Consider the following 47489-nt stretch of genomic DNA (forward strand, 5'->3'; position numbering starts at 1 on the left):
CCCGGGGGGGGCGCCGCCGCCACCCCGGGGCCCGGGCCGCCCCCGTCGCCCCCGGCGGGGCCGGGCCGAGCCCCACCCCCCCGCGGGGGGGCGCCGGGGGGGGCCCCCCCCACCGCCGCCCCACCCGCGACCTGAGCCAGGCCCCGCACAACCCCGGCCAGGCGCTCACCGCTCTGGAGTCGCTGCTGGCGATGACCGCCAACGCCGCCCGCGCCGCTGGTGAGGAGCAGCTGGCGGGCCGGATCGCCGTCGGCCACCGCGCCGACCTCACCGTGTTCGCCGCCGACCCGCTCACCACCCCGGCCACCGAACTGGCGGACCTCCCCGTCCTGCTGACCGTCCTGGACGGCCGTCCCACCCACCGGTCCGCCTCGCTCTGAACCGGCCGTAGCCAGCGAACGCCCGGCGGCCCCGCCGTGCACCCCCGGGCGGGGGGCACGCGGGGCCGCCCGGGCCCGCGTCCGGGCCCGCGTCCGTGTCCGTGTCCGTGTCTGTGTCCGTGTCCATTCGTGCTGAACCGCGCAGCCCCCGCACTCCGTTGTCTTCCGCTTCCGTTGTCCGTACGGTGGTCCCGCGCTCCGACCCGCCCCGCCGGGAGCGCCGGACCTCCCGGGGGTTGTCCCCCCGCCGGATCCGGTGGTGTTCCCCAGCGCGTCGCCGCCCCTCGGTGATCGACGATTCGTTGGCCGGCATTCGTCGGCGAACCGTTCGCACCCATCGAACCGGCTGCCCGAACCGTCGAATTGACGGATCGGCGTACCGGCGGATCGATGGTTCGAGGAACCGAGGAGCAGCCCGACATGACCGCACGCAGCGAGGAGCGCGACAAGCGCATCGACCGACGCGCCCTGCTGACCGCCACCGCGGCCGCCGTGACCGCCACCCTGCTCGCCCCCGCGGCCCGCGCGGACCAGTCGACGAGCGCCGACCAGCCGGAGACGGCGAACCGGACGGATCGTCAGACCTCCACCGTGGTCCGCGAACTGGCTGCTCTCGCCCACCCGTTGCGGTCCACCGAACCCGCCGGCCGGACCACCGACCTGCGGCCGCTGGGCACGATGATCGGTGACGCCACGGTGGTGGGGCTCGGCGAGGCCACGCACGGCGCGCACGAGTTCTTCACCTTGAAGCAGCGGGTGCTGCGCCACCTGGTCGAGGAGAAGGGGTTCACCACCTTCGCCCTGGAGACGAGCTGGTCCAGCGGCCTGCGGATCGACGACTACATCCAGGGCCGCACCGGCGGTGACGCCCGGCAGCTGGTGAAGGACACGATGGGCACCTCGCCCTGGGAGCGCCAGGAGTTCGCCGACCTGATCGACTGGATGCGCGACCACAACCGTGAAAACCCGCTGCGCCCGGTCCACTTCCTCGGCGACGACCTGAACTTCCCCGCGATCGGCGACCAGCTCTTCGACCGGGTGACCGCCTACGTGCGCGAGGCCGCCCCCGGGTCGCTGCCGCGGCTGGAGCAGCTGTACGCCGGCCTGCGCCCCTTCGACGACGCCATCGGCTACGTCACCACGCGGCCGCTCGCCGAGCGGCGGCAGAACGCCGTCGTGGCGCAGCGGACGCTGGAGTTGGTCACCGCCGCCGGGCGCGCGGCCGGGGCCGGGGGCAAGGAGGACGAGGCGTACGCGTGGGCGCTGCAGCACGCCCGGAGCATCGCCCTGACCTTCGCCTTCAGCGCGGTGAACCTGGAGGACACCGCCGACGTGGCCGCGATGCAGCAGCTCCGCGACCGGGCGATGACCGACAACACCCTCTGGTGGCAGCGCCGCACCGGCGGGAAGGTGCTACTGTCCGCGCACAACGGCCATGTCGGGTACCGGAGCAGCGACCCCGAGCTCTACCCCAGGACCCAGGGCGAGTACCTGCGCGACGCCCTCGGCACGGGCTACGTCGCCATCGGTCTCACCTTCGGCCGCGGCTCGTTCCTCACCAAGGACTCCCCGTTCGCCCCCGTCTGGAAGAAGGTCACCGTTCCCCCGGCCACCGCCGGAATGAACGAGTACGTCCTCGACCGGGTGCGCCCCCGCGACTACTACGTCGACCTGCGCTCCGCCCCGCCGGCCACCCGTTCCTGGCTGGACACCGCCCGCCCGACCTACGACGCCGGGACGGTGTTCCACAGCGACCCGCTGCCGCGGCTGGCGATCGGCCCGGCCTACGACGCGCTGGTCCACCTCCACGAGACCGGCGCGGCCCGCCTCCTCTGAGCGCCGGCTCCCGGTGTCGGTGGTCGCTGCTAGCGTGCCTCTCCGTCAGCACGGGTACGCGGGACGACGGACCGCACCATCGACGGGGAGGCACCAGCACGTGCGGGAAGTGACGCGTCACATTGTGGTCCAGCAGCGGATCCGCGACGCCCTGGGGGACGTCCGCGGCCGGGCGCTCGGCCACTGGTACGACCTTGAGGACAAGTTGACCATCGGGTCGGTCCGCGCGATGGGCGAGGAGCTGCTCGACCACGTCGCCGCCCTCTCCCTGGAGGACGGGGACCTCACCGGAGCCGACGCCCGCGCGGCCCTGTGGACGGCGGCCGAGTGCGCCCTCGGCGTGCTCCAGCTCGGCTGCTTCCCCCGGGGCGACTTCGACGTCCCCTTCCCGTACATCGGCAGGACGCTGGACAGCGAGGACGTCCGCTTCGGTCCGGTCGTGGACTTCGCGCCCACGGCCGCGACCTGGGTGGAGGCCTTCGCGATGTGCCTGATCGGCGGTCTGCTGCCGCACCGCGACCGCATGCTCGGCCCGCTGCTCGTCGAGGACTACGCGCCCGCGGTCCGGGACGGCCTGCCCCACTCGGACCTGACGTCCGTCTCCGAGCCCGCGGACCTGGCCGGGATGACGGCTCTCTGCTCGTACCTCTTCGTCGTGGAGACGGAGCGGCCGCCGTGGATCGCCCCCGGTCCCGTCCCGCTGCGCAAGCCGGACGCCGACGAGCGCGCGGCCGCCGCCCGGGGCCTGGACGCCGCGGCCGGGGCGGCGCCCGGCGGGCTGAGCCCGGACCAGCGGCTGCTGCGGGTCCTGCTGGACGACGACCGGGCCGCCTTCGAGGAGGCACTCGCCGCCCGCCTCGCCCTCCACCGCGACAGCACGCCCGCGACGGCCCGGCCCCGCACCCTGCTCCCGGTCGTCCCGATCGCCCTCGCCGCCCTCGCGGTCCAGGCGCACGGGTGGGAGCTGGGCATATCCTCCGGCTACCTCCCGGCGACGCTGGTCGGCGCGGGCTGACCGCTCCTCGGATCGACCGGCCCGGACCGGCCCGCACCGGCCCCGCCGACCCCGACAACCCGCACCGGCCCGGACCGGCCCCGGACCGGCCCCGCGGCGCCGCTCAGCCCGCGAACCGCCCGTCCCGCGCCACCACCCGGCCCGCGCGGACCACCAGTTCGGGCCTCGGCAGGTCGATCACCACCTGCGGCAGGCACTCGCCCGTCACCAGCATGAAGTCGGCGGGCGAGCCGGCCTCCAGGGTGGCGGCCGGCAGGTCCAGCAGTTCGGCGCCGCCGTCGGCCGCCAGCGCGAAGCAGTCGGCCAGCTGCTCGTCGGTGCGGGCGTCGGTGGTCCAGCCGAGCAGGTGGGCGCGGTGCAGCATGTCGGCGTTGCCGTACGGGCTCCACGAGTCGCGCACCCCGTCCGAGCCGAGCCCGACCCGCACCCCGTGCACCCGCAGCTCGCGGAACGGCAGCACCTGGTGGGCCGAGGGCGCCACGGTGGTGAGGCCGACGCCGGATTCGGCCAGCTCGGCGGCGAGGTCGGCGAGCGGGGCGCCGGTCAGTTCGGGGACGCAGAAGGCGTGGCTGACGACCACCCGTCCGGCCAGTCCGGCCGCCCTGGTCCGCGCGGCGATGTCGCGCAGCGGGCCGAGGCCGCGCTCGCCCCGGTCGTGCAGGTGGATGTCGAGGCGCAGTCCGTGCTGTTCGGCCAGGCCGAACAGCAGCTCCAGCTGGGCGGGCCCCTCACCGTCGCCGCCCCCGGCCGGGGTGGCGTCGAAGCCCGCCGGGTCGATGCCGCCGACGGCGTCGACCAGTCCGCTCGCCGCCGCCTCCGCGAGCAGCGCGCCCGCGCCGGGCGTCCGCCGGACGCCGTGCTGCGGGAAGGCCACCAGCTGGACGTCCAGCGCGCCGGCCAGCCGCTCGCGCACCTCGGCGAGCCCGGTCACCCCGGCCAGCCCGTACGCGGGCGCCACGTCCACGTGGGCCCGCACGGCGCGGGTGCCGCGCGCCACGGCGTGGCTCAGCAGCCGGTGGGCGCGGTCGGCGAGCGGGGTGCGCTGGTGCCGGTGGAGGTCGACGTCGCCCCGGACGTACTCGGGCAGCGAGCCCGCCGGGCGCCGGCTGTACCAGGGCTCGCCCCAGGCGGTCTTGTCGGGGTGGATGTGCGCGTCCACCAGGGTGGGCAGCGCGATCCGGCCACCGCCCTCGACCACCTCCGGCACCGCCCCGTCCGGGACCCGCTCGGCCAGCAGGCCGTCCACGGCGACCAGGTCGACGGCCCGGTCGGCGCCGTACGGGCGGACGTCCCGGAAGACGGTGACGGAAGGCGTGGTCATCGGCTGCTCGCTCTCGCTCTGGTTCCCGAGGTGGTCCGGCGCCGTGGACGGATCCTGTCCGACAGGCAAAACGTCCTACCTTTCATTCAACAGTCTGTTTATCATCTCCGGGTCCCTGTCCCCCGTCCGGAGTCGCTCACGCATGTCCACGCCACCGCCCGCCGCCACACCCAGGCCGCACCCGCTGCACGTCCTGCGGGCCACCGTCTTCGCCATCGGCGCCCTGCTCCTCCTGGTCGGGGTGGGCGTACTGCTCCACCAACCGCTGCTGATCCCGCCGTTGGCCGCCAGCGCCGCGCTGGTGCACGGAGCGCCCGCGCTGCCGATCTCGCAGCCGCGCAACCTGATCGGCGGCCAGCTGATGTCGGCCCTGATCGGCTTCGCCACCCTGGCCGTCACCGGCAGCACCACCTGGGGCGCGGCCGTGGCCGCCGGGCTCTCGCTGGGCGCGATGATGCTCACCCACCTCTCGCACTCCCCGGCCGCGGCCACCGCCGTGATCGTGGTCCTGCAGGCCCCGCACCCGGTGCCCTTCCTCCCGCTGCTCGTCCTGGCCACCGTGCTGCTGGTCGTCATCGGCCTGCTGCCCGGCAGGATCGGCAGGCACCCGGTCCGCTACCCGGTGTCCTGGTGACGGCCACGCCGAACCGACGGCCGCGACCGCGGCCACGGCCGCGGCGGGCCCTCACGACCCCAGGTACCTCAGCACCGCCAGCACCCGGCGGTGGTCGTCCGGTGCCTGCGGCAGGTCGAGCTTGGTGAAGATGCTCGCGATCCGCTTGGCCACCGTGGCCTCGGTGACCACCAGCCGGCGGGCGACGGCCGCGTTGGAACGGCCCTCCGCGATCAGCGCCAGCACCTCGCGCTCCTTGGGGCTCAGGCGCTGCAGCGGGTCGTGCCGGCGGGTCAGCAGCTGGCGGACCACCTCCGGGTCCACCACCGTCCCGCCCCCGGCCACGTCGGTGAGGGCGGCGACGAACTCCCGCACCTCGCCGATCCGGTCCTTGAGCAGGTAGCCGGTGCCCGCACCCCGGTCGCCGGCGGAGATCAGCTCGGCGGTGTACCCCTGCGAGACGTACTGGCTGAGCACCAGGACGGGCAGCCGCGGATCCTCCTCGCGCAGCCGGCGGGCCGCGCGCAGTCCGTCGTCGGTGTTGTCCGGGGGCATCCGGACGTCGACGACCACCACGTCCGGCCGGTGCTCCCGGACCGCCTCGACCAGTGCCGGGGCGTCGCCGACGGCGGCCGCCACGGTGTGCCCGAACCGCTCCAGCAGGGAGACCAGGCCCTCCCGCAGGAGCACCGAGTCCTCCGCGACGACTAACCGAAGTGCAGGCACGGGATCTCCACTCGCAGGACGGTCGGCCCACCGGCCGGGGAACGCAGGCACAGGGTGCCGTCGATGACGGCGAGCCGGTCGCTGATGCCCAGCAGGCCCGTGCCGGCGGCCGGGTCGGCGCCGCCGGCCCCGTCGTCCCGGATCTCCAGCACCAGCCCGTCCGCCGCCGCACGGCCGTGCACCGAGGCGCGCCGGGCGCCGCTGTGCCGGACCACGTTCGCCAGCGCCTCGCAGACCACGAAGTAGGCGGCGGCCTCGACCGGGGCGGGCGGCCGCCCGGGCAGTGCGACGTCGACGTCCACCGGCACCGCCGAGCGGCCCGCGAGGTCCCGCACCGCCGGTTCCAGTCCCCGGTCGGTGAGGACCTGCGGATGGATGCCGTGGATCAGTTCGCGCAGTTCCCGCAGCGCCGTCCGCACCTCCTCCCGGGCCTCCCGGACCTGCCGGGCAGCGGCCGAGTCCTCGGGCAGGTCGAGACCGGCCAGGCCGAGCCTGACGGAGAGCGAGACCAGCCGCTGCTGGGCGCCGTCGTGCAGGTCGCGCTCGATCCGGCGCCGTTCCACCTCGTACGCGTCCACCAGTCGGGCCCGCGAGGCCACCACCCGGGTCAGCTCGTTCTCGGCGGGCTCCAGCACGGCCCGGGCGGTCACCGCCCGTACCCCCGCCCAGGCCGCCAGCGGGTAGGCCGCCACCGGGAGCAGCACGAGTCCGGCGAGCGGTCCGAGCCAGGAGGCGGTGGGGTTCGCGGTGGGCTGGAACGGGGCGGCCAGCAGGAACAGCGGGGTGCCGAGGCCCACCGCGACCAGTCCGAGGTCGATCCACCAGAGCAGCAGCAGGGAGACCAGCCCGTAGCCGAGGTCGCGCCGGGCCGCCGGCCCCCGGAACAGTTCGCGGGCACGTCCGCGCCGCCCCTCCGCCCCGCCCCGCGGCCCCGGCCCCGGACCCGGACCCGACGGTACCGACCCTGACGGTACCGACCCCGGCACCACCCGCCCCGACCGCACCCGCCCCGACGGCCCCGCCCCGGGCAGCACCAGCCGCAGCCGCCACCGCTCGTACCCGGTCACCGCCCGCCCCGCCAGGGCCAGCGGCGGCAGCACGACCGCCACCGCCAGGGGTCCCAGCCCGCCCCACAGCAGCACCGGCAGCGCCGCCAGCCCGGCGGCCGTCGCCCCCACCGCGGCTCCCGCGAGCAGGAAGCCCAGCGCGCGCCACGGCCACACGGAGCCGAGGAACGCCGACGGCCGCTGGGCCAGCGCCTCCAGGGTGTTGCGGACAGCGATCACCCTGCCGACCCTAGCCGCCGCCCACCGCCCGCCGCAGGGGTGCTGGCACTACCTCTGCTCTCGCCCCAACACCCCTGCGCTCCGCCACCGTTGACGGGTTGCCTGGGACCATGACGAACTCGACCGACACGGTCCTCCTGCGGGCCGTGACCAAGCAGTACGGCACCGGCGACCGCGCCGTCACCGCACTGGACGATGTGACCGTCGCCTTCCCGCGCGGCAGCTTCACCGCGGTGATGGGCCCCTCCGGCTCCGGAAAGTCGACGCTGCTGCACTGCGCGGCCGGCCTGGACCGGGTCTCCGACGGCACCGTGGTGATCGACGGCACCGAACTCGGCGGCCTGGACGAGACCCGGCTGACCCTGCTGCGCCGCGAGCGCCTCGGCTTCGTCTTCCAGTCCTTCAACCTGGTCTCCGCGCTGACCGCCGAACAGAACGTGGCCCTGCCGCTGCGGCTGGCCGGACGCCGCCCGGACCGGGCCGAACTCGCCACGGCACTCGCCGAGGTGGGGCTCGGCCACCGCGGCGGGCACCGGCCGAGCGAGCTGTCCGGCGGCGAGCAGCAGCGCGTCGCGATCGCCCGGGCGCTGATCACCCGGCCCGCCGTGCTGTTCGCCGACGAGCCGACCGGCGCCCTGGACACCCGTACCTCGCGCGAGGTCCTCACCCTGCTGCGCGGCATCGTCGACCGCCACCGGCAGACCGTGATCATGGTGACCCACGACCCGACCGCCGCCGGCTACGCCGACCGCGTCCTGCTGCTCGCCGACGGACGGATCGTGGAAGAGCTGCACGGCCGCAGCGGGGCCGCGGTCATCGCCGGCCGGATGGCCGCCCTGGAGGCCCCGGCATGCTGAGCCTCGCCACCGTCCGCGCCCGCTGGACGTCCCTCCTCGGCACCTTCGTCGCGCTCGGCCTGGGCGTGACGGTCCTGGCCATGACCGCCCTGGTGCTCACCTCGGCCGAACCGGAGGTGCCCCGACGCTACGCGGGCACCCGGGTCGTGGTGCAGAGCCCCGCCGTCGACCAGTCCGACGGCACCTTCACCCCCGGCCGGCCCTGGTCGCGGGAACGCACGCGGGAGCTGCTGCGCGCCCTGGCCGCCGTTCCGGGCGTGGACCGGGCCGTGCCGGACCGCGCCTTCTACGCCCAACCCGTGATCGACGGAAGGCCGGTGGGCGCCCCGGGCCCGGAACCGCGCGGCCGCAACTGGTCCGGCACCGCGTTCGGGCCCGAGCGGCTCGTCGCGGGCGGCCCGCCGGCCGACGAGCACCAGGTGGTGCTGGACGCCTCGCTGGGCCTGGCGCCCGGCTCGCCGGTCACCCTGCTCACCGCCGCCGGGCCGGCCCGCTACACCGTGTCCGGCCTCGTCCCAGGAACTGCCCCCGGGACCGCCCCCGGGACCGTCGACCCGCCGTCCCTCTACCTGTCCGACCGCGCCGCCGAGGCGCTCGCCCCCGGGGTCCGGGTGATCGGCCTGGTCACCGCGCCGGGCGCCGACGTCCCGGCCGTCGCCGCGGCCGCGGCCTCCGCCGTGGGCGGCGACGGGACGGTGCTGCACGGCGCCGCGCTCACCGCCCTGGAGGACAGGAGCGCCGAGAAGACCCGCTGGATCGGCCTGCAGATCCTGACCGCGACGGCCGGGCTGACCGCCTTCGTCTCCGTCTTCGTGGTCGCCTCCACCTTCGCCTTCGCGATCGTCCAGCGGCGGCGCGAGTTCGGCCTGCTGCGCACCATCGGCGCCACCCCCCGTCAGATCGCGCGCACGGTGTACGCCGAGTCGCTCGGGGTGGGCGTCGCGGCCGGCGGCGCGGGCGTGCTGCTCGGCGCGCTGATGGCGCCCGCGCTGGGCGCGCTGATGGTCGAGGGCGGACTGGAGCCGGCCGGATTCACCGTACGGTTCGGGGCGCTGCCGCTGCTCGGCTCCTTCGCGCTGGGCCTGGTGGTCGCGCTGCTCGGGGTCTGGTCGGCCTCCCGCCGGGCGGCCCGGACGGCCCCGCTGGAGGCGCTGCGCGAGGCCGCCGTCGAACACCGGCCGATGACCCGCGGCCGGTGGATCGCCGGCGGGGTGTGCACCGCCCTCGGGCTCGGGCTGGTGGTGGTCGCGGCCGGCAGCGAGTCCGACAGCATGATCAACAACGCCCTTTACGCGGCCATGGCGCTGATCGTCGGGCTCATGCTGTTCGCACCCGCCGTCCTCCCGCCGATCGTCCGCGCGGTCTGCCGGCCGCTGTCCGGGCTGCGCGGCGCCACCGCCGCGGTGGCCCGGGAGAGTGCGGTGACCGCCGTCCGACGCACCGCCTCGACCGCCGCTCCAGTGCTGGTGACGGTGGGTTTCGCGGTGCTGATCGCCGGACTGTTCCAGCTGCGGGCCAGCGGCTACGCGCTGGAGGAGACCGTCCGGCAGCAGGCCACCTCGGTGGTCACCCCGCAGGGCACACCCGGGCTCTCCGACGCCGCCGTGGCCGCCGTACCGGGCGGTGCCTCGCTGCTGCCCACCCGGCTCTACGCCGGCGGCACCGACCACGTCGGCGCGGTGGGGATGAGCGAGGCCGCGTTCCGCGCGGCCCGCACCCGGATGACCGTCACCTCCGGCTCCCTGGACGGCCTGACCGGCGAGAACACCATGGTGGTCAAGGCCGGCACGGCCGCCTGGCTGGGCTGGACCACCGGCCACCGCGTCCCGGTCACCTTCGAGGACGGCAGTACCGTGGACGTCACGGTCGTCGCGGAGATCACCGACGGCTCCGCCACCGCGAGCGTGCTGCTGACCACCCGCACCGTCCGGGCGCACGACCCGTCGGCGCTCACCTCGGTCGTCCACACCGCCGGCGCCACCTCGTCGGCCGTCCTCGCCCCGCTCGGCGCCCGGGCGCTGAGCAGCGCCGAGTACGCCTCCCGCACCACCTCCGAGGACGACGCCCTGGTCCGGATCTTCCTGGTCGTCCTGATCGGCACGTCGCTCGGCTGCAGCAGCCTGGCCGTCGCCAACACCCTGCTGATGGCCACCGCCCAGCGGGCCGGGGACTTCACGGTGCTGCGGCTGTCCGGCGCGACCCGCCGTCAGGTGCTGCGGATCGTGGCCGCCGAGTCGACCCTGGTGGTCGGGATCGGTGCCGCGCTCGGCCTGCTGATCGCGGTGGTCACCCTGGCGGGCGTCCGCTCCGGCCTCTCCGCCCGGCTCGGCACCCGGGTCGACCTCGCCCTGCCCTGGTCGACCATGGCCCTCACCACCGGCCTCTGCCTGCTCCTGGCCCTGCTCGCCGGCGTGCTGCCGGCCCGGGCGGCACTGCGCCGGCCCGGCGCCCGACCGGCCGACTGACTGACTGACTGACTGACGACCGACTGACGGCCCACCACGCGGATCGGCTGCTCCCGGTCGTCCGTTCCGCCCGGCAGTTCGACCGGCAGCAGGCCCGGATCGTCCTGCACGGCGGCCCACCGGTCGCAGGCCGGATCCAGGAGGACCATCACCGGGACCGGCCACGACAGCCGTCAGCGGAACACGACCGGCGGACCGGACCGGCGGCCGGTCCGGTCGGCCCGTCCCGCACCGCGGGTTCGGGATCAGCGCTCGGACCGGGCCCGGTCCCGCCGTTCGGGCCGGGCCCGGTCCCCCAGCTCGGCCAGCGCCTTGATGCCTTCGAGGGTGGCCGTCATGCCGGTGCGCAGCTCGTTCAGCCGGAAGTCGACGATCTTCTCCTCCAGTTCCGGCTTGGCGTCGATGACCAGGCTGGCGCCACTGCGGCCGGGGCCGATCACCACCGACTGGCGCAGCCGGGTGCCGTCGCCCTCGGGGGTCAGCTCGAAGCGCCACCGGGCCAGTGCCCCGCCGAGGTCGGACACCGGCTCGCCGTAGCGGCCGTCCGCGTCCATCACCCCCCAGGCGAAGACCCGGCGGCCGTCGGGACCGGCCGGCCCCGTTCCGCCGGCCGGCCCGGTCAGCTCCGTCACCTCGGAGACCGTCCGCCAGTCGGGCATGCCCGCACGGGTGTTGTGCCCCTCGAAGCGGGCGCCCGGCGCGGGGCCGTCCGCTCCGTCCAGCCAGGCGACGCGGTGGAGTTCCGGACTGAGCCGGGCGGGCAGGCCGATGTCCGTCACCAGCTCCCACACCCGCTCCACCGGCGCCCCGACGAACACCTCGCACCGCGTACCCGGACCATCGGCGTACCGCATGCCCGTTCCCCCTCCCGTCGTACGTCACCGCGCACATCGTGAACGTGCGCACCGTGACCGTGCGCATCACCATGAACGGCAACCTGACCATCGATGTGCACACCGGCGCGCACATCGCCTTGCGCGGATGCGGGTCGACACCCGCCCGTGCCCCCGCCACGGCGTCCGGAACGCCGGCGAGGACAGCGGGCGGGTTGCCGCCCTGGGCCCTGGATCGATGATCGATCCCGCGGAACATCCAAGTCAATCCGCCGATTTACTGGGGTACCCCCAAGCGATACCTTGGGTCCCCGTGACCATCGACGACCTCCGCGTCTTCGCCGCGGTCTGCCGGGCCGGCTCGCTCAGCGCCGTCGCCCGCGACCTGAACCGCACCCAGTCCGCCGTCAGCCAGCACGTGAAGCGGCTCGAACGGGAGGTCGGCCTCGCCCTGATCGAGCGCCACCCGCGCGGGGTCGTCCCGACCAGGGCGGGGAGCCTGCTGCGCGCGGCGGTCGGCACCGGGCTCGGCAGCATCGACCAGGCGCTGCACCGGATCGCCGAACTCGCGCGCGGCGAGGGCGGATCCGTACGGATCACCACCGGGGCCACCAGCATCCGGCACTTCATGTCCGCGGCCGTGGTGGACTTCCGGCGGCGCTTTCCCCAGGTCAGTCTGGAGTTCCAGACGGAGGTCTCCAGTCGCAGCTGCCTGGAGTCGCTCAACGCCGGCCGGGCCGACCTCGCCTGGATCACCCTCGGCGTCCCTGCCCGGGGCATCGACCAGCGGCCGGTGGTCGACCTGCCCTGGGTGCTCGCGGTCGCGGCGGGCGACCCGCTCGCCGGCCGGGCCCGGATCTCGCCCGCCGACCTCCAGGACACCCGGCTGATCGGGCTGCCGCAGAACTCCGTCTCCCGCTCCCAGGTCGAGGCCTGGCTCGGCAAGTCGGGTGTCCGGCCGGTCTTCGACACCAGCGTCGCGGACTGGGACACCGCGATCCTGCTCGCCGAACTCGGCCTCGGCCACGCCGTCGTCCCCGCGCTCCCGCAGTGGCAGGGTCCCGGCCACCCCGGCCTGCGGCTGCTCCCGCTGCCCGACCTGCCCGCCCTCACCGCGGGCTGGGCCGTCCGGGACTGGGAGAACCTCGGCCCGCTCGCCCGCGCCTTCGCGGACACCGTCGCCGCCCACTGCGGCCGCGGAACCCCGCCGGCCGTCGGACCGGGGAGGGACTGACCCGGCGACCGGCCGCCGCTACCCCTCGTCCTGCCGGGCGGTCCAGTCCCCTGCCGACAGGACGCCTCCGTCCGGCATCCACACCCTGTCCCGGGAGGTCGCCGTCCGCAGCGGGGCGAAGTCTTCCGGCAGGACGTCCAGCAGGCTGCGCACGCGGTCCCCGCCCCGCACGGCGAGCGCCGCCTCGCAGCGCAACTGCCTCGGCAGCTCCGGCCGGTGGGTCAGCCCGTGCCACAGCGCCGGCCGCAGCCAGTGCCGTCCCTGCGGATCCGCATGGGCCCGCACCCACGCCCGGCCCAACCGCTGGGAGAGGCCGAGCCCTTCCGCCCGTTCCTGCAGCCTCAGGAGGGTGGGTGTGTCGATCACCTTGACCTCGCCGGGGAGGTCCTCGTACCGGTCCATGGCTCCATGATGCCCGGCGCCGCCGTACGGGGCGCCGGGCGAGTGCCGCACGAAACTCCGTGGCCGTAGAAGCTCCGTGGCCGCAGCGGCTCAGCGGCCGTAGAAGGAGTGGCCGCGCCCGATCTCCGCGAAACCCCGGCGGCCGTACCACGCGCGCGGCCAGTCCACCGCGTCCGCGAGCAGGAACAGCCGGGGGATGCCGGCTTCGGCCGCCAGCGCCAGGCCGGTCGCCAGCAGGGTGTCGCCGTGCCCCGCGCCGCGGTGCCGCGAGCCGGTCACCAGGTCCTCCAACTGGGCGAGCCCGGCGGACGGTTCAAGATAGAGGTCGCTCCAGGCCGCGACCTCGCCGGTCGGCGTCCGCGCGGCCAGGAAGTGCACCCGCCCGGCACCGCGCAGCCGGGCGGCGCGGCGGTCGGTGAGCTGCCGGGCGAGCTCCTCGTCCTCGATCCACTCCCGCTGCTGACGCAGCACCGCCTCCCGCACCTAGTCCAACTCCACGGGGTGCGCGGCCGGTTCGGGATGCGTACAGCCGTCCGTCGAGCGGGTGAGGATCACCTCGCCCTGCCGCTCCCACCCCGCTGCCGCCAGTACCGGGGCCGCTCGCCCGCCCGACTCCTGGTCCAGCACGGTGACGCGGTACCGGTCGCGCGGCCCCAGCCACCGGGCGGCCAGCCCGGGCAGCGCCGCCGGGTCGGTTCCCGGCCCCTCGACGATCAGTTGGTTGTGCTCCTCGGAGCGTCCGTACTCGGCGTTCCGGACGGCGAACACCCCGGGAAACTCCGGTAGTTCGATGACCTCCTGCGCCTGGCGGCGGGCGAAGGCGGCACGGAAGGCGGTCACGCGGGCGAGGAGATCCGACATTCCGTCATGATCGGCCCTCGACCGCCACCGGACAACGGATTTCCCGCACCCGCCTCAGGAGGCCGCGCCGGAGGACGAGCGGTCCAGGAAGCGCCGGATGCCGTCCCGGACGCCGTCGGTCGGCACGGTCGCCGCGAAGGCCGCCGCCTCCACCGCGAGCCCCTCGTCGATCGGCAGGTTGATGCCCCGGGTCACGGCCCGCAGGCAGGCGGCCACGGCGGTCGGCGCGTGCCGGACGATCCGCTCGGCCAAGTGCCGTGCGGTGTCCATCAGTTCACCGGCCGGGACGACCGAGTTGACCAGGCCGATCTCGGCGGCGCGGGCGGCCGGGATCGGGTCGCCGGTGAGGATCAGCTCCAGGCCGCGCTTGCGGCCGACGTGCCGCGGCAGCCGCTGCGATCCGCCGAAGGGCGGCGGGAAGCCGAGCGAGATCTCGGGCTTGGCGAAGCTCGCGTGCGCGGCCGCGACGGCCAGCGGGGCCGCCTCGGTGATCTCGCAACCACCGCCGTAGGCCAGGCCGTTGACGGCCACGACGACCGGCTTGGGGAACTCCTCGATCCGCCGGGTGAGGGTGTGCCCGCGCCGGACGAACTCGCGCAGCGCCCGCTCGGGCCCGCCGGCGACGCTGGCCGCCAGGGACGGGATGTCGGCCCCCGCGCTGAGCGCCCGCTCGCCGGCGCCGGTGAGGATCACGGCGCGGACGGTGTCGTCGGCGTCGATCCGGTCGAGTTCGGCGAGCAGCGCGTCGATCGTCGGGTAGTCGAGGGCGTTGAGCTTCTCCTCCCGGTCGATGGTGAGGGTGACGAGGTGCCGGTCCCGCTCGCTGCGGATGGTCATGGGCGCGTGCTCCGTTCCTGGCCTCGCTGCTGGATGTGACGAGGCTAGGAACTCCCGGCCAGGACAATCCACTTATTGTCCTGGATACACTCGGGCCCCACCCGTGCGCACCCGTGCACGCCCGTGCCTCCACTCCCGGGAACGGCAGGTGACCCGTGCGACCGCCCTCCTACAAGGCCATCGTCGACGAGTACGCGACCGCCATCCGCTCCGGCGCGCTCCCGGCCGGCGCACGGCTGCCGACCCACCGCACCCTCGCCCGCGAACGGCGGATCGCCCTCGCCACCGCCACCCGGGTCTACGCCGAACTGGCCGCCGCCGGACTGGTGGTGGGCGAGCAGGGCCGCGGCACCTTCGTCCGGCTGCGCGCCGGCTACGACGGCCTCGAACCCTCCCGCGCCCTCCCGGTGCCCCGGGTGGCCGACCTCTCCTTCAACCAGCCGCTCACCCCCGGGCAGGGCGACCGGCTGCGGCAGGCCCTGCGCGCGCTCGCCTCCTCCGGCGACGCCGAAGCCCTGCTGCGCCAGCATCCGCCGGGCGGCCACCGGCACGACCGGGCCGCGGTGGCCACCCATCTGCTGGACCGCGGGATCGACACCGCACCCGGGAACGTCCTGCTCACCAGCGGGGCGCAGCAGGCCCTGGACTGCGTCCTGCGGACGCTCACCCGCCCCGGCGACGTCCTCGCCGTGGACGCCCTCGGCTACCCGGGCATCAAGCTGCTCGCCACCGCCCACGGGCTGGACCTGGCGCCCGTCCCGGTCACCGCCGCGGGCCCGGACCTCGACGCGCTCGACCGGCTCTGCCGCGCCCGGCCGGTGCGGGCGGTGTACACCCAGCCGACCGTCCACAACCCGCTCGGCTGGGTGCTCGGCCCGGAACAGCGCGAGCGCCTCGTCCGGCTCGCCGCCGACCACGGCTTCACCCTGATCGAGGACGGCACCTACGCCTTCCTGGAGGCCGCGCCGCCGCCACCCCTGCACGCCCTCGCCCCCGAGCGCACCTGCTATCTGGCCGGTCTCTCCAAGAGCGTGGCACCGGGCCTGCGGTTCGGCTTCGCCGTCCTGCCCGGCCACCTGCTCCGGGCCGCCACCACCGCCCTGCGCACGGCGGCCTGGGGTGCCCCGGGCCTGATCACCGCCCTCGCCACCGGCTGGCTCGCCGACGGTACGGTCGCCCGCCTGGAACGGGAACGCCGCGCGGACGCCGCCGCCCGCCAGGCCGTCGCCCGCACCGCCCTGGCCGGCCTGACCACCACCGCCCACCCCACCTCCTACATCCTCTGGCTCACCCTCGAAGCCCATCAGCGCCCCGACCACGCGGCCGCCGCCCTGGCCGCCGAGGGCATCCTGGTCTCCACCGCCGACGCCTTCGCCACCACTCCCCACCACCCCAACGCCCTGCGCCTGGCCCTCGCCACACCTCCGCTCCCCGTCCTCCCCGCCGCCCTCACCCGCCTCCGCACCACCCTCGACGCCATCGCCCCCTGACCGACTCCCCCCGCCCCCACCACGCCGCACCACGAGCCGACGTGCCCGACGTCCCGCTCCCGCTTCTCCCTACTCCGCGCCCTCGACCGACCCGCGGGCGAAGCGGGCGCTCCACTCGGCGAGCAGGCTCCGCAGCGCGTCCGGGGCGAGCACCCGGAACTCGGCGCCGAGCGAGCCCAGGGCCATGGCGGGCCAGTCGAGCGAGTCGGCGGTCATCCGCAGCCGGCAGCGGTCCGGGGTGACGGGTTCCACGGTGGCCCAGCGGCCGACCCTGGCCCGGACGTGCTCCGCCGGCGACTCGATCAGGGCCTCCACCAGGTGCGGCCTGGGTATGCCGTTGAGGCCCGCGCGGACGAACTCGGCCGCGTCCGCGGCCGGGAGGGTGCGCGGGGCGAAGCGGGCGCCGCTGCCGGAGGGGGCGGTGAGCCGGTCGAGGCGGAAGGTGCGCCAGTCGGCCCGGTCGAGGTCGTACGCGACCAGGTACCAGCGGCGGTTCAGGCAGACCAGCCGGTGCGGTTCGACGTGCCGTTGCGTGCCGCGCCCGTCGGCGGCCGTGTACGAGAACCGCACCCGTTCGTCGTCCCGGCAGGCGAGCGCCACCACCGTCAGGATGTCCGGGTCGACGCCCGCGCCCGGCGGCGTCCCCCAGTCCACCGGGACGGTCACCGCGCGCAGCGCCTCCACCCGCCGTCGCAGCCGGGCGGGCATCACCTGGACGACCTTCGCCAGCACCCGCACCGAGGCCTCGGCGACCCCCTCCACCGGGCTCTCGGCCGCCGCCTGCAGCCCGACCGCGAGGGCCACCGCCTCCTCGTCGTCGATCACCAGCGGCGGCAGCGCCGCGCCCGCCGCCAGCTGGTAGCCGCCGTCGACGCCGCGCTGCGCCTCGACGGGGTAGCCGAGTTCGCGCAGCCGGTCGATGTCGCGGCGCAGGGTGCGGACGGAGACGCCGAGCCGGTCGGCCAGTTCGTCGCCCGGCCAGTACCGGTGGGTCTGGAGCAGGGAGAGCAGTCGAAGCGTCCGGGTGCTGGTGTTCGCCATGCGTCGATTCTCCCCGGGATTCAGGACAGGAAGTGGCCGCAATGGTCCGTAGCGTTGTTCTTGTCCGAGGGAGCAGGACCCGAACGAAAGGCCTTGACGATGACCACGACCTCCACCGCCCAGAACCTGACCGGCGAGCGCGCCGACCTCCTGGCGGCCCTGGAGCAGCAGCGGCACTTCCTGCGCTTCACCACCCGCGACCTCACCGACGAGCAGGCCGGCCTGCGGACCTGTGCGAGCGAGCTCTGTCTGGGCGGCCTGATCAAGCACGTGACCAGCGTCGAGCGGCTCTGGGCGGAGTTCATCGTGCAGGGCCCGTCCGCGATGCCCGACTTCACCAAGTGGACGGAGGAGGACCTCGCCCGCCGCGCGGACGAGTTCCGGATGCTGCCCGGCGAGACGCTGGCCGGCGTCCTCGCGGACTACGCCGAGGTGGCCGGCCGCACCGACGAGCTGGTGGCGGTCCTCCCCGACCTGGACGCCACCCAGCCGCTGCCGAAGGCCCCCTGGTTCGAGGGGGACGCCCGGTGGTCGGCCCGCCGGGTGCTGCTGCACGTCGCCAACGAGACCGCCCAGCACGCCGGTCACGCCGACATCATCCGGGAGTCGCTGGACGGTGCGAAGAGCATGGGCTGAGCCCGGCCCGCGGCACGGCGGCGGGGCCCTCGGCGACATCCGAACCCGACGGGCCCCGCCGCCGTCCTCAGGCCCGCCCGACGAAGGTGAACCCGGCCCCGTCGACCACGCCGCGGACCAGCGCCTCGTCCAGCGGCTGCGCGGAGGCCACGGTGACCCGGCCGCTCGGCGCGTCGGCACTGACGTCGGTGACGCCGGGCAGGACGGCGAGCCCGGCGCTGACCGTCTTCTCGCAGTGGCCGCAGCTCATGCCGTCGACGGCGAATACGGCGGTGGTGGACATGACGGCGCCTCCGATGGCGTTCCGGACGGGACGGGCTCGACCCGGGCGGATCGAACCCGACGCGTCGACTCCGACGAACCGACCCGGACGGGTCGACCCGCCCGCCCTACGACACCCGATTCCGACGCCGCCGCCCAGGGACACGCCGCCCGGGTGACACCATCGAGCGGTTCCGGGAACCGCCCGGGCCTCCCGTCCGACTGGGCCGTGCCGTGGCGCGCGCCACGTCCTGAACCGCCGCCGCGCCCCGTCCCGTTCCTCCAGGTACCACCCTTTCGCACGACCGGGCGACGGCCCGGCCGACGATCGGCGGCCGCGGCCCGCCGATCCCGTCCTGGAGCACCTCCGCCATGTCCACCCTGGCCCCGATCCACGACCGACCGGACACCACCGCCCTCCCGGTGACCCACGACGCCCTGCGCGGCGAGTCCGCCCGCCTCGCCGAGGCCTGTCGCGCGCACCCGGACGCGGCGGGAGCGGGCCGTTGAGGGCGCTCGCGCGGCTCCGCCGCCGCAAGCCCCGGCACGGCGCCCTCGCCCTCGCGCTGGCCGCGGCGCTGACCGCCGGGCTGCTCTGGTGGCAGCCGTGGAGCGACGGGGACGGGGACCGGCTGGCGTTCACGACCGCGTCCGGCGGCTCGGACCGCTTCGGCACCGGCGAGCGCCTGTACCGCTACAAGGTGCGGGTGGAGGACGGGATCGCGGAGAGCCCGGCGCAGTTCGCGGCCGAGGTGGACGCCGTCCTGGGCGATGTCCGGCGCGGTTGGGCGGCCGGCGGCACGGTCTCGTTCCAGCGGGTGCCCGCGGACCCGGTGGACTTCACCGTCTACCTGGCCACCCCGAGGTCCACCGACCGGATCTGCGGCCAGTACGGGCTGGACACCGGCGGCTGGGTGAACTGCGGCGTCACCCACCAGGTGGTCATCAACCTCAAGCGCTGGACCGAGCTGTCCGAGTTCTACCGGGGCCGGCCCGAGCTGTACCACGCGCTCGCCGTCAACCACGAGGTCGGCCACATCCTCGGCAACGGCCACGTCGACTGCCCCGGCCCGGGCGCCCCGGCGCCGGTGATGATGCAGCAGATCAAGGGGCTGCACGGCTGCGTCCCCAACGGCCTGCCGTACTCGGACTCCGGCACCCTGCTCACCGGCCCGCCCGTCCAGGCCCCCACGAACGCGCCGTGACCCGCCCGCGCCCGACCCCCGTACCGGGTCCGCGCCCGGAACACGGATAATCCTGGTCGGACCGGACGCCCCCGCACCGCGCGACCGCTCCCGCCCGTGTCCGCTGCCGGTCCCGGTGCTGTCCGCGGTCGGTGCCGGTGGAGGAGAAGCGTTGAACGGTGTGCCCGGCGGGGAGATCCTGGACTGGCCGGTGCTGCTGGAGGCCGCCGAGGCGGCCGCCCGGGCGACCGCGGGCCGGGGCCGGGTGGCGGACTACATCCCGGCCCTCGCCACCGCCGACCCGGAGGCCTTCGGCATGGCCGTCGCCACCGTCGACGGGGAGCTGCACGGCGTCGGTCAGTGGGAGCGGCCGTTCTCCGTCCAGAGCGTCTCCAAGCTGTTCTCGCTCGCCCTCGCGGTGGCGTACGGCGGCGACGCGCTCTGGCAGGGCGTCGGCCGCGAGCCGTCCGGCAACCCGTTCAACTCCCTGGTGCAGCTGGAGACCGAGCACGGCATCCCGCGCAACCCGTTCATCAACGCGGGCGCCCTGGTGGTCACCGACCGCCTCCAGACCATGACCGGCGACGCCTCGGGCGCGGTACGGGAGTTCCTGCGCCGCGAGTCCGGCAACCCGCTGCTCGACACCGACCCGGTGGTCGCCGCCTCGGAGGCCGAACACGGCCACCGCAACGCCGCGCTGGCCCACTTCATCGCCAGCCACGGCAACCTGCAGAACCCGGTCGAGACCGTGCTGGAGCACTACTACGCCCACTGCGCCGTGGCCACCAGCTGCCGCGACCTGGTGCTGGCCGGTTCCTTCCTCGCCCGCTACGGCGTGCGTGCCGACGGCACCCGGCTGATGTCCCGCAGCGAGACCAAGCGGATCAACGCCGTCCTGCTCACCTGCGGCACCTACGACGCGGCCGGCGAGTTCGCCTTCCGCGTGGGCCTGCCGGGCAAGAGCGGCGTCGGCGGCGGCATCCTCGCCATACTCCCCGGCCGCGCCGCCGTCTGCGCCTGGGGCCCGCGCCTGGACCAGGCCGGCAACTCCGTCGCCGCGGTCGCCGCCCTGGACACGCTGACCACCCTCTCCGGGTGCTCGGTGTTCTGAAAGCACGCAATCCGAAAGCACGCAGGGAGAGAACGCGGGCCCCGGCCGTCCGCACAGCGACCGGGACCCGCGGGTCCGGTGCGAGCGCCCCGCTCCCGGGGCGCTCGCCGCGAGGGGCCCTACTCCACCGTCACGCTCTTCGCCAGGTTGCGCGGCTTGTCCACGTCGCGGCCGAGGGCGACGGCGGCGTGGTAGGCCAGCAGCTGGAGCGGGATGTTGAGCAGCAGCGGGTCCAGTTCGGGCTCGCTCTTGGGCACCAGGATGCAGTGGTCCGCGAGCTTCTCCTCCGGCCGCCGGTGGGCGACGGCGATGATCCGCCCGGAGCGGGCCTTGATCTCGCCGAGCGTGGTCAGGTTCTTGTCCAGCAGCTCGTCGTCCGGAACCAGTGCCACGGTGGGCAGTTCGGGGCTGATCAGCGCCAGCGGGCCGTGCTTGAGCTCGCTCGCCGGGTAGGCCTCGGCGTGGACGTAGGAGATCTCCTTGAGCTTCTGCGCGCCCTCGCGGGCCACCGGGAAGCCGCGCACCCGGCCGATGAACATCATGCCGGTGGAGTCGGCGTACTCGGCGGCGAGCCGGGCGATGGCCTCGCTCTGCTCCAGCACCTCGCGGATCTGGTCCGGCAGCGCCTGGAGCGCCGAAACGATCCGGCGCCCGTCGGCGGGCGACAGGTCGTGGATGCGGCCGAAGTGCAGGGCGAGCAGCGCGAAGGCGACCACGGTGGAGGTGAACGCCTTGGTGGAGGCGACCGAGACCTCCGGACCGGCGTGCAGGTAGATACCGCCGTCACACTCTCGGGCGATAGCACTGCCCACGGTGTTGACGACGCCGAGCACCCGCCCGCCCTTGCGCTTGACCTCCTGGACGGCGGCCAGCGTGTCGTAGGTCTCGCCGGACTGACTGACCGCCACGTACAGGGTGTCCGCCTCGATCACCGGGTTCCGGTAGCGGAACTCCGAGGCCGGCTCGCTGTGCGCGGGGATCCGGGCCAGCTCCTCGATCAGCTGCGCGCCCATCTCGCCCGCGTAGTAGGCCGATCCGCAGCCGAGGATCTTCACCCGGCGGATCTCGCGCAGCTCCCGGGCGTCCAGGTTGAGGCCGCCGAGGTGCGCGGTGGCGAAGCGCTCGTCGAGCCGGCCGCTCAGGGTGCGCTCGACCGAGCCGGGCTGCTCGTGGATCTCCTTGAGCAGGAAGTGCTCGAAGCCGCCGGTGTCGTAGGAGTCGACCTCCCAGTCCACGGTGGACGGCTGGCGGTGCGTGGTGCGGGCGTCCGCGGTGAAGGTGCGGAAGCCGTCGGCCCGGACGGTGGCCAGCTCGCCGTCCTCCAGGTGGACGACCTGGCGGGTGTAGCGGACCAGCGCGGAGACGTCCGAGGCCGCGAACATCTCCTTCTCGCCGATGCCCAGCACGATCGGGCTGCCGTTGCGGGCGACCACGATCCGGTCCGGCCGCTCGCCGTCGAGCACCGCGATGCCGTAGGTGCCGACCACCCGGGCGAGCGCGGCCCGTACCGCGTCCTCCAGCTCGACGCCCTCGGCGACGTTCGCGGCGATCAGGTGGGCGAGCACCTCGGTGTCGGTCTCGGAGCGGAACACCGCGCCGTCGGCGGTGAGCTTGGCGCGCAGCTCGTCGGCGTTCTCGATGATGCCGTTGTGGACGACGGCGATCCGCTCGGCGTTGTCCAGGTGCGGGTGCGCGTTGGCGTCACTGGGGACGCCGTGGGTGGCCCAGCGGGTGTGGCCGATGCCGGTGGTGCCCTTGAACCGGGCCGGCACGGCGGCGGCCAGGTCGGCGACCCGCCCCTTCACCTTGCGGAGCTTGATCCCGCCGCTGCGCCCGGTGACGGCGACGCCGGCCGAGTCGTAGCCGCGGTACTCCAGCCGCGCCAGCCCCTCCAGCAGGAAGGGGGTCGCATCCTTGGGGCCGATGTAGGCCACGATTCCGCACATGCGTGGTCTCCTCTTCGAGGTCTTCAGAAGGTCGGGAACGACGGCTCAGCCGTAGACGATCCGCCGCAGCTGGCGGGCCGAGAGCTCCGGCGCCGAGACCCGGCGCTGCGGCAGTTCCTCGGCGAGCCGGGCGAAGATCCGCTCGTTGGTCAGTCCGCGCGCCTGGAGCTCGGTGTGGCGGCGGCGCACGTAGTCCTCGGTGCTCTCGGAGAAGTACGCCAGCACCTCCGCCACGACCCGCGCCGCCTCCCGGGGCCCGAGCGGGCTGGTCCGGGTGAGGTGGGCGAGGAGGTCTTCGTGGGGGTGGGGTGAGCTCGGCACGAGTGAGGAGCCTAGGTCGGCGGGCCCGTCGAAGCCAAAGTTTCTGCCCGAAATCGGGCAGACATTACGACTTTCAGACTGGATTCACTCCTTCTTCACATTCGACCGCCGAACGGCCACCCGATCACCCCCGTTCCCGAAAGCCCCTTGAAGCGGCACCAACTCCGCACGTAGCGTGACCCCCTGAACACGAAGCGGAAGACCGGAGGCTTGCTGATGTGCGGGATCACCGGATGGGTCGCGTTCGAGCGCGACCTCACCGCCGAACGGGGTGTCCTCGACGCGATGACGGCCACCCAGGTCCGCCGCGGCCCGGACGCCGGCGGCGTCCACCTGGAGCCGCACGCCGCGCTCGGCCACCGCCGGCTCGCGGTGATCGACATCGAGGGCGGCGTCCAGCCGATGACGGCCGAGCACGACGGCCGGACGCTGGCCGTGCTCACCTACAGCGGCGAGGTCTACAACCACCGCGAACTGCGCGCCGAACTGGAGGCGGCCGGGCACCGCTTCCGCACCCGCAGCGACACCGAGGTCGTGCTGCGCGCCTACCTGGAATGGGGCGAGCACCTGGCCGAGCGGCTCAACGGCATGTTCGCCTTCGCGGTCTGGGACGTCCGGCGCGAGGAACTGCTGCTGGTCCGCGACCGGATGGGCGTCAAACCCCTGTACTACCACCGCACCCCGGACGGCGTGATCTTCGGCTCCGAGGTCAAGGCCCTGCTCGCCCACCCCGCCGTGCGCCCGGTGGTGGACCTGGACGGGCTGCGCGAACTGCTCGGCTACACCCGCACCCCCGGCCTCACCCCGTACCGGGACATCCACGAGGTCCGGCCCGGGCACGTCGTCCGGGTGCGCCGCGAGGGCCTGTCGGTCCGCCGCTACTGGGCGCTGGAGGCACGCGAGCACCGTGACAGCCTGGAGGCCACCGTCGCCACCGTCCGGGCCCTGCTGGACGACATCGTGCACCGCCAGCTGGAGGCGGACGTCCCGCTCTGCTCGCTGCTCTCCGGCGGCCTGGACTCCAGTGCCGTCACCGCCCTCGCCGCCCGGACGCTGGGCGCCGCCGGGGCCGGCCCGGTGCGCTCCTTCTCCGTCGGCTTCGCCGGGCAGAGCGAGACCTTCCACGCCAACGACGTCCGGCAGACCCAGGACGGCCCGTTCGCCCGGCTGCTCGCCGCGCACGTCGGCGCCGACCACAGCGTCGTCGAGCTGAACGCCGCCGACCTGACCGACCCGTCCCGGCGCTCCGTCGTGCTGCGCGCCCGTGACCTGCCCAACGGCGTCGGCGACATGGACACCTCGCTGCTGCTGCTCTTCCGGGGCGTGCGCCGCCACTCCACGGTCGCGCTGTCCGGCGAGTCCGCGGACGAGCTCTTCGGCGGCTACCGCTGGTTCCACGACCCGAAGACCGTCGCCGTCGAGGACTTCCCCTGGGCCCTCGGCCTCACCGGCATCGCCGGCGGCGGTGCCACCCCGCGCGAACACCTCCTGGACGCCGAACTGCTCCGCAAGCTCGACCTGGACGGCTACCGCAGGGCCCGCTACCGCGACGCGATCGCCGAGGTCCCGCACCTCCCGGCGGCGGATCCGGTGGAACGCCGGATGCGCGAGATCTCGTACCTCAACCTGACCCGCTTCGTCTGCATCCTGCTCGACCGCAAGGACCGGATGAGCATGGCCAACGGGCTGGAGGTGCGGGTGCCGTTCTGCGACCACCGGCTGGTCCAGTACGTCTTCAACGCCCCGTGGGCGATGAAGTCCTTCGACGGACGGGAGAAGAGCCTGCTGCGCGCCGCCGTCCGGGACGTGCTGCCGGACGCGGTCGCCCAGCGGCCGAAGAGCCCGTACCCGGTCACCACCGACCCGCACTACCCGGCGAAACTGCGCGCCGAACTCGCCCGGCTCGCCGCCGAGCGCACCTCCCCGGCCCTGGACCTGCTCGACCGGCGGCGCCTCGCCGACGCGCTCGCCCCGGACACCGACCCGCAGTCCGTCCGGCTGGCCGTCGACCTCGCACTGGACTTCGACGCCTGGCTGACGGACTACCAGGTGACGCTGGAGCTGTGAACGGGCGCAGCGCGGCGCCCCGACCACCGGGGCCGTGAGCGCCGGAGCCCCGGAACGGCGGCGCGAGGAGGACGCCGGAGCCCCCGAACGGCGGCACGCGGGGCACCGGGGCGCGGGTACCACCACTCGGACGGCGCAGTGGCCCGCGCCCGCGCCCCCATACTCCGTCCGGGTGATTGTGAGGGGGAGCATCCCGCCGGTCCCGGCGGTCCGACCGTGCGATAGCGTCGCCGACACCTCCCGAATGGCGGGCGAATTCGCGGATTAACCGCTCATCTGCCGTCAGGATGGGAGCGAAACGTTCACCTCGATCCGCCGGGGGATCCCGTCATGCAGCCGCGAGTCTTCGCGATTCTCACCGCCCTGCTCCTGGGCGTCCTGGGCCTGGGATCGGTGGCCGTCACCGACTGGTCGCCCGCGGCGTCCGGCGCGGCCCCCGCCGCCGTCGCCCCCGGGGCCCCCGCCACCGGCGCCCGGCCGGCCGCGGCCGGGCCGGCGAGCGCCACCCCGACCGGCGACCCCGCGGTGTGGACCCGCTCCACGCTGCGCAACAAGCTGATGGCCGAGATGGACGCCACCGATCCCGGCGTCGCCCTGGCCGACCTCGACAGGATCACCAAGGAGAAGCCGTACACCGTGCGCTTCTGCCACCCGATCGCGCACGAGCTCGGCCACGCGGCGGTCAAGCGCTTCAACGCCGACTTCCAGAAGGTCATCTCCTTCCCGCACGAGACCTGCGCGGCCGGCTACCTGCACGGCGCGGTCGAGGAGATGCTCAACGCCTCCGCCCAGCCCGAGACCGACCTGCTCAAGCTCTGCGCGCCCAAGAACAGCGGCCCCTGCATCCACGGCGTCGGCCACGGCACGATGTTCGTGGTCAAGCAGGACGTCGCCAAGGCCCGCGACCTGTGCAACAAGTTCCCCTCCGACCAGAACCGGATCCGCTGCTCCGAGGGCCTGTTCATGCAGCTCTTCGGCCCGGACGAGGAGGACGAGCAGGCCAAGGCCAACCTGCCCGCCGACAAGCTCGCCCAGGACCCGCTCTACCCGTGCAAGGACCAGCCGGCGCTGTTCCAGTCCGCCTGCTTCTTCTACGCCCCGACCTTCTTCCTGTCCTCGCACGACTACCCGAACCACCCCGAGATCTACGCCGAGGCCCTCAAGTGGTGCCTCAACGGCAAGGCGAGCGGCGGGGCGGTGGACTGCAGCCGCGGTGTCGGCTCGCGCACCATGAAGTACAACCTGGACCGCGAGGACTGGGCGGCCGAGCAGTGCGCCACCGCCGCCGACGGCTGGCAGCGCAAGGCCTGCGCCGAGGGCCTGGTCAGCTACTACACGGTCAACTACACCGACGGGGGCGCGGCCGGACGGCTCTGCGCCAAGATCACCAACAAGGAGATGCAGGGGTACTGCCGTTCGGCGAGCGGCCTGTCCGGCTCGCTGGACTGACGCCCCGGTCTCCCGACCGACACCCGGTCCCGGCATGAGGGCCCGCGCCGCACGGCGCGGGCCCTCATGCGTAAGATCGCCCGATCATCGCCTGATCAGGGTGCGCCAAGGACGCCGCGCCTCGCCCAGCCCGTCCCCCCGGCCTCCCTGGAGCACGCCATGACCACCGAGGACTTCCCCGGCACCGACCTCCCCGGCACCGACTTCCGCCGCGCCGCCCACGCCACCGCCGACCTGGTCTCCGACTACCTCGCCGAACTGCCCGGCCGCCCGGTCTGGCAGCCCATGGACGAGACCGCCCGCCGGGCCCTGCTCGACGCCCCGCTGCCCACCGAGGGCCGCCCGCTCGACGAGCTGATCGGCGCCATCGGACGCGACGTCCTGCCGTACCCGATGGGCAACGGCAACCCGCGCTTCTTCGGCTGGGTCAACTCCGCCCCCGCCCCCGCCGGGGTGCTCGCCACCCTCGCCGCCTCCGCGATGAACCCCAGCTCGGCCGGCGGCGACCACGCCGACGTCCACCTGGAACGCGCCGTGGTCCGCTGGACGGCCGAGCTGGTCGGCTTCCCGCACCCCGCCGGCGGCGGCCTGCTCACCTCCGGCACCTCGATGGCGACCATCGTCTGCCTCGCCGCCGCCCGCGACCGGGCCGCCCGGCGGGCCGGCCGGGACGTCCGCGAGGAGGGCCTGGCGGGCCTGCCGCCGCTGGTCGGCTACGTCACCGGCGAGACCCACTCCTGCGTCCGCAAGGCCGCCGAACTCCTCGGCCTCGGCAGCAGGCACCTGCGCACCGTGGCCTCCGGCCCCGACGGCCGGCTGGACACCGCCGGCCTGCGGGCAGCCGTCGAGCGCGACCGCGCGGCCGGCCTGCTGCCCTTCCTGGTCGTCGCCTCGGCGGGCACCGTCGGCACCGGCGCGGTGGACGCGTTCGACCCGATCGCCGACCTCTGCGAGGAGCAGGGCCTCTGGCTGCACGTCGACGGCGCGTACGGCGCCTTCGGCCGGCTCGACCCGGCCATCGCCCACCGCTACGCCGGCCTGGAGCGGGCCGACTCGCTCGCCCTCGACCCGCACAAGTGGCTCGGCGTCCCGGTCGACTGCGGCTGCGCACTGGTCCGCGACGCCGAGGAGCTGCGCGGCACCTTCAGCCTCGTCCCGTCCTACCTGCGCGACGAGGCGGCCGGCGCGCTCGGCTGGTTCTCCGAGTACGGCACCGAGCAGACCCGTCCCTTCCGGGCCCTCAAGGTCTGGGCCACCATCGCCCACAAGGGCCGCGCCGGCCTCGCCCGGGACATCGCCCGGTGCACCGCGCTGGCCCGCCGGCTCGGCGAACTCGTCCAGGCCGACGAGGAGTTGGAGCTGCTCGCCGAGGTGCAGACCTCGATCGTGGCGTTCCGCCACCGCGCCCCCGGCCTGGACGAGGCCGCGCGCGACGCCCTCAACCGCGACCTCCCCGCCGCCGTCCAGCGGCGCGGCCGGGTCTTCGTCACCGGCGCCCGCCTCGGCAGCGCCGAGATGCTCCGCGCCTGCCTCCTCAACGCCGCCACGACGGAGGCCGACCTCCACCTCCTGCTCGCCGAGGTCAGGGCCGCGGCCCGCGAGCTGCTCGGGTAGGCCGCCGGACGCCGTCCGGCCTCCCGGGGCGGCCCCGCGCGTTCCTCCCGTAACAGCCCGGCGCGGACCGTAACCGGCTGGTCACGACGGATGCCCGACCGGGAAACACCGGTCGGGCACGGTGGCGGCATGGAGCATTCGAAGCCCTCTCCCCGCCGTGTCCCCGGTGCCCCCGACACCGTCCGCGCCCCCGCGGGTCCCCGCGCCCGCCGCACCCGTCACTGGCGCCGTGACACCGTCGAACTCGCCGCCGTCTTCCTCTCCGTCACCGCCGCCGACCTGGTCGCGAAGGTCGTCGTCCACGGCCCCGAGGGCCCGGCCGTCCTCGTCGGCTCCGCCCTCGCCCTGCTCGCCGTCACCCTCCTGCACGCCTGGGTGTCCCCGCACGCCCCGCCCCCGACCACCCTCTGGCGCGTCCGCACCACCGTCCTCGCCCACACCCCCACCACCCTCGCCGACCACCGGATCACCCTGCTCTCCCTCCACCCCCAGGAGCTCTTCCTCCGCACCGAGCACTCGGTGACCCCGGCCGTTCTGACGGCGCTGCTGACCACCACCGGCCACACCCTCCAGGACGCGCCGACCCGCATCGCCTGAGCCGTCGCCTCAGTCCGGGCCAGGGTCGTTGGGGTGGGGTTCGAGCGGGGTCACCACGGCGGTCATCCACGGCCACATCGGAAGGCTGCCGAGCACCTCCGCGCGCAGTTGCGCCTCGTCCGCCGCCCGCCAGACGCCGAGGCTGCGCCGTTCGCCGACCGGGCGCCACAGCCTGGCCAGGTGGCCGGTGGCGGCCAGCTCACGGGCCCGGACGGCCTCGGCGGCGCGCCGCCGGTCGACCTCCTCCTCGGCGGTGCCCTCGGGTACGGCGGTGGTGATCTCGACCAGGAACTCCTGCATGGCACGGCTCCGTTCTCAGCAGGTTCCGGCGGGTCACCTCCCGGACCGGGGCTCCGCCGCCCCCTCATCGTCCGTCGGCCGTCCGCCCGGCGCCATGTCGGCGGCCCTCCCGCGGCTGTCCCCGAGGCCCCGGTTCCGCTCAGGGGTTCGCCGGTGCGCGCCCGGGGCACGCACCGGCGAGGGGGTGGTTGCTCAGCCCTGGTCGGCAGGCTTCACGACGCACACGGCGTTGCCGAGCAACGTGCCGAAGCCGCCGAGCAGTGCGCTGGTGACGGACTTGCAGGCAGCGGCCTCCTCCGGGGTCTTGGGCCCCTGGTTGCCGGAGGGGTTGACGGTGGAGGAGGCGACGGCTGCGGCCGGCTGGGCGAGGGCGAGCGGGGCGACGAGGAGCAGCGCGCAACACGCGGCGGCCCGTACTGACTTCTGGAACACGGGGAACCCCTTCGGTAGGGAGTCGGGATCGGCGGAAAGCCGAGCCATCCCTACCCGAAGGGGCTTCCCCGCTCACGGATCCTGGGCCGTCCGTGAGCGTGTCCACATCATCCGATCAGCGGTCCGGGAGCTCCCCGGGGACCGTCCGTTCCACCTCCCGGATCGCGGCGGCCAGCTCGCCCACCCCGTGCTCCCGCAGCACCCCGTAGTGGTCGCCGGCCAGGTCGACCACGGTGGGCGGGGCGGCCGAGTAGCCGGTGCTGCCCTCGATGAAGGAGTAGTCGTCGCCCGCGGCCCTGAAGACGGTCACCGGCGCGTCCAGCCGCCGCTCGGCGAGTTCGCGGAAGCTGTACTCGAACTCGTACGTCTCACCGACGATCCCGGTGATCCGCCGGATGAGCTCCTCGTCCAGCTCCGGCAGCATCCGGTGCACGGAGGCCACGAAGGTGGGCTCGTCCACCGTGTCGGCCAGGCAGCGCTCCAGCTCGGGGCCGCTGATCCGGCCGGTGAACACCCCGAACAGGATGGTCAGGTACCCCTGGTTCGCGTACGAGGCCTCGCGGCCCCACCGCTCGCCGCCGGCCCGGCGCACCTTCGGATTGCCCGGGCAGATCAGCAGCAGCCGCTCCACCCGCTGCCCGGCCCGCTCCAGCTGCCAGGCCGCCTCGAAGGCGACCCGGGCGCCGAAGGAGAAGCCCCACAGCGTGTACGGCCCCCGCGGCCGCACCCGGCGCAGCTCGGCGACGTCGGCGGCGGCCATCTCCCCGATGGTCGGGTACGGCGTCTCGCCCGGGTTGATGCCGTGCGCCTGGACGCCGTAGAAGGCCCGGTCCCCGCTCGCCTCCCGGCCGAGCAGCCGCAGGTTCATCGGGTAGCCGCCCAGTCCGGGCCAGCAGAACACCGCCCGGTCGGCCCCTCCCGGGTGCAACCGGATCAGCCGCGAACCGGCGGCCGCTGCCCTGCCCGCGCCGTCCTCGCCGCAGGCCCGCTCGACGCGCGCGGCCAGTTCGCCCAGCCGGGGGCACTCGAAGAGCACCTGGAGCGGCAGGGCGATGCCGAACTCCCGGTTGATCCGGTGGACCAGGGCGACGGCGATCAGCGAGTTCCCGCCGGCGGCGAAGAACTCGTCCGTCACCGAGGCGTCCTCGTACCCCAGCGCCCGCCCCCAGGCCTCGGCCAGCCACCGCTCGTACCCGGTGGCCGGGGCGACGTACTCGCCGCGCACGTCGGCCGTGCGGACGGCCTCCGAGGCGGCCAGCGCCTTGAGGTCCACCTTGCCGTTCGCGGTGAGCGGCAGGGCGTCCGTCACCAGCACCCGGTTGGGCAGCATGTAGTCGGGCAGCAGGGTGGCCAGTTCGTCCTTGATGATCTCGGCCGGGCCCTTCATGTGGACGGTGTCCTCGTGCATGCCCTCGCTGCTGATCTGCTCCTCGCTCACCCTGCCGCCGAGGAAGAAGTACGACGGGCCGGGGGTGATGCCGAGACCGGCCAGGATCTCGTCGATGCGCCGCGAAGCGGGCAGCGGGTGGCCGGACTTGGAGCTGTAGCCGGAGGACATGAAGCCCAGGGACAGGCCGTTGCGCTGGAGGCGGTGCAGCACCGCGCCGAGCGCGATGTACTCCAGCCACTCCTCCTCGGCGCGGCCGACGGCCGTGATGCCGAACGCGGCCCGGGCGTAGACGGCCTGGTTGATCGCGATCACGTGCCGGGATTCCACCACCTCGTCCGAGACGTGCGTCAACTCGCCCTCGGCGTACCGGTAGAGGCCGCCCGGCAGGCCGTCCACCCGGTCCTGGTGGGCCTGGACGTACAGCTCGGTGCGCTCGGCCCGGGCCGGGCCGCCGGCCCGGACGACCGCGAAGCCGCCCAGGTAGTGGTCCTCCTCGGCGACGTCCAGCCGGTCCTTGACGGCCGGGTCGGGGCCGAGCGGACGCACGTCCAGCCCGTACTCGGGCAGCACCTCCTCCAGGACGCCCAGCATGTGGCCGGTCTCGAACTCCAGCACCTCCCGGATGTTGTTGCGGTAGACGGGTTCGACGGCGCCGTGCTTCCCGGAGAAGTGCAGCGTCAGGTACGCCTCGGCCCGGGTCCCGGCCGGCCCGATCCGGACCAGGACGTGCTCCACCGGGTGGTAGTAGTACAGCCCGGCCGCGAGCCCGTCCAGGCCGCCGGTCTCCAGGTACAGCTGGGTCGCGTACAGCGCGCCGGGCGAGGCGTAGGCGTACTTGGGCAGCAGCCGCTCCTCACTGTGGAACTGGCCGAACCACCGCAGGACGCGGCCGAGTTCGGGCAGGCTCAGCAGCTCCGGGTCACGGCCGAAGGTGCCGGCCGGGCGCGGGGCGAGCAGCGCGGTGAGGTCGTCCCGGGTGACCGCGCCGCCGTCGTAGAAGCGGTAGGTCTTGCGGGCGAAGACCTCCCGGCGCTGGGCCGCGGTCTCCTTCCGGCCGGGCAGCTCGACCCGCTCGCGGCCCGCCAGCCGGTCCCGGTCGCGCAGGCCCGGGTCTGACAGCTGGGCCTTGACCTGGAGCTTGCTGGCCTTGGACTGGTGGTGGCCGCCGTGGACGCCCTGGTCCATCAGGGCGGCCTCGCGCGGGTTGAGCTCGACGCAGGCGACCAGGTTCGGGTGCCCGGTGCGGCCGTCCCCGGTGACGACGGCGGCCGCACGGCGCACCCAGGTGTGCTCCTCGATCGCGCGGGCGATCTCGTCCAGCTCGACCCGGTACCCGCGCAGCTTGACCTGGTTGTCCACCCGGCCGGCGAACTGGAGGGTGCCGTCCGGGTTCCACCGCACGAGGTCGCCGGTGCGGTACAGCCGCTCGCCGGGGGCGAACGGGGAGCGGACGAACCGCTCCTCGGTCAGCTCCGGCCGGTTCAGGTAGCCGCGGGCCAGCTGGACGCCGCCGATGTACAGCTCGCCCACGCCGTCGGCGGCCACCGGCACCAGTTGCTCGTCGAGGACGTAGCACTCGGTGTCGGCCACCGGGCGCCCGATCGGCACCGATCCGGCGCCGTCGGCCGGATCGGCCGGGTCCACCAGGTGCGAGGTGGCGTTGATGGTGCATTCGGTCGGGCCGTACAGATTGACCAGGGCGGCCTGCGGCAGGGCCCGGCCCAGGTCGCGGGCGAGCCGCCGGGAGAGCGCCTCGCCGCCGGAGAACACCCTGGTCAGGCCGGTGCACCCGGCGAAGCCCTCGGTGTCCAGCAGCGCCCGGAGCAGGGTCGGCACGCACTGGAGCGCCGTCACCGCGTGCCGTCGGACGGCGGCGACCAGCGCCTCCGGGTCGCGGTGGAGGCCGGGGGTGCCGGCCACCACCCGGGCGCCGACCGCCGGGGCGAGGATCTCCCACTGCGCGGCGTCGAAGCTCATCGGGGTCTTCTGAAGCACGGTGACCCCGGGGTCGAGGTGGCCCGCGGAGTGCATCCAGTGCAGCTGGGAGACCACCGAGCGGTGCTCGATCATCACGCCCTTGGGCCGGCCGGTGCTGCCCGAGGTGTAGATCACATAGGCCAGCGACTCCGGTTCGACGGCCTCCCGCTCCTCCGCGTCCCGCGGCGGCGGGGCGTCCTCGACGGCGAGGACCGCCGTCCCGGCCGGGGCCAGCGCGGCCAGCCGCTCGCGCAGGTGCGCCTGGGTGAGCACGATCCTGGTGCCGCTGTCCTCGATCATGTAGCGGAGCCGGTCCTCGGGGTACTCGGGCGACAGCGGCAGGTAGCCGGCCCCGGCGTACAGCACGCCCCAGGCTCCGGCGACCAGCTCGACGGACGGCTCGACGTACAGGCCGACGCAGCCGTCCGGGCCGGCGCCCAGGCGGCGCAGCCGCTCGGCCAGCCGGCGGGCGGTCCCGACGAGCTCCTGGAAGGTGAGGCCGCCGCCGGCGCCGAGCACGGCCGGCGCGTCGGGCCGCAGGCGCGCCTGCCGGTCGAGCAGGCCGGTGAGCGCGGTGCCGGCCGGAGCGCGGCGGGCGTGCGGGACGACGGGGGTGGTGGCGGTGGTGGCGGCGGTGGTGTCGGTGGTGGTGGGGACGGACGGGGTGTCACGCATGGGAACGGCCTTCGGTACGTGGACGTACGGGGCCCGGCCTCCTGCTCACCAGGAGCACCGGGACGCAACCCACCGTCGGCCGCCCGCCGTCCCACCCGCATGAGGCACCGGCCGTGACCTGCGCCGACACCGTCCCGGCCGGGCGGCCCGCGGTCCCGGGCCGGGGCCCGCCCGGTCCCACCCCGCCGACCACGCCCCCGGGCATTCGCGCGTTCACGATCACGTAACCGAACGGAAGCGCACCGTCGGTAGCGTCGGCGGCATGAAGGCATCACGCACACGCCCCGAACGGCTCTGGCACCGGCCCTTCCGCAGGTCCGACCGCAGGTGCGCGGCGCCCGAGGGCCAGGCCACCCGGCTGCCCGCGCTCACCGGCGGACCGTACCGGACCGTCCGGCCGCACCCGCCCGCGACCCGCGCCGCCCGGACGCCGGACGCCCCGTCCCGGCTGTCCCTGCCGGACGGGACCGGGCTGCTGCTGCGCCCGGCCGGGCCGGCCGACCGGGAGGCGGCGCTGGCGATGCACGGCCGCTGCTCCCCCGTCTCGCTGCGGCAGCGCTACCACGGCCCGGTCCGCGACGCCGGCCGCTACCTGGACCACCTGCTGGACCCCCGGCACGGCCGCAGCTTCGCGGTGACCGCCCCGGACGGGCGGCTCGTCGCGCTCGGGCACCTGATGTGGGACGACGGCGAGGCCGAGCTGGCCGTCCTGGTCGAGGACGCCTGGCAGCGCCACGGGCTGGGTCTGGCGCTGCTGCGGCGGCTGTCGGCGGCGGCCCGATCGGCCGACGTGCGGACGGTGTACGCGGTGACCCACGGCACCAACAGCGGGCTGATCGCCGCGATGCGCCGGCTGGGCGCGCCGCTGGACTTCCGGGCCGAGGACGGCACCCTGGTGATCACCGCCACGTTGGCCGCCGGCGATCCGGCCGACTGTGCCCACCGTCCGGGCCACTGATCATTTCTTCACCAGATCCTTACCCGGGCACCTCGGGAACCCGGCGGTGCCCGTGGAGCGTCGTCAAGGAGTAGGGGCTCGGCCGGGGCCGAAGCCCCCTGGTCGCTCCGTACACCGCCCTCCTCGACGGGCCCTCAGCCGCACCCGCGAACGCGTCGCAGCAGGCGGCACGGGGTCCGGATCGTCCGGCCGGGCGACGGAGTCGGTAGGCTGACCCCCGTCCCCGCCGCCCGACGGCCCGTTATCCGGCCGCGAGCGGTGCCGCAGCAAGGAGGAACCACTGAGCATGGCAGGCACCGAATCGGAGCCCACAGGCGCACGCGACGCCTCGCTGCCGGCCCGCGCGAAGATCGCGGTGACCGCCGGGCGGGTCGCCGCCGCCGTGTCGCGCAAGGCCGGACGCGGGAGCGGCTCGGTGATCGGCGGCAAGGTCGCCCTCAGGCTCGACCCCGACCTGCTCGCCACCCTCGCCGACCACCTCGACGTCGTCCTGGTCAGCGCGACCAACGGCAAGACCACCACGACCCGCCTGATCGCCGAGGCGCTGCGCGCCGCCGGCCCGGTGGTCTCCAACGCCCTGGGCGCCAACATGCCCGCCGGCATCACCTCCGCCCTGGCCGGCGGCACGGACGCCCGCTTCGGCGTGATCGAGGTCGACGAGAAGTACCTGGCGATGGTCGCCCGCGACACCCGCCCCAAGGCGATCGCCCTGCTCAACCTCTCCCGCGACCAGCTCGACCGCGCCGCCGAGACCCGGATGATGGCCGAGAAGTGGCGTGAGGGCCTCCAGAACACCGAGGCCGTGGTCATCGCCAACGCCGACGACCCGCTGGTGACCTGGGCCGCCTCCTCCTGCAAGAAGGTGGTCTGGGTGGCCGCCGGACAGGCCTGGAAGGAGGACGCCTGGTCGTGCCCCGCCTGCGGCGGCGTGATGCAGCGCCCCGGCGACGACTGGTTCTGCCAGGACTGCGGCTTCCGCCGGCCCAACCCGCACTGGGCGCTCCAGGGCACCCACGTGATCGACCCGCAGCGCGGCGCCTGGCCGATCCAGCTCCAGCTGCCCGGCCGGGCCAACCTGGCCAACGCCACCAGCTCGGCCGCCGTCGCCGCCGTCTTCGGCGTCGCCCCGCAGGTCGCCCTGGAGCGGATGCGCTCGGTGGCCGCCGTGGCCGGCCGCTACGACGTGGTCCAGTACCAGGGCCGGGACATCCGCCTGCTGCTGGCCAAGAACCCGGCCGGCTGGCTGGAGACCTTCTCGCTGATCGACGGCCCGCCCGCCCCGGTGATCCTCTCCGTCAACGCCCTCGACGCCGACGGCACCGACACCTCCTGGCTGTGGGACGTCGACTACGAGCGCCTCGCCGGGCACCCGGTCTTCGTGATGGGCCAGCGCAAGCTGGACCTGGCCGTCCGCCTGGAGGTCGCCGGACTCCAGTTCCACGTGGTCGACACCCTGGAGCAGGCCGTCCGGATGGCCCCGCCCGGCCGGATCGAGGCCATCGCCAACTACACCGCCTTCCAGCAGCTGCGGAAGGTCGTGGCCGGCTGATGCCGCGCCCGCACACCAGTCTTTACGTGACGGAAGGCCTTCGAGGATGAGTGAGAGCAGCCTGCGCGTGGTCTGGGTCTACCCGGACCTGCTCAGCACCTACGGCGACCGGGGCAACGCCCTGGTCGTGGAGCGCCGGGCCCGCCAGCGCCACCTCAACGTGACCCGGATCGACGTCCGCTCCGACCAGGCGATCCCCACCAGCGGTGACATCTACCTGATCGGCGGCGGCGAGGACCGCCCGCAGCGCCTGGCCGCCGAGCGGCTGCGCGCCGACAGCGGCCTGGTGCGGGCCGCCGAGAACGGCGCGATCATCTTCGGCGTCTGCGCCGGCTTCCAGATCATGGGCCACGAGTTCATCAACGACCTCGGCGAGCGCGAGCCGGGCCTGGGCCTGCTCGACGTCTGGACCGCCCGCGGCGAGGGCGAGCGCTGCGTCGGCGACGTGCTCGCCGACGTCGACCCCCGGCTCGGTCTGCCGCAGCTGACCGGCTTCGAGAACCACCAGGGCGTCACGCATCTCGGCCAGGGCGTGCAGCCCTTCGCCACCGTCTCCGTCGGCCGGGGCAACGGCACCGGGGACGGCACCGAGGGCGCCTGGCGGGACACCGTGTTCGGCACCTACCTGCACGGCCCGGTGCTGGCCCGCAACCCCGCCGTGGCCGACATGCTGCTCAAGCTGGCGCTGGACGTCAACGCCCTGCCGCCGGCCGACACCACCTGGTACGACGCGCTGCGCGCCGAGCGCATCGCGGCCGCGACGCGCCCCCAGTAGTACGTCCGGTACGCCCCGGCCGGGTGCCCGCCATGCGGTCACCCGGTCCGCGGGTGGCCCCGGAAGTACCACAATGGGGCTGCCTACTGCACACCCTCCTCGGCAGCAGGCTGCAATTCCGCGCGGGGGCGCCGACGGCGCCGCTCCCGCGTCGGCTCCTGCCCGGCCGGACCAGGGGCCGTATGCTCGACTTCACGGCCGTTTTCGGGCGTTCTGTCCGGATCGGCCGGTCCTTCACCCCACGGCCACCTCCCCGCCATCGCGGCGTGGGAGCGCCCCGTTACGGTGACGGCTCGTCGTCCCAGCCTGTAGTCCGGCCGTTCCTCGGTTCTGCTCGGGAGTTGCAAAGCTAATGCGTATTGGAGTGCTGACCAGCGGCGGTGACTGCCCCGGCCTGAACGCGGTGATCCGCTCCGTGGTCCACCGGGGGGTGGTCGACCACGGCGACGAGATCATCGGGTTCGAGGACGGGTGGCGCGGATTCCTGGAGGGCCACCACCGCCCCCTGACCCTGGATTCGGTGAGCGGCATCCTGGCCCAGGGCGGCACCATCCTCGGTTCGTCCCGGGTCCAGCCGAGCCACCTGCGGGACGGCGTCGAGCGGGCCAAGCGGTACTGCTCCGACCTCGGCCTCGACGCGGTCATCCCGATCGGCGGCGAGGGCACCCTCAAGGCCGCCAAGCTGATGAGCGACGCGGGCCTGCCGATCGTCGGGGTGCCGAAGACCATCGACAACGACATCGCCGCCACCGACGTGACCTTCGGCTTCGACACCGCCGTCTCGGTGGCCACCGAGGCGCTGGACCGGCTGAAGACCACCGCCGAGTCCCACCAGCGGGTCATGGTCGTCGAGGTCATGGGCCGGCACACCGGCTGGATCGCGCTGAACGCGGGCATGGCGGCCGGCGCCCACGCCATCGTCGTCCCGGAACGCCCGTTCCACATCGACAAGCTCACCGATGTCGTCCGCGAGCGCTTCGACCGCCAGAAGAAGTTCGCCATCGTGGTCTGCGCCGAAGGCGCCAAGCCCGAGCCCGGCACCATGCACTGGGAGGAGGGCACCAAGGACATCTACGGCCACGAGCGGTTCACCGGCATCGCCACCCAGCTCTCCCGCGAACTGGAGCACCGCCTCGGCAAGGAGGCCCGCCCGGTGATCCTCGGCCACACCCAGCGCGGCGGCACCCCGACCGCCTACGACCGGGTGCTCGCCACCCGCTTCGGCTGGCATGCCGTCGAGGCCGTCCACAAGGGCGCCTTCGGGCACATCACCGCGCTGCAGGGCACCAACATCAACCTGGTGCCGCTGGCCGAGGCGGTCGCCGAACTGAAGACCGTGCCGCAGGACCGCTACCTGGAGGCCGAGACGGTCATCTGACCGCCCTCCGCCCCTCCCGAGGCCCCCGGACCGCGCCGTCCGGGGGCCTCGGCGCGTCCCGGGGACGGGCCGCCGCAACCGGCGGGCGTCCGCGGGCCCCGGCCGTTAGCGTGTCCGGCATGGAGATCCTCGCGTACGGAGTACAGGCCGACGAGCGGCCGCTGCTGGAGCAGGCCTTCGCCGGCCGGCACGGGCTGCGCTGCCTGGACGTGTTCCTCAACCGCGACACGGCCCCGCTCGCCGCCGGCTACCCCGCCGTCAGCAGCAGCGTCAACGACGTCCTCGACGCCGGTACCCTCGCCATCCTCGCCGCCGGCGGAACGAAGCTGATCGCCCAGCGCTCCACCGGCTTCAACAACATCGACCTCGACGCCGCCGCCGAACTCGGCCTCACCGTCGCCCGGGTCTCCCACTACAGCCCGTACGCGGTCGCCGAACACGCCTGGGCCCTCGCCCTCGCCGTCAACCGCCGCCTCACCCGCGCCGCCAACCGCTCCCGCGAGTTCGACTTCCGCCTCGACGGCCTGCTCGGCCGGGACATCCACGGCATGACGGTCGGCGTCATCGGCACCGGCAAGATCGGCGAATGCTTCGCCCGCATCGCCGCCGGCTTCGGCACCGAACTCCTCGGCTGGGACATCGCCCCCAACCCCGCCTGCCTCGACCTCGGCATGCACTACACCGAACTGCCCGAACTCCTCACCCGCGCCGACCTGGTGAGCCTCCACGTACCCCTGCTCCCGGCCACCCACCACCTGATCGACGGCGCCGCCCTCGCCCGGATGAAGGACGACGCCATCCTGATCAACTCCAGCCGCGGCGGCCTCGTCGACAGCGCCGCCCTCGTCGAAACGCTGCGCGCCGGACGCCTCTCCGGCGTCGGCCTCGACGTCTACGAGGAGGAGACCGGCGTCTTCTTCACCGACCGCTCCATCGAGGGCATCACCGACGACACCCTCGCCCGCCTCGTCACCTTCCCCCAGGTCCTCGTCACCAGCCACCAGGCCTACTTCACCCGCACCGCCGTCGGCCAGATCATCGACGCCACCGCCCGCAACATCGACGACCACGCCGCCGGCCGCACCAACGAGAACACCCTCGTCCCCAGGAAGTAGCCCACCGGAATCCGGAACGCGAGCTCCTCGGTCCGCAGTCGTACTCTCGTGCCCGCCGCGGGTGGTGACCCGTGTCACGGGAACCGGTGTCGCCGCTCGGACAAGGCATGACGTGAACCATCCACACTCCCGGCTCCGGGCCGGGAACCCCGAAGCGTTCCGCGACCTCTTCCGGGACCACGCCTCGTTGGTGTACCGCCACGCCGTGCGCGTGACCGGAAGCTGGGCACTCGCCGAGGACGTGGTCTCGCTGACCTTCCTCGAAGCCTGGCGCCTGCGCGGGAAACTCCGCGACGAGGGCGACAGTCCACGCCCCTGGCTCATGGGCATCGCCGTCAACGTGCTGCGCAACACGACGCGCGCCGCCCGCCGCCACGGCGCGGCCATGGCCCGCATGCCCGCGGCCGATCCGGTCCCCGACTTCGCCGACGAACTCGTCGGCCGCATGGCCGACTCCGAGCAACTCGCGGCCGCCCACAAGGCCTTGGGGCGCCTGCGGCGCTCGGAACGCGAGGTCTTCGCCCTCTGCGTCTGGTCCGGGCTCGGCTACGCGGAAGCGGCAGCCACCCTCGGCGTACCCGTCGGCACCGTACGCTCGCGCCTCTCCCGCGCCCGCACCCGACTGCGCGGACTCGCGGCCGAGGAACTGCGCGCCGCGAAGAAGAACACGGAACCGCTCCCGATCCCCGGACAAGTACAGGACAGCCGCAGCACTGCGGCCCGGCCGCACAAGGAGACGCACCGATGATCCGCAACTCGCGGCGGCGCACCGAACCGCTCGACCACGCGGAACTGGCCCGTCTGCTGCCGGCGCCGGCCGATCCCCAACTGGCGGCCAGCCGCCAGGACCTGCTCGAGGAGCACTTGATGAGCGAGATCCACCGGCCCGACCACGCCCCCGCGGCGTCCCCGGTACGGCGCCCGCTGCGCCGCACCGTCCTCTTCGCGGCGCCCGTCGCCGCGGCCGCGGCCCTGGCCCTGGTCGTCTCCCTGAGCAACTCGGCTGGCACCGGCACCGTCGCCTCCCCGCAGCCGGTCAAGGCACCCGTCGTGCAGATCGAGGAGGGGAGCACCGTCCAGCTCGCCTCGACGGTCCACGCGATCGCCGCCGCCGCGACGGCGCGCACCACGCCCCAGCCCGGACCGGGCCAGTACATCTACATCAAGAGCCAGGTCTCCTTCATGGCCACCCGTCACAACGCGGACACCGGGGAGTCCGTCACCTGGGTCCAGCCGCTGCACGACCGCGAGGTGTGGAAGTCCCCCGACGGCACCAAGGGTTGGCTGGACGAGCCGGGCTACCAGGACAAGGGCGGCATCACGCTGGACACCAACGAGCCCCGCAAGCAGCTGTCCTACACGTGGCTGGCGGCCCAACCCGCCGACCCCGACGCGTTCCTGAAGTCCGTCTACTCGACGGTGAGCGGCACCCGGGACCACGACCAGCAGGCGTTCAACGAGATCGGCTCCATCATCCGCGAGCAGCTCGTCCCGTCCGGCCTCGCCGCCTCGCTCTACGAGGCCGCCGGCAAGATCCCGGGCGTCGTCGTGGTCGAGCACGCGCAGGACGCCTCCGGCCGCGACGGCATCGCGTTGGCGCGACTCGACCCGCAGACCGGCGAGCGATCGGAGTGGATCTTCGACCGGGACAGCCACCAGTACCTCGGCAGCCGTGGTGTGCAGGTCCGGGAGGTCAACGGCATCAAGCCCGGCACCGTCGTGGAGCGCACGACCATCCTCACCCGGGCCGTCGTCGACGCGAAGAACCGGCGTCCCGGCGCCGGGCAGGCCACGGCCTGACGGTCCGCACCGGGTGGGGCGTCCGCACCGGGCGGGGCTGCCTACGCCCCCGTCGGTCAGGTCCCGCTCAGGCCGAGCGCCTCGCGGTACCAGGCGGCGGCCTCCGGGAGGCGGGCCAGCGGGCCGGGGCCGGGCGGGCAGGCGGCGAGCCGCCAGATCCGTTCGCTGCGGTACCAGTGGTCGCGGGCGATCAGGCCGAACTGCCGCTCGGAGACCCGGCCGGGGGCGGCGGCCAGCAGCCGGCGGCACTCCTCCCACGGGACGGCCGGGCCGTCCGGGGCGGGCAGCAGGCCGAGGGCGGCCAGGGCGGCGATCAGGTCGCCGCCGCGGACCGGCCCGGGGTGCGAGGCGTGGTGGACGCCCGGCGGGGCGGCGTGCTCTTCCAGGGCGAGCGCGGTGATCAGCCGGGCCAGGTCGGTGCGGTCCACCAGGGAGAGCCGGGCGCTGCCGCCCTCCCAGCGGACCGGCACCCGGCGGACCAGCTCGGCTAGCGCGGGCACCACCCAGCGGTCGCCGGTGCCGGTCACCAGCCCGGGGCGCAGCACGTATCCGCCGGCCGCGAGCGCGTGGCGCTCGCCGAGCAGCCGGGTGCGGCTGGCCTCGGACACCGGGGCGGGCGGCACCTCGTCCACCTCGACGTCCGTGTGCGGGCCCTCGCCGTAGACCGCCGCCGTGGAGAGGTGGACGATCCGCCGCACCCCGGCGCGGGTGGCGGCCGCCATCAGGGCGGCGGTGCCCCGGTCGTTCACCGCCTCGCACTCCTCGGCGCCGCCGTCGACCCGGGAGGCGAGGTGCACCAGGGCCCCGGCGCCCGTGCAGAGCTCCGTGAGCGCGGCCGGGTCGGCGAGGTCGCCCGGTACCCAGGCGGTGCCGGGAGCGGCGTCCTGGGGCGGTGTGCGGGCCAGTGCCCGCACCGGGACGCCGCGCGCCGTGAGGGCCGCCAGCACGGCGGAGCCGATGAAGCCGGTCGCCCCGGTCAGTGCGACCGCGGGGCGCGCCGCGGATCCGTGTTCCGTCGCCATCTCCGAGCCTCCCTGCCGACCGGCCGGTCAGTCTAGCCAGCGGGCGCCCCCGTGGGGAGGCACCCGTACGGAGGGGGTGGGGGGATGGCCCGAGGTAAGGCCCACCTAGGCTGTAGACCAAGCAAAACGGGCGAACCGGACCCCCAGCGGGGACCACGAGGACGGAAAGCGGGACCCGCCGATGGGCGACGGAATGTCAGGCATGCACCACCACGGCGGGATGACCCGACTAGGCCCGTTCACCTTGTCCAACGTCTGGACCTGGTCGCCGGACTGGGTGTTCCTGCTCGGCGGCCTGGTCCTCCTGGGGCTGTACGCGGCGGGCGTGGTGCGGCTGTACCGGCGCGGCGACCGCTGGCCGATCGGCCGGATGGCGGGCTGGGCGATGGGTGTCGCCAGCCTGCTGCTGGTCACCTGCACCGGGCTGAACGACTACGGCATGGTGCTGTTCAGCGCGCACATGATCCAGCACATGGTGCTCTCCATGCTGACGCCGATCCTGCTGCTGCTCGGCGCCCCGATCACGCTGGCGCTGCGGGCGCTGCGCCCGACCGGCAAGGGCCGTCCACGCGGGCCGCGCGAGCTGCTGGTGGCGCTGCTGCACAGCCGGTACGTCCGGATCGTCTCGCACCCGGCGTTCACCATCCCGATGTTCATCGCGAGCCTGTACGGGGTCTACTTCACCCCGTTGTTCGACTTCCTGATGCAGTACCGCCTCGGGCACATCTTCATGATGGTGCACTTCCTGCTCACCGGTCTGGCCTTCTTCTGGCCGATCATGGGCGTGGACCCGGGCCCGCACCGCCCCGGCCACGTGATGCGGATCATCGAGCTGTTCATGGGGATGCCGTTCCACGCCTTCTTCGGCGTGGCGGTGATGATGGCCGCCCACCCGCTGGTCACCACCTTCACCGTGGAGGGCGCGCCACCGGGGACGAACCTGCTGGAGGACCAGAAGCTGGCCGGCGGCATCACCTGGGCGTTCGGCGAGATCCCGACCGCGATCGTGCTGATCGCGCTGGTCTACCAGTGGATGGGCTCCGAGCAGCGGCAGGCCCGCCGCCGCGACCGCTCCGAGGAGCGCACCGGCGATGCCGAGCTGGAGGCGTACAACGCCTACCTGGCCTCCTTGCACAAGCGTGACCGGCGCCCGGGCACGGCCCCGGCCGCCCCGGTCACCGGCGCCGCCCCGGCGGCCGACGTCGGCTGAGCCCGCCGCCCGCCGCGGGACCCCTGTTCCCGGGAGCCCCCGTTCCGCCTCCGGAACGGGGGTTCCGCCGTTTCCGGGCGCCCGCGCAGCAGGGGCCCACGGGAGGCCGGAACGGCCGCGGGACAGGAGTTCCGCCGGGCCCCGGAACGGTCGTTCCGCCGCGGGCGTTCGAACGGATATGCACGTCCTGCTGTTCGTCGCCGTCCTGCTCTGCGGGTCCGTCCTGCTCTGGCCGCTCGGCTTCCTCGGCGTGGCGCTGTACCAGCGCCGTCGGCCCGCGCCGGCCGGCTCCGACTACCTGGTGGTCCTGGGCGCCGCGCTGGACGGCTGCGAGCCCGCTCCCCCGCTGGCGGCCCGGCTGGACGCCGCGCTGGAACGTTTCGCCGCCGAGGAGGCCGCCGGGTACGCCCCACTGGTCCTGGTGACCGGCGGGAAGGGCCCGCACGAGGAGTGCACCGAGGCCGCCGCGATGGCCCGCTACCTGACCGCCCGGGGCGTCCCGGCCGAGCGGATCCGACGCGAGGAGCGGGCCGTGAACACCGCCGAGAACCTGCGGTTCAGCGCCGCCCTGATGGCCGCCGAGCGCCCCGGCTACCGCTGCACGGTGGTCACCAACGGCTTCCACACCGTCCGCTCCGCGCTGGCCGCCCGCCGGGCGGGCGCCACCGCCGCCGTGCTCGGCGCGGACGGCCCGCTGGCCCACGGCCCGTACCTCCTGCTGCGCGAGGCCGTCGGCACCGCCCTCGCCCTGCTCGGCCGGGCGTGAACAGCGGTCCGGGCGTGAACACCGAACCGGCGATCCGGACGTGAACACCGAACCGGTGGTCCGGACGTGAACGCCGAGAGGCCCCGGGTCCGATGCGGACCCGGGGCCTCTCGTCAGCTCAGCTCGGCCGGGTTCAGCCGAGGTTGGCGAGCGCCTCGTTGAAGGTCTTGGACGGGCGCATCACGGCCGCGGCCTTGGCCGCGTCCGGCTGGTAGTAGCCGCCGAGGTCGACCGGCGAGCCCTGGACGGCGATCAGCTCGTCCACGATGGCCGACTCCTGCTCGGTCAGCGTCGCGGCCAGGCCGGCGAAGGCCTCGGCCAGCTCGGCGTCGGCGGTCTGCCCGGCCAGCTCCTGGGCCCAGTACATGGCCAGGTAGAAGTGGCTGCCGCGGTTGTCGATGCCACCGAGGCGGCGGCTCGGCGACTTGTCCTCGTTGAGGAAGGTGCCGGTGGCGCGGTCCAGGGTGTCGGCCAGCACCTGGGCGCGGGCGTTGTCGGTGGTGGTGGCCAGGTGCTCGAAGCTGGCGGCCAGCGCGAAGAACTCGCCCAGGCTGTCCCAGCGCAGGTAGTTCTCCTTGACCAGCTGCTGGACGTGCTTCGGGGCGGAGCCGCCGGCGCCGGTCTCGAAGAGGCCGCCGCCCGCCATCAGCGGGACGACCGACAGCATCTTGGCGCTGGTGCCCAGCTCCAGGATCGGGAACAGGTCGGTCAGGTAGTCGCGCAGCACGTTGCCGGTCACCGAGATGGTGTCCTCGCCGCGGCGGATGCGCTCCAGCGAGAACGTGGTGGCCTCGACCGGGGACTTGATCTCGATCTGCAGGCCGGTGGTGTCGTGCTCCGGCAGGTACTGCTTGACCTTCTCGATCAGCACCGCGTCGTGGGCGCGGTTCTCGTCCAGCCAGAACACCGCCGGGACGCCGGTGGCGCGGGCGCGGGTGACGGCCAGCTTGACCCAGTCCTGGATCGGCAGGTCCTTGGTCTGGCAGGCGCGGAAGATGTCGCCCGGCTGGACGGCCTGCTCCAGCACCACGTTGCCCTCGGCGTCGACGAGGCGGACGGTGCCCGCGGCGGCGATCTCGAAGGTCTTGTCGTGCGAGCCGTACTCCTCGGCCTTCTGGGCCATCAGGCCGACGTTCGGCACCGAGCCGATGGTCGCCGGGTCCAGGGCGCCGTGGGCGCGGCAGTCGTCGAGGACGGCCTGGTACACGCCGGAGTAGCTGCTGTCCGGCAGCACGGCGAGGGTGTCGGCCTCCTTGCCGTCCGGGCCCCACATGTGGCCGGAGGTGCGGATCATGGCCGGCATCGAGGCGTCGACGATGACGTCGCTCGGCACGTGCAGGTTGGTGATGCCCTTGTCGGAGTCGACCATGGCCAGGGCCGGGCCCTCGGCCAGCTCGGCCTCGAAGGAGGCCTTGATCTCGGCGCCCAGGTGCGGCACGTTGTCGAGGCCGGCCAGGATGCCGCCGAGGCCGTTGTTCGGGTTCAGACCGGCGGCGACCAGCACCTCGCCGTACTTGGCGAAGGTCTTCGGGAAGAAGGCGCGGACCACGTGGCCGAAGATGATCGGGTCGGAGACCTTCATCATGGTGGCCTTGAGGTGCACCGAGAACAGCACGCCCTCGGCCTTGGCGCGGGCGACCTGCGCGGCCAGGAACTCGTTCAGGGCGGCGGCCCGCATCACCGAGGCGTCGACGACCTCGCCGGCCAGCACCGGCACCTTCTCGCGCAGCACGGTGGTGGCGCCGTCCTCGCCCAGCAGCTCGATGCGCAGCGCACCGTCGGCGGCGATCACGGCGGACTTCTCGGTGGACCGGAAGTCGTTCTCACCCATGGTGGCGACGTTGGTCTTCGAGTCGGCCGTCCAGGCACCCATGCGGTGCGGGTGGGTCTTGGCGTAGTTCTTGACCGACTGCGGGGCGCGGCGGTCCGAGTTGCCCTCGCGCAGGACCGGGTTGACGGCGCTGCCCTTGACCTTGTCGTAGCGGGCGCGGACGTCCTTGTCCTCGTCGGTCTGCGGGTCGTCCGGGTAGTCCGGCAGGGCGTAGCCCTGGGCCTGCAGCTCGGCGACGGCGGCCTTGAGCTGCGGCACCGAGGCCGAGATGTTCGGCAGCTTGATGATGTTGGCGCTCGGGGTCTTGGCCAGCTCACCCAGCTCGGCCAGCGCGTCGCCGATCCGCTGCGCCTCGGTCAGACGCTCCGGGAAGCTCGCGATGATCCGCCCGGCCAGGGAGATGTCGCGGGTCTCCACGCGCACACCCGCGGTCGAGGCGTAGGCCTGGACCACCGGCAGGAACGAGTAGGTCGCCAGGGCCGGAGCCTCGTCGGTGTGCGTATAGATGATGGTCGAGTCAGTCATCGGTACTCCGCTTCACGTCTCCAACGTCTTGACGTCAAGATATCTCGTCACGGGCCTCCGGCTCCACCTCCCCCCGTTTCCGGTCGCGTTCCGGTCGCGTTCCGGTCCCGCACGGGTCCGGTCGGCGGGCGCCGCGGCGCTCGCGGCGGGGCGCTCCGGCAGCCGTGAGCGGGGCTCGGCGCAGGACTCGACGCAGGGCGCGGCGCAGGACGTGCCGGGGGCCGAACTCCACGGTGGTCCGGGTCGGCACGCACGGCAAGCGGAGCGCTCGACCGGTGGTTTGGTCCACTCGGGTGAGTCGGACGTCAGGAGTGCGTCAACGCACGACCCCATTCGGTCAACGGAGCGTCAGGACCGGCGCTCCCCGGGCCGGGCCGCCCTAGCGTCGAGGCAGTAGTTCCGGCAGGCACCACCACCCCACTCGGGAGCATCCGCATGGCCCGCGTCGTCTGGCACGTTCCGGTCACCGCCTCCGGCACCGGAAGCACCACCGCACTCCGCCTGTTCCGCCTGCGCGACGGCCGCCGCTGCGCGGTCGGATTCTCCAGCCCCGAGGCCCTCGTCGCCCTCCTCGGGCCCGACCAGGCCCACGCCGAACTCGGCGAGCCCGCCCTCCGTGACCTCACCGCCCCGCTCGGGATCGACACCCTGGTGCTGGACCCGCGGCTGGTCGCCCCCGCCGTCACCGCCCCGCCCGTCACCGCCCCGCCCGCCGCGCCGCTCACCCCGGCCCCGACCCCGACCGCCCCGACCCCGGCCCCGGCCACGGCCGCCCGGCTCCAGCGCCGGTGACCGCCCCGCTCCGACTGGTCCCGGACGGTCCGGATCCGGCGGTACGGGCCCAGCCGGCCCGCTCCCTGCACGCGATCGTCCGGATCAGCCACGGCCCCGTCCCGCTCGACTTCGACCGCCTCGCGGCGGAGTTCCCGGCCGTCCAGAGCGGCCTGGCCCTGGTCGGCGAGGCCGACCTCGAACTGCGCCTCGCCTGTACCGGCCCCGAGGAGTTACGGACGATCGCCGCCGCCCTGCACCGCGCGGGCGCCGCCAAGGTGCACATCGACCTCGTCCTGCGCGCCCTCACCCCGGCACCGGTCACCCTGCGCCCGGTGCCGTAGCGGTGCCGTGAGCGGCCCCGGTCCGGGCCGCCGGCCCGGTGCCCCGCTCCCCCGTCCGGGGGTCGGGGCGCCGGAGCGCGCTCACTCCTCCCCGGGCCGCGGATCCGGGTTGATCGCCTGGCCGTCGATGGGCTGGCCCCAGCCGTCCTCACCGGCCGCGTCGACGCAGTAGCCGCTGCCCTCGACGTGGCCGCCCGCGCTCCGGCACTGGTCCGCGGTGACGTCCCGGCGCCCGGTCGCCGGCCCCGGGCCCGGGGGGGGGGCCCCCCCCCCCGGGGGGGGGGGGGG

Annotated in this window: 45 protein-coding genes and 1 pseudogene; 28 read left to right on the forward strand and 18 right to left on the reverse strand. The window is 74.4% G+C overall.

Features of this window, described 5'->3' with window-relative positions:
* The 3 genes from ACFVHV_RS05435 to ACFVHV_RS05445 all read left to right on the forward strand — a co-directional run.
* Positions 1-380 (forward strand): amidohydrolase family protein (locus tag ACFVHV_RS05435; RefSeq protein WP_380348957.1); only part of this gene is annotated, 380 nt, incomplete at its 5' end.
* Positions 381-800: 420 nt separating this feature from the next.
* Positions 801-2216 (forward strand): erythromycin esterase family protein, encoded by a 1416-nt coding sequence (locus tag ACFVHV_RS05440; RefSeq protein ID WP_380348959.1) that lies wholly within the window; start codon positions 801-803, stop codon positions 2214-2216.
* Positions 2217-2325: 109 nt separating this feature from the next.
* A complete protein-coding gene (locus tag ACFVHV_RS05445) occupies positions 2326-3231 on the forward strand; it encodes an immunity 49 family protein (protein ID WP_380348961.1) in 906 nt (301 codons plus the stop codon).
* Positions 3232-3334: 103 nt separating this feature from the next.
* Here the strand turns inward: ACFVHV_RS05445 and ACFVHV_RS05450 are convergent, their stop codons facing one another.
* On the reverse strand, positions 3335-4552 hold the full coding sequence (locus ACFVHV_RS05450) for an amidohydrolase (RefSeq protein ID WP_380349010.1): 1218 nt from the start codon (positions 4550-4552) through the stop codon (positions 3335-3337).
* Positions 4553-4694: 142 nt separating this feature from the next.
* Here ACFVHV_RS05450 and ACFVHV_RS05455 point away from each other — a divergent pair, with 142 nt between their 5' ends.
* Positions 4695-5186, forward strand: coding sequence for an HPP family protein (locus ACFVHV_RS05455; RefSeq protein WP_380348962.1), 492 nt, complete (start codon positions 4695-4697; stop codon positions 5184-5186).
* A 51-nt stretch (positions 5187-5237) separates the two neighbouring features.
* On the opposite strand, the gene ACFVHV_RS05460 is transcribed toward ACFVHV_RS05455, so the two are convergent.
* On the reverse strand, positions 5238-5891 hold the full coding sequence (locus ACFVHV_RS05460; protein WP_359898483.1) for a response regulator transcription factor: 654 nt from the start codon (positions 5889-5891) through the stop codon (positions 5238-5240).
* Entirely contained in the window at positions 5873-7177 is a 1305-nt protein-coding gene (locus ACFVHV_RS05465; protein ID WP_380348964.1) for a histidine kinase, read from the reverse strand. The genes ACFVHV_RS05460 and ACFVHV_RS05465 overlap by 19 nt, the downstream gene beginning before the upstream one ends.
* A 110-nt stretch (positions 7178-7287) precedes the next feature.
* Here ACFVHV_RS05465 and ACFVHV_RS05470 point away from each other — a divergent pair, with 110 nt between their 5' ends.
* Positions 7288-8034 carry an ABC transporter ATP-binding protein gene (locus ACFVHV_RS05470; protein ID WP_359898481.1) on the forward strand — a complete coding sequence of 249 codons (747 nt, stop codon included), beginning with the start codon at positions 7288-7290 and terminating at the stop codon, positions 8032-8034.
* Positions 8028-10499 (forward strand): FtsX-like permease family protein, encoded by a 2472-nt coding sequence (locus tag ACFVHV_RS05475; RefSeq protein ID WP_380348965.1) that lies wholly within the window; start codon positions 8028-8030, stop codon positions 10497-10499. The genes ACFVHV_RS05470 and ACFVHV_RS05475 overlap by 7 nt, the downstream gene beginning before the upstream one ends.
* A gap of 245 nt (positions 10500-10744) precedes the next feature.
* On the opposite strand, the gene ACFVHV_RS05480 is transcribed toward ACFVHV_RS05475, so the two are convergent.
* Positions 10745-11353, reverse strand: a complete 609-nt coding sequence (locus tag ACFVHV_RS05480) for an SRPBCC family protein (protein ID WP_359898479.1) — start codon at positions 11351-11353, stop codon at positions 10745-10747.
* A gap of 38 nt (positions 11354-11391) precedes the next feature.
* Between ACFVHV_RS05480 and ACFVHV_RS05485 the strand changes: the two genes are divergently transcribed.
* On the forward strand, positions 11392-11574 hold the full coding sequence (locus tag ACFVHV_RS05485; protein WP_380348967.1) for a hypothetical protein: 183 nt from the start codon (positions 11392-11394) through the stop codon (positions 11572-11574).
* 71 nt (positions 11575-11645) lie between these two features.
* Positions 11646-12566, forward strand: a complete 921-nt coding sequence (locus tag ACFVHV_RS05490; RefSeq protein WP_359898477.1) for a LysR family transcriptional regulator — start codon at positions 11646-11648, stop codon at positions 12564-12566.
* Positions 12567-12584: 18 nt separating this feature from the next.
* Here ACFVHV_RS05490 and ACFVHV_RS05495 read toward each other — a convergent pair whose 3' ends face one another.
* The 4 genes from ACFVHV_RS05495 to ACFVHV_RS05510 form a co-directional block, all read right to left on the reverse strand.
* The gene (locus ACFVHV_RS05495; RefSeq protein WP_359898476.1) at positions 12585-12968 is read right to left on the reverse strand and encodes a hypothetical protein; all 384 of its coding nucleotides are present in this window, start codon (positions 12966-12968) and stop codon (positions 12585-12587) included.
* Positions 12969-13058: 90 nt separating this feature from the next.
* Complete coding sequence (locus tag ACFVHV_RS05500) at positions 13059-13439, reverse strand: GNAT family N-acetyltransferase (protein ID WP_380348970.1); 381 nt, start codon at positions 13437-13439, stop codon at positions 13059-13061.
* A 12-nt stretch (positions 13440-13451) separates the two neighbouring features.
* Complete coding sequence (locus tag ACFVHV_RS05505; protein WP_380348972.1) at positions 13452-13829, reverse strand: hypothetical protein; 378 nt, start codon at positions 13827-13829, stop codon at positions 13452-13454.
* A 54-nt stretch (positions 13830-13883) separates the two neighbouring features.
* Entirely contained in the window at positions 13884-14666 is a 783-nt protein-coding gene (locus ACFVHV_RS05510) for a crotonase/enoyl-CoA hydratase family protein (protein WP_380348973.1), read from the reverse strand.
* Between the two features lie 155 nt (positions 14667-14821).
* Here ACFVHV_RS05510 and ACFVHV_RS05515 point away from each other — a divergent pair, with 155 nt between their 5' ends.
* Complete coding sequence (locus ACFVHV_RS05515) at positions 14822-16156, forward strand: PLP-dependent aminotransferase family protein (RefSeq protein WP_380348975.1); 1335 nt, start codon at positions 14822-14824, stop codon at positions 16154-16156.
* Between the two features lie 69 nt (positions 16157-16225).
* Here ACFVHV_RS05515 and ACFVHV_RS05520 read toward each other — a convergent pair whose 3' ends face one another.
* Positions 16226-17197 (reverse strand): helix-turn-helix transcriptional regulator, encoded by a 972-nt coding sequence (locus ACFVHV_RS05520; protein ID WP_380348977.1) that lies wholly within the window; start codon positions 17195-17197, stop codon positions 16226-16228.
* A gap of 99 nt (positions 17198-17296) precedes the next feature.
* Here ACFVHV_RS05520 and ACFVHV_RS05525 point away from each other — a divergent pair, with 99 nt between their 5' ends.
* Positions 17297-17833 carry a DinB family protein gene (locus ACFVHV_RS05525; protein WP_359898471.1) on the forward strand — a complete coding sequence of 179 codons (537 nt, stop codon included), beginning with the start codon at positions 17297-17299 and terminating at the stop codon, positions 17831-17833.
* Positions 17834-17900: 67 nt separating this feature from the next.
* On the opposite strand, the gene ACFVHV_RS05530 is transcribed toward ACFVHV_RS05525, so the two are convergent.
* Positions 17901-18116, reverse strand: coding sequence for a heavy-metal-associated domain-containing protein (locus ACFVHV_RS05530; protein ID WP_359898470.1), 216 nt, complete (start codon positions 18114-18116; stop codon positions 17901-17903).
* 350 nt (positions 18117-18466) lie between these two features.
* Between ACFVHV_RS05530 and ACFVHV_RS05535 the strand changes: the two genes are divergently transcribed.
* The 3 genes from ACFVHV_RS05535 to ACFVHV_RS05545 all read left to right on the forward strand — a co-directional run bounded on the left by ACFVHV_RS05535 (position 18467) and on the right by ACFVHV_RS05545 (position 20389).
* Positions 18467-18604, forward strand: coding sequence for a hypothetical protein (locus ACFVHV_RS05535; protein ID WP_380348979.1), 138 nt, complete (start codon positions 18467-18469; stop codon positions 18602-18604).
* The gene (locus ACFVHV_RS05540; RefSeq protein WP_359898468.1) at positions 18601-19299 is read left to right on the forward strand and encodes a DUF3152 domain-containing protein; all 699 of its coding nucleotides are present in this window, start codon (positions 18601-18603) and stop codon (positions 19297-19299) included. Before ACFVHV_RS05535 ends, ACFVHV_RS05540 begins: the two co-directional genes overlap by 4 nt.
* Before the next feature lie 178 nt (positions 19300-19477).
* Entirely contained in the window at positions 19478-20389 is a 912-nt protein-coding gene (locus tag ACFVHV_RS05545) for a glutaminase (RefSeq protein WP_359898535.1), read from the forward strand.
* 119 nt (positions 20390-20508) lie between these two features.
* Here ACFVHV_RS05545 and glmS read toward each other — a convergent pair whose 3' ends face one another.
* On the reverse strand, positions 20509-22335 hold the full coding sequence (glmS, locus tag ACFVHV_RS05550; protein WP_359898467.1) for a glutamine--fructose-6-phosphate transaminase (isomerizing): 1827 nt from the start codon (positions 22333-22335) through the stop codon (positions 20509-20511).
* A 45-nt stretch (positions 22336-22380) separates the two neighbouring features.
* The gene (locus ACFVHV_RS05555) at positions 22381-22656 is read right to left on the reverse strand and encodes a hypothetical protein (RefSeq protein ID WP_359898466.1); all 276 of its coding nucleotides are present in this window, start codon (positions 22654-22656) and stop codon (positions 22381-22383) included.
* A gap of 216 nt (positions 22657-22872) precedes the next feature.
* Between ACFVHV_RS05555 and asnB the strand changes: the two genes are divergently transcribed.
* The 4 genes from asnB (at position 22873) to ACFVHV_RS05575 (ending at position 28383) form a co-directional block, all read left to right on the forward strand.
* Positions 22873-24723, forward strand: a complete 1851-nt coding sequence (gene asnB, locus ACFVHV_RS05560; RefSeq protein ID WP_359898465.1) for an asparagine synthase (glutamine-hydrolyzing) — start codon at positions 22873-22875, stop codon at positions 24721-24723.
* A gap of 330 nt (positions 24724-25053) precedes the next feature.
* A complete protein-coding gene (locus ACFVHV_RS05565; RefSeq protein ID WP_380348982.1) occupies positions 25054-26172 on the forward strand; it encodes a hypothetical protein in 1119 nt (372 codons plus the stop codon).
* Positions 26173-26331: 159 nt separating this feature from the next.
* Complete coding sequence (locus tag ACFVHV_RS05570; protein ID WP_380348983.1) at positions 26332-27786, forward strand: pyridoxal phosphate-dependent decarboxylase family protein; 1455 nt, start codon at positions 26332-26334, stop codon at positions 27784-27786.
* Positions 27787-27915: 129 nt separating this feature from the next.
* Positions 27916-28383, forward strand: coding sequence for a hypothetical protein (locus ACFVHV_RS05575; protein ID WP_380348985.1), 468 nt, complete (start codon positions 27916-27918; stop codon positions 28381-28383).
* A gap of 9 nt (positions 28384-28392) precedes the next feature.
* Here the strand turns inward: ACFVHV_RS05575 and ACFVHV_RS05580 are convergent, their stop codons facing one another.
* The 3 genes from ACFVHV_RS05580 to ACFVHV_RS05590 form a co-directional block, all read right to left on the reverse strand.
* Positions 28393-28683: a muconolactone Delta-isomerase family protein gene (locus tag ACFVHV_RS05580; protein ID WP_380348987.1), complete on the reverse strand. Its 291-nt coding sequence runs from the start codon at positions 28681-28683 to the stop codon at positions 28393-28395.
* Positions 28684-28875: 192 nt separating this feature from the next.
* Positions 28876-29115 (reverse strand): hypothetical protein, encoded by a 240-nt coding sequence (locus ACFVHV_RS05585; protein ID WP_380348989.1) that lies wholly within the window; start codon positions 29113-29115, stop codon positions 28876-28878.
* A 115-nt stretch (positions 29116-29230) separates the two neighbouring features.
* A complete protein-coding gene (locus tag ACFVHV_RS05590) occupies positions 29231-33157 on the reverse strand; it encodes an amino acid adenylation domain-containing protein (protein ID WP_380348990.1) in 3927 nt (1308 codons plus the stop codon).
* Positions 33158-33419: 262 nt separating this feature from the next.
* Here ACFVHV_RS05590 and ACFVHV_RS05595 point away from each other — a divergent pair, with 262 nt between their 5' ends.
* From ACFVHV_RS05595 to ACFVHV_RS05625, 7 genes are all read left to right on the forward strand, one after another.
* A complete protein-coding gene (locus ACFVHV_RS05595; protein ID WP_380348992.1) occupies positions 33420-34115 on the forward strand; it encodes a GNAT family N-acetyltransferase in 696 nt (231 codons plus the stop codon).
* A 286-nt stretch (positions 34116-34401) separates the two neighbouring features.
* Positions 34402-35664 carry a MurT ligase domain-containing protein gene (locus tag ACFVHV_RS05600; RefSeq protein WP_359898457.1) on the forward strand — a complete coding sequence of 421 codons (1263 nt, stop codon included), beginning with the start codon at positions 34402-34404 and terminating at the stop codon, positions 35662-35664.
* A gap of 46 nt (positions 35665-35710) precedes the next feature.
* Positions 35711-36439 carry a glutamine amidotransferase gene (locus ACFVHV_RS05605; RefSeq protein WP_359898456.1) on the forward strand — a complete coding sequence of 243 codons (729 nt, stop codon included), beginning with the start codon at positions 35711-35713 and terminating at the stop codon, positions 36437-36439.
* A 352-nt stretch (positions 36440-36791) separates the two neighbouring features.
* Entirely contained in the window at positions 36792-37817 is a 1026-nt protein-coding gene (locus ACFVHV_RS05610; protein WP_359898455.1) for a 6-phosphofructokinase, read from the forward strand.
* 119 nt (positions 37818-37936) lie between these two features.
* Positions 37937-38932 carry a 2-hydroxyacid dehydrogenase gene (locus ACFVHV_RS05615; RefSeq protein ID WP_380348995.1) on the forward strand — a complete coding sequence of 332 codons (996 nt, stop codon included), beginning with the start codon at positions 37937-37939 and terminating at the stop codon, positions 38930-38932.
* A 112-nt stretch (positions 38933-39044) separates the two neighbouring features.
* Positions 39045-39680 carry an RNA polymerase sigma factor gene (locus ACFVHV_RS05620; protein ID WP_359898453.1) on the forward strand — a complete coding sequence of 212 codons (636 nt, stop codon included), beginning with the start codon at positions 39045-39047 and terminating at the stop codon, positions 39678-39680.
* A complete protein-coding gene (locus ACFVHV_RS05625; RefSeq protein ID WP_380348997.1) occupies positions 39677-40732 on the forward strand; it encodes a CU044_5270 family protein in 1056 nt (351 codons plus the stop codon). The genes ACFVHV_RS05620 and ACFVHV_RS05625 overlap by 4 nt, the downstream gene beginning before the upstream one ends.
* Positions 40733-40788: 56 nt before the next feature.
* Here ACFVHV_RS05625 and ACFVHV_RS05630 read toward each other — a convergent pair whose 3' ends face one another.
* Positions 40789-41754, reverse strand: coding sequence for an NAD-dependent epimerase/dehydratase family protein (locus ACFVHV_RS05630; RefSeq protein WP_380348999.1), 966 nt, complete (start codon positions 41752-41754; stop codon positions 40789-40791).
* Between the two features lie 202 nt (positions 41755-41956).
* On the opposite strand from ACFVHV_RS05630, the gene ACFVHV_RS05635 reads away from it, so the two are divergent.
* Together ACFVHV_RS05635 and ACFVHV_RS05640 are read left to right on the forward strand one after the other, a co-directional pair.
* On the forward strand, positions 41957-42964 hold the full coding sequence (locus tag ACFVHV_RS05635; RefSeq protein WP_359898450.1) for a cytochrome c oxidase assembly protein: 1008 nt from the start codon (positions 41957-41959) through the stop codon (positions 42962-42964).
* A 178-nt stretch (positions 42965-43142) separates the two neighbouring features.
* The gene (locus ACFVHV_RS05640) at positions 43143-43730 is read left to right on the forward strand and encodes a YdcF family protein (protein WP_380349001.1); all 588 of its coding nucleotides are present in this window, start codon (positions 43143-43145) and stop codon (positions 43728-43730) included.
* Between the two features lie 133 nt (positions 43731-43863).
* Here the strand turns inward: ACFVHV_RS05640 and ACFVHV_RS05645 are convergent, their stop codons facing one another.
* Positions 43864-46086, reverse strand: coding sequence for an NADP-dependent isocitrate dehydrogenase (locus tag ACFVHV_RS05645; protein ID WP_359898448.1), 2223 nt, complete (start codon positions 46084-46086; stop codon positions 43864-43866).
* Positions 46087-46521: 435 nt separating this feature from the next.
* Here ACFVHV_RS05645 and ACFVHV_RS05650 point away from each other — a divergent pair, with 435 nt between their 5' ends.
* The gene (locus ACFVHV_RS05650; protein ID WP_359898447.1) at positions 46522-46878 is read left to right on the forward strand and encodes an SAV_915 family protein; all 357 of its coding nucleotides are present in this window, start codon (positions 46522-46524) and stop codon (positions 46876-46878) included.
* Entirely contained in the window at positions 46875-47201 is a 327-nt protein-coding gene (locus tag ACFVHV_RS05655) for a hypothetical protein (RefSeq protein ID WP_359898446.1), read from the forward strand. Before ACFVHV_RS05650 ends, ACFVHV_RS05655 begins: the two co-directional genes overlap by 4 nt.
* A gap of 81 nt (positions 47202-47282) precedes the next feature.
* Here the strand turns inward: ACFVHV_RS05655 and ACFVHV_RS05660 are convergent.
* Positions 47283-47489, reverse strand: a pseudogene (locus tag ACFVHV_RS05660) (hypothetical protein); the annotation flags it as partial.

The sequence above is a fragment of the Kitasatospora sp. NPDC127116 genome (assembly GCF_042677365.1).
Lineage (GTDB): Bacteria > Actinomycetota > Actinomycetes > Streptomycetales > Streptomycetaceae > Kitasatospora > Kitasatospora lactacystinica.

Coding starts and splice junctions, on each gene's coding strand:
- ACFVHV_RS05650 (WP_359898447.1), top strand. CDS start 46,522: ATGGCCCGCGTCGTCTGGCACGTTCCGGTCACCGCCTCCGGCACCGGA.
- ACFVHV_RS05635 (WP_359898450.1), top strand. CDS start 41,957: ATGCACCACCACGGCGGGATGACCCGACTAGGCCCGTTCACCTTGTCC.
- ACFVHV_RS05480 (WP_359898479.1), bottom strand. CDS start 11,353: ATGCGGTACGCCGATGGTCCGGGTACGCGGTGCGAGGTGTTCGTCGGG.
- ACFVHV_RS05615 (WP_380348995.1), top strand. CDS start 37,937: ATGGAGATCCTCGCGTACGGAGTACAGGCCGACGAGCGGCCGCTGCTG.
- ACFVHV_RS05580 (WP_380348987.1), bottom strand. CDS start 28,683: ATGCAGGAGTTCCTGGTCGAGATCACCACCGCCGTACCCGAGGGCACC.
- ACFVHV_RS05450 (WP_380349010.1), bottom strand. CDS start 4,552: ATGACCACGCCTTCCGTCACCGTCTTCCGGGACGTCCGCCCGTACGGC.
- ACFVHV_RS05535 (WP_380348979.1), top strand. CDS start 18,467: ATGTCCACCCTGGCCCCGATCCACGACCGACCGGACACCACCGCCCTC.
- glmS (WP_359898467.1), bottom strand. CDS start 22,335: ATGTGCGGAATCGTGGCCTACATCGGCCCCAAGGATGCGACCCCCTTC.
- ACFVHV_RS05565 (WP_380348982.1), top strand. CDS start 25,054: ATGCAGCCGCGAGTCTTCGCGATTCTCACCGCCCTGCTCCTGGGCGTC.
- ACFVHV_RS05595 (WP_380348992.1), top strand. CDS start 33,420: ATGAAGGCATCACGCACACGCCCCGAACGGCTCTGGCACCGGCCCTTC.
- ACFVHV_RS05640 (WP_380349001.1), top strand. CDS start 43,143: ATGCACGTCCTGCTGTTCGTCGCCGTCCTGCTCTGCGGGTCCGTCCTG.
- asnB (WP_359898465.1), top strand. CDS start 22,873: ATGTGCGGGATCACCGGATGGGTCGCGTTCGAGCGCGACCTCACCGCC.
- ACFVHV_RS05495 (WP_359898476.1), bottom strand. CDS start 12,968: ATGGACCGGTACGAGGACCTCCCCGGCGAGGTCAAGGTGATCGACACA.
- ACFVHV_RS05645 (WP_359898448.1), bottom strand. CDS start 46,086: ATGACTGACTCGACCATCATCTATACGCACACCGACGAGGCTCCGGCC.
- ACFVHV_RS05525 (WP_359898471.1), top strand. CDS start 17,297: ATGACCACGACCTCCACCGCCCAGAACCTGACCGGCGAGCGCGCCGAC.
- ACFVHV_RS05505 (WP_380348972.1), bottom strand. CDS start 13,829: ATGTCGGATCTCCTCGCCCGCGTGACCGCCTTCCGTGCCGCCTTCGCC.
- ACFVHV_RS05510 (WP_380348973.1), bottom strand. CDS start 14,666: ATGACCATCCGCAGCGAGCGGGACCGGCACCTCGTCACCCTCACCATC.
- ACFVHV_RS05475 (WP_380348965.1), top strand. CDS start 8,028: ATGCTGAGCCTCGCCACCGTCCGCGCCCGCTGGACGTCCCTCCTCGGC.
- ACFVHV_RS05440 (WP_380348959.1), top strand. CDS start 801: ATGACCGCACGCAGCGAGGAGCGCGACAAGCGCATCGACCGACGCGCC.
- ACFVHV_RS05605 (WP_359898456.1), top strand. CDS start 35,711: ATGAGTGAGAGCAGCCTGCGCGTGGTCTGGGTCTACCCGGACCTGCTC.
- ACFVHV_RS05590 (WP_380348990.1), bottom strand. CDS start 33,157: ATGCGTGACACCCCGTCCGTCCCCACCACCACCGACACCACCGCCGCC.
- ACFVHV_RS05630 (WP_380348999.1), bottom strand. CDS start 41,754: ATGGCGACGGAACACGGATCCGCGGCGCGCCCCGCGGTCGCACTGACC.
- ACFVHV_RS05520 (WP_380348977.1), bottom strand. CDS start 17,197: ATGGCGAACACCAGCACCCGGACGCTTCGACTGCTCTCCCTGCTCCAG.
- ACFVHV_RS05470 (WP_359898481.1), top strand. CDS start 7,288: ATGACGAACTCGACCGACACGGTCCTCCTGCGGGCCGTGACCAAGCAG.
- ACFVHV_RS05530 (WP_359898470.1), bottom strand. CDS start 18,116: ATGTCCACCACCGCCGTATTCGCCGTCGACGGCATGAGCTGCGGCCAC.
- ACFVHV_RS05625 (WP_380348997.1), top strand. CDS start 39,677: ATGATCCGCAACTCGCGGCGGCGCACCGAACCGCTCGACCACGCGGAA.
- ACFVHV_RS05610 (WP_359898455.1), top strand. CDS start 36,792: ATGCGTATTGGAGTGCTGACCAGCGGCGGTGACTGCCCCGGCCTGAAC.
- ACFVHV_RS05455 (WP_380348962.1), top strand. CDS start 4,695: ATGTCCACGCCACCGCCCGCCGCCACACCCAGGCCGCACCCGCTGCAC.
- ACFVHV_RS05600 (WP_359898457.1), top strand. CDS start 34,402: ATGGCAGGCACCGAATCGGAGCCCACAGGCGCACGCGACGCCTCGCTG.
- ACFVHV_RS05575 (WP_380348985.1), top strand. CDS start 27,916: ATGGAGCATTCGAAGCCCTCTCCCCGCCGTGTCCCCGGTGCCCCCGAC.
- ACFVHV_RS05570 (WP_380348983.1), top strand. CDS start 26,332: ATGACCACCGAGGACTTCCCCGGCACCGACCTCCCCGGCACCGACTTC.